At 44.5% G+C, this 43,872-nt stretch carries 35 protein-coding genes, 8 tRNA genes and 1 pseudogene; 5 read left to right on the top strand and 39 right to left on the bottom strand.

What is annotated here, in order from left to right:
- Positions 1-111, top strand: a 111-nt coding sequence (locus tag ACTNEW_RS13870) for a formate--tetrahydrofolate ligase (protein WP_441062077.1), incomplete at its 5' end; no start/stop codon positions are given.
- A gap of 374 nt (positions 112-485) precedes the next feature.
- On the opposite strand, the gene xylB is transcribed toward ACTNEW_RS13870, so the two are convergent.
- The 13 genes and pseudogenes from xylB to ACTNEW_RS13805 all read right to left on the bottom strand — a co-directional run bounded on the left by xylB (position 486) and on the right by ACTNEW_RS13805 (position 14,150).
- A complete protein-coding gene (xylB, locus tag ACTNEW_RS13865) occupies positions 486-1,943 on the bottom strand; it encodes a xylulokinase (protein WP_441062068.1) in 1,458 nt (485 codons plus the stop codon).
- Between the two features lie 76 nt (positions 1,944-2,019).
- The gene (locus ACTNEW_RS13860; RefSeq protein WP_441062076.1) at positions 2,020-3,504 is read right to left on the bottom strand and encodes an L-fucose/L-arabinose isomerase family protein; all 1,485 of its coding nucleotides are present in this window, start codon (positions 3,502-3,504) and stop codon (positions 2,020-2,022) included.
- A gap of 64 nt (positions 3,505-3,568) precedes the next feature.
- Complete coding sequence (locus tag ACTNEW_RS13855; RefSeq protein WP_441062066.1) at positions 3,569-4,186, bottom strand: DUF4867 family protein; 618 nt, start codon at positions 4,184-4,186, stop codon at positions 3,569-3,571.
- Positions 4,187-4,380: 194 nt separating this feature from the next.
- Positions 4,381-5,217, bottom strand: a complete 837-nt coding sequence (locus tag ACTNEW_RS13850) for an AraC family transcriptional regulator (RefSeq protein ID WP_441062065.1) — start codon at positions 5,215-5,217, stop codon at positions 4,381-4,383.
- 488 nt (positions 5,218-5,705) lie between these two features.
- Positions 5,706-6,491 carry a tryptophan synthase subunit alpha gene (trpA, locus tag ACTNEW_RS13845; protein WP_441062064.1) on the bottom strand — a complete coding sequence of 262 codons (786 nt, stop codon included), beginning with the start codon at positions 6,489-6,491 and terminating at the stop codon, positions 5,706-5,708.
- Positions 6,484-7,668, bottom strand: a complete 1,185-nt coding sequence (trpB, locus tag ACTNEW_RS13840; protein ID WP_441062062.1) for a tryptophan synthase subunit beta — start codon at positions 7,666-7,668, stop codon at positions 6,484-6,486. Before trpB ends, trpA begins: the two co-directional genes overlap by 8 nt.
- Before the next feature lie 84 nt (positions 7,669-7,752).
- Positions 7,753-8,379, bottom strand: a complete 627-nt coding sequence (locus ACTNEW_RS13835; protein ID WP_441062061.1) for a phosphoribosylanthranilate isomerase — start codon at positions 8,377-8,379, stop codon at positions 7,753-7,755.
- A 44-nt stretch (positions 8,380-8,423) separates the two neighbouring features.
- Positions 8,424-9,023 carry an indole-3-glycerol phosphate synthase TrpC gene (locus ACTNEW_RS13830; protein WP_441062074.1) on the bottom strand — a complete coding sequence of 200 codons (600 nt, stop codon included), beginning with the start codon at positions 9,021-9,023 and terminating at the stop codon, positions 8,424-8,426.
- 75 nt (positions 9,024-9,098) lie between these two features.
- Positions 9,099-9,526, bottom strand: a pseudogene (locus ACTNEW_RS13825) (hypothetical protein).
- A gap of 29 nt (positions 9,527-9,555) precedes the next feature.
- On the bottom strand, positions 9,556-11,091 hold the full coding sequence (locus tag ACTNEW_RS13820) for a chorismate-binding protein (RefSeq protein ID WP_441062060.1): 1,536 nt from the start codon (positions 11,089-11,091) through the stop codon (positions 9,556-9,558).
- A 503-nt stretch (positions 11,092-11,594) separates the two neighbouring features.
- A complete protein-coding gene (locus tag ACTNEW_RS13815) occupies positions 11,595-12,368 on the bottom strand; it encodes a histidine phosphatase family protein (RefSeq protein WP_441062058.1) in 774 nt (257 codons plus the stop codon).
- Between the two features lie 3 nt (positions 12,369-12,371).
- The gene (locus ACTNEW_RS13810; protein ID WP_441062056.1) at positions 12,372-13,604 is read right to left on the bottom strand and encodes a diguanylate cyclase domain-containing protein; all 1,233 of its coding nucleotides are present in this window, start codon (positions 13,602-13,604) and stop codon (positions 12,372-12,374) included.
- Between the two features lie 9 nt (positions 13,605-13,613).
- Positions 13,614-14,150 carry a V4R domain-containing protein gene (locus ACTNEW_RS13805; protein WP_441062054.1) on the bottom strand — a complete coding sequence of 179 codons (537 nt, stop codon included), beginning with the start codon at positions 14,148-14,150 and terminating at the stop codon, positions 13,614-13,616.
- A 93-nt stretch (positions 14,151-14,243) separates the two neighbouring features.
- Between ACTNEW_RS13805 and ACTNEW_RS13800 the strand changes: the two genes are divergently transcribed.
- Positions 14,244-14,519 carry a type II toxin-antitoxin system HicB family antitoxin gene (locus tag ACTNEW_RS13800; RefSeq protein WP_441062052.1) on the top strand — a complete coding sequence of 92 codons (276 nt, stop codon included), beginning with the start codon at positions 14,244-14,246 and terminating at the stop codon, positions 14,517-14,519.
- Positions 14,520-14,570: 51 nt separating this feature from the next.
- On the opposite strand, the gene ACTNEW_RS13795 is transcribed toward ACTNEW_RS13800, so the two are convergent.
- The 6 genes from ACTNEW_RS13795 to ACTNEW_RS13770 all read right to left on the bottom strand — a co-directional run bounded on the left by ACTNEW_RS13795 (position 14,571) and on the right by ACTNEW_RS13770 (position 20,652).
- A complete protein-coding gene (locus ACTNEW_RS13795) occupies positions 14,571-15,515 on the bottom strand; it encodes an AEC family transporter (RefSeq protein WP_441062072.1) in 945 nt (314 codons plus the stop codon).
- A 19-nt stretch (positions 15,516-15,534) separates the two neighbouring features.
- Positions 15,535-15,945, bottom strand: coding sequence for a C-GCAxxG-C-C family protein (locus ACTNEW_RS13790; protein WP_441062050.1), 411 nt, complete (start codon positions 15,943-15,945; stop codon positions 15,535-15,537).
- A gap of 275 nt (positions 15,946-16,220) precedes the next feature.
- Positions 16,221-16,733: a hypothetical protein gene (locus tag ACTNEW_RS13785; RefSeq protein WP_441062048.1), complete on the bottom strand. Its 513-nt coding sequence runs from the start codon at positions 16,731-16,733 to the stop codon at positions 16,221-16,223.
- Positions 16,720-17,511, bottom strand: a complete 792-nt coding sequence (locus ACTNEW_RS13780; RefSeq protein ID WP_441062046.1) for a ParA family protein — start codon at positions 17,509-17,511, stop codon at positions 16,720-16,722. The genes ACTNEW_RS13785 and ACTNEW_RS13780 overlap by 14 nt, the downstream gene beginning before the upstream one ends.
- Before the next feature lie 99 nt (positions 17,512-17,610).
- The gene (locus ACTNEW_RS13775) at positions 17,611-18,531 is read right to left on the bottom strand and encodes a hypothetical protein (protein WP_441062044.1); all 921 of its coding nucleotides are present in this window, start codon (positions 18,529-18,531) and stop codon (positions 17,611-17,613) included.
- Positions 18,532-18,927: 396 nt separating this feature from the next.
- A complete protein-coding gene (locus ACTNEW_RS13770; RefSeq protein WP_441062042.1) occupies positions 18,928-20,652 on the bottom strand; it encodes a MutS-related protein in 1,725 nt (574 codons plus the stop codon).
- Positions 20,653-20,956: 304 nt separating this feature from the next.
- Between ACTNEW_RS13770 and ACTNEW_RS13765 the strand changes: the two genes are divergently transcribed.
- Both ACTNEW_RS13765 and ACTNEW_RS13760 read left to right on the top strand, forming a co-directional pair.
- On the top strand, positions 20,957-22,510 hold the full coding sequence (locus ACTNEW_RS13765) for a Y-family DNA polymerase (RefSeq protein WP_441062040.1): 1,554 nt from the start codon (positions 20,957-20,959) through the stop codon (positions 22,508-22,510).
- A 23-nt stretch (positions 22,511-22,533) separates the two neighbouring features.
- Positions 22,534-22,989, top strand: a complete 456-nt coding sequence (locus ACTNEW_RS13760; protein WP_441062039.1) for a hypothetical protein — start codon at positions 22,534-22,536, stop codon at positions 22,987-22,989.
- Positions 22,990-23,012: 23 nt separating this feature from the next.
- Here the strand turns inward: ACTNEW_RS13760 and ACTNEW_RS13755 are convergent, their stop codons facing one another.
- The 11 genes from ACTNEW_RS13755 to ACTNEW_RS13705 all read right to left on the bottom strand — a co-directional run bounded on the left by ACTNEW_RS13755 (position 23,013) and on the right by ACTNEW_RS13705 (position 36,726).
- Positions 23,013-23,243 (bottom strand): hypothetical protein, encoded by a 231-nt coding sequence (locus tag ACTNEW_RS13755; RefSeq protein ID WP_441062037.1) that lies wholly within the window; start codon positions 23,241-23,243, stop codon positions 23,013-23,015.
- A gap of 147 nt (positions 23,244-23,390) precedes the next feature.
- Positions 23,391-25,856, bottom strand: coding sequence for a glycosyl hydrolase family 95 catalytic domain-containing protein (locus ACTNEW_RS13750; RefSeq protein WP_441062035.1), 2,466 nt, complete (start codon positions 25,854-25,856; stop codon positions 23,391-23,393).
- A gap of 195 nt (positions 25,857-26,051) precedes the next feature.
- The gene (locus ACTNEW_RS13745) at positions 26,052-26,660 is read right to left on the bottom strand and encodes a metal-dependent hydrolase (protein WP_441062033.1); all 609 of its coding nucleotides are present in this window, start codon (positions 26,658-26,660) and stop codon (positions 26,052-26,054) included.
- Between the two features lie 81 nt (positions 26,661-26,741).
- Positions 26,742-28,772, bottom strand: a complete 2,031-nt coding sequence (locus tag ACTNEW_RS13740; RefSeq protein ID WP_441062032.1) for an ATP-dependent helicase — start codon at positions 28,770-28,772, stop codon at positions 26,742-26,744.
- Between the two features lie 101 nt (positions 28,773-28,873).
- Entirely contained in the window at positions 28,874-31,537 is a 2,664-nt protein-coding gene (locus ACTNEW_RS13735) for a DEAD/DEAH box helicase (protein WP_441062030.1), read from the bottom strand.
- 576 nt (positions 31,538-32,113) lie between these two features.
- Positions 32,114-32,284 carry a hypothetical protein gene (locus ACTNEW_RS13730; RefSeq protein ID WP_441062028.1) on the bottom strand — a complete coding sequence of 57 codons (171 nt, stop codon included), beginning with the start codon at positions 32,282-32,284 and terminating at the stop codon, positions 32,114-32,116.
- Positions 32,277-32,771 carry a MarR family winged helix-turn-helix transcriptional regulator gene (locus ACTNEW_RS13725; RefSeq protein ID WP_441062026.1) on the bottom strand — a complete coding sequence of 165 codons (495 nt, stop codon included), beginning with the start codon at positions 32,769-32,771 and terminating at the stop codon, positions 32,277-32,279. The genes ACTNEW_RS13730 and ACTNEW_RS13725 overlap by 8 nt, the downstream gene beginning before the upstream one ends.
- A gap of 242 nt (positions 32,772-33,013) precedes the next feature.
- Positions 33,014-33,742 (bottom strand): GDSL-type esterase/lipase family protein, encoded by a 729-nt coding sequence (locus ACTNEW_RS13720; RefSeq protein WP_441062024.1) that lies wholly within the window; start codon positions 33,740-33,742, stop codon positions 33,014-33,016.
- Between the two features lie 177 nt (positions 33,743-33,919).
- Positions 33,920-33,993 (bottom strand) — tRNA-Arg (locus tag ACTNEW_RS13715).
- 314 nt (positions 33,994-34,307) lie between these two features.
- Positions 34,308-35,699 carry an aminopeptidase gene (locus tag ACTNEW_RS13710; protein WP_441062070.1) on the bottom strand — a complete coding sequence of 464 codons (1,392 nt, stop codon included), beginning with the start codon at positions 35,697-35,699 and terminating at the stop codon, positions 34,308-34,310.
- Positions 35,700-35,742: 43 nt separating this feature from the next.
- On the bottom strand, positions 35,743-36,726 hold the full coding sequence (locus tag ACTNEW_RS13705; RefSeq protein ID WP_441062022.1) for a carbohydrate kinase family protein: 984 nt from the start codon (positions 36,724-36,726) through the stop codon (positions 35,743-35,745).
- Positions 36,727-37,147: 421 nt separating this feature from the next.
- Here ACTNEW_RS13705 and ACTNEW_RS13700 point away from each other — a divergent pair, with 421 nt between their 5' ends.
- Complete coding sequence (locus tag ACTNEW_RS13700; protein ID WP_441062021.1) at positions 37,148-38,830, top strand: ABC-ATPase domain-containing protein; 1,683 nt, start codon at positions 37,148-37,150, stop codon at positions 38,828-38,830.
- Between the two features lie 392 nt (positions 38,831-39,222).
- Here the strand turns inward: ACTNEW_RS13700 and ACTNEW_RS13695 are convergent, their stop codons facing one another.
- The 9 genes from ACTNEW_RS13695 to ACTNEW_RS13655 form a co-directional block, all read right to left on the bottom strand.
- Positions 39,223-39,768, bottom strand: coding sequence for an N-acetyltransferase family protein (locus ACTNEW_RS13695; protein WP_441062020.1), 546 nt, complete (start codon positions 39,766-39,768; stop codon positions 39,223-39,225).
- Between the two features lie 177 nt (positions 39,769-39,945).
- The gene (gene yicI, locus ACTNEW_RS13690; RefSeq protein ID WP_441062019.1) at positions 39,946-42,198 is read right to left on the bottom strand and encodes an alpha-xylosidase; all 2,253 of its coding nucleotides are present in this window, start codon (positions 42,196-42,198) and stop codon (positions 39,946-39,948) included.
- A gap of 785 nt (positions 42,199-42,983) precedes the next feature.
- A tRNA-Leu gene (locus ACTNEW_RS13685) sits at positions 42,984-43,069 on the bottom strand.
- Between the two features lie 19 nt (positions 43,070-43,088).
- A tRNA-Val gene (locus ACTNEW_RS13680) sits at positions 43,089-43,161 on the bottom strand.
- A gap of 13 nt (positions 43,162-43,174) precedes the next feature.
- Positions 43,175-43,248: transfer RNA gene (locus tag ACTNEW_RS13675), tRNA-Asp, on the bottom strand.
- Positions 43,249-43,265: 17 nt separating this feature from the next.
- Positions 43,266-43,339 (bottom strand) — tRNA-Ile (locus ACTNEW_RS13670).
- A 4-nt stretch (positions 43,340-43,343) separates the two neighbouring features.
- Positions 43,344-43,416 (bottom strand) — tRNA-Thr (locus ACTNEW_RS13665).
- An 80-nt stretch (positions 43,417-43,496) separates the two neighbouring features.
- Positions 43,497-43,568, bottom strand: a tRNA-Glu gene (locus ACTNEW_RS13660).
- A 108-nt stretch (positions 43,569-43,676) separates the two neighbouring features.
- Positions 43,677-43,749, bottom strand: a tRNA-Asn gene (locus ACTNEW_RS13655).
- Between the last annotated feature and the right edge of the window lie 123 nt (positions 43,750-43,872).

The raw sequence follows: 43,872 nt of genomic DNA, 5'->3' as shown, positions 1-43,872 counted from the left end.
TTCATCGTAGCCCTTACAGGTGAAATCATGACCATGCCTGGTCTTCCGAAAGTTCCGGCTGCAGAAAAGATCGATGTAGACGAAACAGGAAAGATCACCGGTCTGTTCTAAAGACCAGCTCTGAAGATTTCCCCTGGATATCCTTTTTGGGGGAAGATTTTCAGAATCATATGTGTGGAATCCTGTCCTGGCAATCCAATGACCGGACAGTTCACCAAGATTCATAGACCTTCATAAAAACCCGAAAATCCCACACTCAGGAAGACATAATCTTCCGGAGTGTGGGATTTTAATTTCACAGAACTCATCTTTCTATGGCCTTTACGTTTCATGAATGAATTTTCAAACACGCTCTAATCGACAAATCACTTTTTTCTGCATAGACATCATAATTATAAAAAGCCCCCAACTCTGCCGGAACAGAATGGAGGCCTTTCTCACGATTTCTAAAATATGTTATTAATGAATCTTTGAAAAGAAATTTCTCAGAACAATTCTTTCATGGTCGGATACAGTTTTCTGAACTGCTGGTATTTTTCCTCATATTTCGCCACCAGTTCCGGTTCCGGCTCTACAGTATCTACCACTTTGGCAAGTTTTTTGCCGATGGTTTCCACATCCGGATATGCTCCGCAGCCAACAGCAGCCAGCATAGCGCCGCCCATGGAAGGTCCTTCTTCATTTTCCAGAACATCTACTTTGAGATTCATAACATTGGCAATGATCTTCTTCCACAGCGGGCTCTTTGCGCCGCCGCCACAGATCTTTGTTCTTTCAATTTTGATTCCAAGGCTTCTGGCAACTTCCAGAGAATCTCTCAGACCAAAAGCAACACCTTCCAGAACTGCCTGAGTCATATCTGCTCTTGTCGTATCCATGGACATTCCAAAGAAGACACCTCTTGCATCCGGATTGTTATGCGGAGAACGCTCTCCCATCAGATATGGCAGGAAGAATACATGATTCTCACCAAGTTTTGTGATCGGTGCCTGCTCTGCGGCATAATCCTTTGTCTGCAGAATTTCTTCTGCCCACCATTTGTTGCAGGAAGCTGCGCTCAGCATACATCCCATCAGATGATAGCTGCCATCTGCATGGTCAAAAGAATGCAGTGCATTGTTCTCATCCACGCCGAATTCCTTGCTGGAAATAAAGATTGTTCCGGATGTTCCCAGGGAAATATTGCACTGGCCGTCACCAACGGTTCCGGTTCCAACAGCTGCTGCCGCATTGTCGCCTGCGCCCGCTACGACTTTGACATCTGTGGACATACCAAGTTCTGCTGCCACTTCCGGCTTCAGAGTTCCCACAACCTGCCAGCTCTCATAAAGCTTCGGAAGCTGTTCTTCCGTAATGCCGCAGATTTCCAGCATTTCTTTGGACCAGCAGCGGTTCTTTACATCCAGGAGAAGCATACCGGACGCATCAGAAACATCTGTGCAGAAAGAACCTGTCAGGCAATATGCCAGGTAATCTTTCGGAAGCATAATCTTTTCAACTTTTTTGAAATTCTCTGGTTCATTTTTCTGCATCCAGAGAATCTTCGGTGCAGTAAATCCGGCAAATGCGATATTTGCGGTATACTGGGAAAGTTTGTCTTTGCCGATCACATTGTTGAGATAATCGGTTTCCTCACCGGTACGGCCATCATTCCAGAGAATTGCCGGACGGATCACTTTGTCCTCTTTATCCAGAGTTACCAGACCGTGCATCTGTCCGCCGAAGCCAATGCCTGCCACCTGAGATTTGTCAATGTCTGCTGTCAGCTCTTTGATTCCTTCCATGCTCTGGCGGAACCAGTCTTCCGGATTCTGTTCAGACCAGCCCGGATGCGGAAAAAAAAGCGGATATTCTTTGGATACAATATTACAGATTTTGCCGGACTCTTCCATCAGAAGAAGTTTCACAGCAGAAGTACCAAGGTCAACTCCTATATAATACATGTTCTTATCCTCCGATTATTGCAACATCCCAAGAGAGACTCTCCTGGGATGCTGTAAAAATATTTGATATGTAAAATTATCCCCACGGATTCTCAGTCGGATATCTTACGCCTGCCGGCTGGTTGTAACCGATCTCCTCAACCGGAACACCAATATATTTGAATACTTCAAACAGGGCTTTGCCATGATGTCCGAATGCTACAGCGCCATGATGCGGATATCCTCCTTCGATCAGGACATGACGGTAGAAACGTCCCATTTCCGGAATTGCGAATACACCAATTGCTCCAAAGGAACGTGTTGCAACCGGAAGTACTTCACCATGAGCAATGTATGCACGAAGTTTGTTGTCAGCAGTGCTCTGAAGACGGTAGAATGTGATATCTCCAGGAACAATATCACCTTCCAGAGTTCCGTTTGTAACTTCTACCGGAAGAGATCTTGCCATGATCATCTGATATTTCATCTCACAGAAGGACAGCTTGCTGGAAGCAGTATTTCCGCAATGGAATCCCATGAAAGTATCTTTGTGTGTATAGTTGAATTTGCCCTCGATGGACTCTGCATACATATCCTTCGGTACGGAGTTGTTGATGTCAAGAAGAGTAACGGTATCGTTGCTGACAACGGTTCCGATGAACTCGCTTAAGCATCCGTAAATGTCTACTTCACAGGATACCGGAATGCCCTGTGCTGTCAGACGGCTATTAACATAACATGGAACAAATCCGAACTGAGTCTGGAATGCCGGCCAGCATTTACCTGCGATTGCAACATATTTGCGGTATCCTCTGTGTGCCTCAACCCAGTCTTTCAGAGTCAGTTCATACTGAGCAAGTTTTGCAAGGATTTCCGGTTTCTTATTGCCTGCACCAAGTTCTTCTTCCATTTCTTTTACAATTGCAGGAATTCTTTCGTCTCCGGCATGTTTGTTGAATGCCTCAAACAGGTCAAGCTCAGAGTTCTCTTCGATTTCAACACCAAGGTTGTAGAGCTGTTTGATCGGTGCATTACATGCAAGGAAGTTCAGAGGACGCGGACCAAAGCTGATAATCTTCAGGTTATTCAGACCATAAACTGCTTTTGCGATCGGAATAAATTCGTGGATCATATCTGCGCAGTCTTCTGCGTCACCAACCGGATATTCCGGAATATAAGCTTTCACATTGCGCAGCTGCAGGTTGTAGCTTGCATTCAGCATACCGCAGTAAGCATCTCCACGGCCGCCGCACAGATCGTTCTGTGTTTCTTCTGCTGCTGCAATGAACATTTTCGGTCCGTCAAAGTGTTTTGCAAGAAGTGTTTCGGAAATTTCCGGTCCGAAGTTTCCAAGGTATACGCAAAGTGCGTTGCAGCCTGCTTTTTTGATATCTTCCAGAGCCTGTACCATATGGATTTCGCTCTCTACGATACAAACCGGGCACTCATAAATATCTTCTGCATCATACTTCTTTGTGTATGCTTCTACCAGAGCTTTACGTCTGTTTACAGAAAGGCTTTCCGGGAAGCAGTCACGGCTTACAGCTACAATTCCGATTTTTACTTTTGGCATGTTGTCAATCATGATTTTTTCTCCTTTTTCTTTAAAATTTATGATTTGTTTTTCTTAGTATTTTCCGTAATCCTTAAGCGAGGGTGATGTTTTCCCCTTTCAGTCCGTTAAACGCACCTGCGATGCCGGCTTCCTCATGAGCGATCAGCCATTTGTTCTTTGCAGTCATCAGGCTGTCTTCACCGGTTTTTGCGGTTTCAAAGGTCAGTTCTGTGTTGGTTTCTGCCGGAAGTACAACAACACACTGGAAACCGGATTCATTTACGTTGCATGGTGCATAATGAAGGGTTGTTGCGTATACTTCAATTGCTGTTCCTGCCGGTACGAGAAATGCCTCGATTTTGGATGTATCGTAGGTAAAATCATCCTCGATATCCTGCTGCCAGCCAATCAACAGCACCAGATCTGTCACTGCCACATTAACCTCGGAATTACGATGGTACTCCACAGCATTCAGTTTTTTATTGTGTCCGTTGCAGTAGCCGATCTGAATCGGAAGGCCCCCATATGCCTTGTTTCTGAGATCTTTGGCTACGTCCAGCGCTTCCAGTTCTTCTACAGATGGAACATAAACCACATCTTCCGGAACCGGTGTGTGTTTCATTTCTTTAAGAAGCGCGCTGAGATCATACCCCTCCAGTACTTTTCCGTATTTGCGGAAAGAAGCGTCTGCTACATTCTGAATCTTCACCTTTTTTCCTCCTTTTGTAAATCCTTTGTTTACGTTTGCCGATGATTCTATCTTAACATTTCAGGATGTTCTTTTCGCCGATTTTCTTGTCTATTCTATAGCACTTTTTTGACATTTTTGCTTTTCGGATCATCCTGCATGTTTTCGATTTCTTTTTTGGTTTTCTTTTGTTCCGATTTTATTTCTGCTGTATTTTAATCCGCTTCTTTCGTTTTGCGTTTTACAGCACTTGGAAGCACTCCGTATCTTCTCTGGAATTCCTTGGAAAAGGCACGGCTGTTGGGGAAACCATTGTCCATGGCAATCTGACTGATGGTTTTGTCCGTATTGACCAGTTCCCGATATGCATAAACCATCCGGATATCCTGAAGATATGTCTTAAAATTGATTCTGGCATATTTTTTGAACATGCGGGAAAGGTACTCTGCCGAATATCCGAATGTGGAGGCCACTTCCGAAAGCTTCAGTTCTTCCGTATAATGTTCTCTCATATATGCGGTGATTTTTGACAAAGCATCCAGCCGGCGGCTGTAATGCAGCTCTTTTTCCTGAACTTCTGTCACACGATAATCCGCCACAAGATAATAAAGAATCTCATAATACAAAGCTCTGCTCCTGAATTCATAGCCTGTAGCCCGTCCTGCATATACCTCATACAGCATACGAATCAACTCAGCCATATGCTCATCCATTTCCGGATTTCCTGCCTTTATAGAAAAACGGATATACCTCTGTGCCGTAAAATAATCTTCAAATTGCTTCAGCGGAATCTGGAGTACTACGGTCTCATTTCGTTCCGGCGCATGGATGGAATGAATCTCATTCGAATTAATAATCAGAAATTCTCCTGCTTTCAGCGGATGTTCCTCTTCATTCAGAAAAAAAGACAGTTCCCCCTCCAAAACAGCAAAAATCTCTATCGATGTATGCCAATGTTTCTCCCGAATATAATTTCCATTACTTCCCTCAAACAAAAACAGTTTGAAGGGAAGGTCCTCGTTGGGAATGATCAGTTCATGCTGAAATTCCATAATTCCTCCCTGCTCTTCTGGTTTTATCGTTTATACTCCCGACAAAAAACGCCTTATACTTTTACCTGTTTGATACAGTATACCACAAAACCGTTCTTTAAGTATAGACTACTTCCACCAATATCTTTTTCATAAAAAAACAGCCGCATACCCCGTCTTCTCCTTTTTCATGACCTTACAATAATGTTAAAATCATACAGAGCTGACACCGATATGCGGCATTTCTTACCACGTATAGTTCTTACTTTACTATAAAAGTCCCGGACAGCAGACACATGGATATTGGACGGGCTACCCGTATGAGCAAGTAACGAAGTGAATTGCGAATACGGGGCGATTGCGTGAGCAATCGGCTTTTATTATAGGTGATGTCTGCGTAAGCAGACATGTCCGTTTATTATGGAATTTCCTGTTACGTTCTCTTTACCACCTGTTATTTCTTACACTGATACGATTTTCATTTCATTTTTTCCGACCACATCCTTCTTTCATTTCGTTTTTTCTCTGACCGCATCCTTCATACTCTTCACATATTCTTTAATATAAGGCACACACTCCACCCCATATGTCTCACAAAGCTTCACGATCGCCGATCCAACAATGACTCCGTCTGACTGCGCTGCCATTTTTTTCGCCTGTTCCGGATTGGAGATTCCGAATCCCACCGCACATGGAATATCTTTTTCCTGTTTAACCAGTTTTACCATTGCCCCGATGTCCGTGGTGATTTGCGACCGCATTCCTGTAACGCCAAGGGATGAAACACAATATACAAAACCCTCTGCTTCTCTGGCAATTCGCGCGATTCTCTCATGAGAAGTAGGTGCGATCAGAGAAATCAGATCTAGCCCGTATTTTTTGCAGACCTGGTCAAATTCTTCCTTTTCCTCAAATGGCACATCCGGCAAAATCAGCCCGTCCATTCCGATTTCTGCAGCTTTTTTCAAAAACCGCTCCGTTCCATAGGAAAAAACCACATTGGCATAAGTCATGAATACCATGGGTATCTGTGAATTTCTGCGGATCTTTACAACCATGTCAAACACTTTATCTGTAGTAACTCCTCCGGACAAAGCTCTCACATTGGCTCCCTGGATAACCGGTCCTTCTGCTGTCGGATCCGAAAAAGGAATTCCCAGTTCAATGAGATCTGCACCTGCTTCTTCCATTGCATATACAATCTGTTCTGTAATTTCCAGCGAAGGATCTCCGCAGGTAATAAATGGAATAAATGCCTTTCCGTTGGAAAAAGCTTCCTGAATTCTCTTATTCATGAATATCCTCCCCTCTGTATCGGGCAATTGCCGCACAATCCTTATCTCCGCGTCCGGAAATCGTGATTACCACACACTGATCATTTCTCATCTCCGGAACGATTTTACGCGCATAGGCAACTGCATGAGCGCTTTCGATCGCCGGAATAATCCCTTCTGTTCTCGAAAGATATTCAAATGCTTCTACCGCTTCTTCATCTGTAACCGGCACATATTCCGCTCTTCCGATATCATACAGATGCGCATGCTCCGGTCCGATTCCCGGATAATCCAGCCCTGCAGAAATCGAATAAACCGGAGCAATCTGTCCATACTCATCCTGGCAGAAATAAGATTTCATACCATGGAAAATTCCAAGTTTTCCGGTAGCAATAGTCGCTGCTGTTTCTGCTGTATTTACTCCGCGGCCTGCAGCTTCACAGCCGATCAGCCGTACACCTTCATCCTCAATAAAATGATAAAATGTTCCGATTGCGTTGGAACCGCCTCCTACACAGGCAAGAACAGCATCCGGAAGTTTTCCCTCTTTTTCCAGCATCTGACTCTTGATTTCTCTGGAAATGACTGCCTGAAAATCCCGCACGATCGTCGGGAACGGGTGCGGCCCCATAACAGAACCAAGAACATAATGAGTATCTGCGATACGATTTGTCCATTCACGCATGGTCTCAGATACTGCATCTTTGAGAGTTGCTGTTCCGGATGTAACCGGATGAACCTTTGCTCCCAGAAGACGCATACGGTAAACATTCAGCGCCTGACGCTCTGTGTCCTCTTTGCCCATAAAAACTTCACATTCCATTCCCATAAGAGCGGCTGCTGTAGCAGTTGCCACTCCGTGCTGACCCGCGCCGGTTTCTGCAATAACACGTGTTTTTCCCATCTTCTTTGCCAGCAGCACCTGTCCCAGTACATTATTGATTTTGTGTGCACCGGTATGGTTCAAATCTTCTCTTTTCAGATAAACTCTGGCACCTCCCAGATCTTCTGTCATATGTGCCGCATAATACAGACGCGACGGGCGTCCTGCATATTCGTTCAAAAGCTCTGTCAGTTCCCGGTTAAATTCCGGATCATCTTTATAATGAAGGTATGCCTCTTCCAGCTCCAGAACCGCATTCATCAGCGTTTCCGGGATGTACTGGCCACCGTGGATACCAAATCTTCCATTTGACATTTCTGCATCTCCTCTCCTGAATCGTGTTTCTTTATTCTATACTTCTCAGAGCGTATTTCTCTGCTTTATCTTTCTCTGTCCCTGTTACGGATCTCTTCGCCCGAATGATAATCTTCTCACGATACAGACCGCTTCCCAGATCTTCGCCGGATCTTTCTTCCGCTCCGTCTCCAGACTGCTGCTTAAATCAACCGACCATGGATGCAGGGAATTAACTGCCTTTTCCAGATTCTCCGTATTTAATCCTCCAGCCAGAAAATACGGGCGCCCGATTTCCGGTACCAGAGACCAGTCAAAAGTTTTTCCTGTTCCACCGCCGCCCTGGTCCAGAAGAATGTAGTCCGCACTGCTTTCCAGGGCACATTCTATGTCTTCCTTTGTTTTTATGGAAAACGCCTTAATCAAAGGCTTGTCTGTATAATTCCGGAGTTTTCGGATATAGTTTTCATCCTCCTGTCCATGAAGCTGTGCCAAAGCAATGGTCCCTTCCTCCAGAAGTACAGCAGGAATTTCCACAGGAGCATTCACAAAAACCCCTACCGGAATGATTTTCCCGGACAACTCCGATTTCAGGTCTCTGAGCGTTTCCCTGGAAATACTGCGAAAGCTCTTCGGAAACTCCACAATGAATCCGGCAAAATCCGGCACCGCTGCATTCACTGCCAGAATATCATCCCGGCTTCTCAGCCCGCAGATTTTTATTTTTGCCATATCCTATCCTCCGTTTTCTGCCGCTGAACGATGTATCGTTTTTCTTATTTAAACAGCGACCCGCCATTCAATTCCTCCAGCATGGCTTTTTTATCTGAACTTCGCATCAGCGTCTCGCCGATCAGGACTGCGTCCACCTGATTTTCATAAAGCTTCCGGATATCCTCACAGGTACGGATACCGCTTTCGGATACAAACACCACATCAGCAGGTGCCAGTTCACGAAGACGGATGCTGTTGCGCACATCCACCTGGAAGGTACGCAGATCACGGTTATTCACCCCGATGATTTTTGCACCGGAATTCAGTGCACGGGACACCTCTTCTTCATCATGAGCTTCAACCAGCGCATCCATTCCAAGCTCTTCTGCAAGGATCCGATAATTCTTCAGCTGTTCGTCATCCAGAATGGCACAGATCAGCAGGACTGCCGATGCCCCAAGTGCTTTTGCCTGATAAATCATATATTCATCTACTGTAAAATCCTTTCTCAGCACCGGTATCTGAACATTCTTCGTAATATCTTTCAGATACCGGTCACTTCCCAGGAAATAAAACGGCTCTGTCAGACAGGAAATCGCCGACGCACCTGCATTCAGGCATACTGCCTGACGTTTCGGCCCCTTCTCTGTTCCTGTAAGAATGGCTTTTGTGATTTCTGCATTTTCCTGGGGTGTTCCGCCCACCAGGTCCTCTTTGGAGCATCTTGTATATCCGAACTATTCCGGCGTCAGTTCATATGACTGGAACCATCCGTCACGAATCTCACAAACAGAAGTCGGTGCACTCATGGAAATCTCATCCAGCTTGTCCTGTCCATAGACGACCATTCCACGGACAACACCAAGCTTCGCCATAACCTGCGCCAGAGGTTCTACCAAAGCTTCATCAAACACGCCCATCAGTTCCATATTGGCACCTGCCGGATTGCTCAGAGGTCCGAGAATATTGAATACTGTGCGGATTCCCAGTTCCCGGCGGATCGGTGCCACATATTTCCCGCTGCACCTGACTTGGAGGAAGCCGCCCGGTTTCCATGTTTTGCTACCGGTACACCGCCTGCCGCGATCACCAGAGAGGAAGTTGTGGAAATATTAAAGGAATTGGCACCATCCCCTCCTGTTCCCACAATTTCCAGCACATCCATATCATGTAAAAGCTTAATACAGTGAGCTCTCATACCGTATGTTCCACTGCCATGACTTCTCCGTCTTCCGATTCTGCAGTCACTCTCAGTATTTCCGGAAGTGTATCACGGACAGCCGCCAGAGAATGATAACGTGCGGCAGGAAATTCTTCCTTCAATCCATCGAAAAGCCTGCTTTCTCCTACTTTATAAATCATTTTCTGCTTACCGTGCATCAGCTCTTTCGCGTAGGATACGGTTGCGCCAAAGGCTTCACAGATGGACTGATGTCCCAGGCACACACCAAGGATGGGAAGTTTCCCGGCAAAATATCGAATCGCTTCCACGCAGATTCCTGCATTGTCCGGACGTCCGGGGCCCGGGGAAATCATCAGCGCATCGGGATGCATGTTTTCAATTTCTTCCACGGTATATTCATCGTTGCGGACTACCCGTATATCCGGTTCCACAGAACCAACCAACTGATACACTTCCAGATATTTTTCTACTTCCACAGATCCGATTTTACTGATTTTTCCAATGTCGTTTCTTCCCAGATCCACCAGCATGTTATGCTCGGCAAGCTCCTTTTCATCTTTCAGGAGACCTGCCTCCAGTTCCAGATCCTCACTGCGCGTCTTCCCCCGCGGTCTTGTTCCTGCCAAAGGAAAGGTACTGAGTTTTCCATTTTCCAGTTTTACCAGAGTTTCCGGAGAAGCACCGGCAATTTCAATATCATCACTGGTAAAATAAAACATGTACGGAGAAGGATTGCTTGCCCTCAGAATGCGATACGTATCAAAAAGGCTGCCCTCCGCCTTTGCTCTCATCGGATTGGAAAGAACCACCTGAAATATATCTCCCTCACGGATATAATGTCTGGCAGTTTCCACCATCTGACAGTATTTTTCTTTTGGAAACTGAGGCTGTATTTCCGACTGCAGTTTTATAGGTTTAAATTCTTTTTTCGGTCCGAACTTAATCAGCTCTGCCAGTTCATCCAGCGTCTGTTCTGCTTTTTTGAGAGAATTTTCCAGATCATCCGTCATGACCCCTGTAATCAGGAGAATTTTTTGCCGGTAATGATCAAACGCAATCACCTGATCAAACAGCATCAAATCCATATCACGAAAATCCGGTTCTTCATGTTCTTCCAGTTTCAGCTTCGGTTCACTGTACCGGATATAATCGTAGGAAAAATATCCTACCAGTCCTCCGGTAAATGGAGGCATTCCATCGATCATCGGACTTTTGTACTGATCCAGAATTTCTCTCAGAGTATCACCCGGATGTGTGACCTGACGAATGGTTTCTTCTTCCCCATCCGAAGAGGTACTTCTTATTTTCATCTTTCCGTCTGTACACGTAATTTCCATTGTCGGCCGGAAACCAAGGAACGAATATCTTCCCCAGACTTCTGTCTGTCCGGTGCTTTCCAGCAGATAGCAGTGCCTGCTTACCTTGCGTAGAGTACGCATAACCTCAACAGGTGTATAACGGTCAGAATAAAGTTCACGGCAGACAGGTATACGGCGATATTTGCCGGAGGCTGCCAGTTGACGGATGATTGTTTGTGTTGGATACATGTAAGGGTACCTCCATTTCTGAACTTTTTTGAAAGAATCCCGCCCGGAATCACAATTCTGCAATATAAAAAACACCCATCCCGGACAGATATATTTCTGTCAAGGACGAGTGTCATTATTCTTCACCCGCGGTGCCACCTTGGTTCACAGCCACTGCTGTGCGCTTGCGGAATACCATCATATTCCCGGCAACTGACGTATGCCTTCACGTCGCAGAATACTCGGACATTGCCTTTGACTGCGCCCTCAGCGGCCCATTTGGCAACCTGCTTCCCGATCCGGCTCTCACCTCCCCGGACTCTCTGTGCGTGCACGATTACTTTTATTTCCGCTTCAACGGTTTGTTGCGTTATTATTTTAATTTGTTAAATTCTTTTTTATACAATAGCACAGACATTTTTCATTGTCAACAATTAATTTCAAGCAGAATATTTTTTATTTCCAGTAGAATATTTTTTCAACTCATTATGCTGTTGCTTTCTCAATATCCTTTTCTGTAATTCTCAATGCCTCTGTTCTAGATTGCTGTAATTTTCACAGAACCTGCATGCAAAAGATGGCGCTTCCCCTCCTGCATACAAATGGGAGATGTCCCCGATTCGAAGTCCCCGGAAACTGGCAATTCCCCGTTCTCTTTCTTCGGTGACAATTTCCGTGACAGAAGTCGGTGCAAGCGCAAAGCTGTGCCACAGAATAAACGGAGAAACATTCCACAAATGGGAAAGTATCGCACAGATTACTCCGAAATGGCAGAAGAAGGTCACCGTATCGGTGCTTTCTTTCACCACATGATAATGATTTTCTTCACGCACATATCCGTGCTCTGCAAGAAACTGATCCAGATTTCTGATCAGATTGTCGTACACAGAAACCATATCCCCGCATCTGGCTGCTTCAGAATTCTGCCATCCATTTACTGTCCAATATTCCGGATGGGATGACAGATAAGAAGGAACCATATCCCATACGATTCTCTGCTTAAACAATTCTCCGTTTTTCTTCGTGTCCGGATAAGCACTCTGCAATTCCTTCGAACCATTCAAATCCGTAACTGCCGGAAATTCTCTCAGCCAGTCCAGAACCTGTGCTGTTTTTCCCGTTTTTTTCAGAGAATAGGCAGCGGTATGCTGTGCTCTTCCAAGCGGTGACATGAAACATTCTCCCAGATTCAGATGTTCTGCCATATCTGACAGAAGCTTTGCCTCTCTGTGCCCCTTTTCCGTCAGTGTATCATGCTCATAATCGGGATCTCCATGACGAATCAGCAAAATTCTCATAATCTATACTCTCTCTTCTTTGTTTTCTCGTTTGTAATCATACATTCTGGCATCTGCCTGACGGATAATATCCTCCATGGTCAAATCATCCGAATTCCCATCAATCTGATAAATTCCATAACTGAAGCTCACAGGATAAACATTCCTGTTATTTTCTGCAAACTCGGCTCTGGCTTCTTCCAGTTTCCTGCGCGCAAGGTTTTCGTGCAGACCGGCAAGAACCAGACAGAATTCATCTCCGCCGATTCTGGTAAATACATCATCACTGCGGAAATTCTCCTGTATCAGCGAAACAAATTCTCTGATATAGTGATCGCCCTCCAGATGCCCATAACGGTCGTTCACATATTTCAGGCCATCCACGTCCAGATAACAAATTGTGGCAGGCTTTTTCTCTTTGAGAATCCGTTCCATCTGTTCTTCAAAGAAAAGCCGGTTACGGATTCCAGTTCCTGAATCAAAATACGCTTTATCGGACAGACGTTTTTCCCGGCGCTGCTCATCCGTAATGTCTGCCACTACATGTACATAGGAACTCCGTCCATGCCACACCAGAGGATAGGAATTGATGCGCAGATATCTTCCATTTACTGTCTCCAGTTCCCATACCTCCTGAGAATCTCCTTCCCACTGTATGATTTTGTCACGATTATAGTTCTCGCATTTACATTTCTGGCAAAACTCGGACTCCAGTCCCTCCAGATTTTCTTCCTTGTTGCAGTACACAACTTCCCTGTTATCAGCATCAACCACAAAAACCCATTCGGAACGGTGTCTGGTCATTTTCATTAAAAGCTCATTATATCCTTCAATCACTTCTGCCCGTTTCTGCAGCTTTTCCGCTTCCCGTTTCAACTCAGCTTCCCGTTCCCGAAGCTGTGAAGTCATCATATTAAATGCCCGGGAAAATTCTCCCAGGTAGGATACCTGCTGAGAATAATCCCCCGCTGCAACCTGTTCTGCCTGCCATGTCAAGTGATTCAGGTTGGCATGCATATTCTTCAGATTCACACACAGAAAATTATCTTTTTCCGGAACGGGACCGGACAAGTTTCCCCGGGAGAGATCAGCGGAATAAGCAAGCATTTCTTCCACCGCATGCTGCAGGAACTGCATTCCCCGGCCAAGCTTGCGATACGGTTCATCCAATCTGGAAATATCCAGCGTCTCAATTGTCGAATCATAAAGAATGCTGCGCAAATACTCAAAAAGCATTTCACAGTTTCTGTTTTCCATATGCAAATGTTACTCCTTTATTTCTGCGCAAAAGCGGCATACTCTGTCTCCTGTTGCCCAGCAGTCTACTTCTTCTGCAATGTAATATTTCCCTGTATATATTGACAAAATCTCGGCAATAAAACCCTCATCAAAATTACACACATATTCTCCCAGCAGCGGAAGACCGGAGCAATCCGCATCCTCAGAAACTGTAAGAACCATTTTTCCTGTTTTTTCTTCATATTTTTCAATACGAAGTACACCAATTTTCATTTCTGCCATCTGTGCCTGAAGCTGCGCCATAAATGCATGATAGGAAAGTGTCATATCCAGCATGGTTTCCGCAAAAAAACGGCCTGCTCTTCTGCCGGCACAGCGAAAAATATCGGCCTGGATTTCTCTCCCGAACCGTTCTGTAAGTTCTTCTCTGACAGAATATTCCAGAAGCCTGTATACAGCCAGCGGCACAGTACTGCCCATATGTTCCCTTCCGTTTATATCAAAATTCATATAATCTGCAAGGCCAAATTTTTTCTGGTCTTCCAAAAACACATTATCTTTCATTCTTCCCACCTGTCCCGTTTTTTTATCCTGCTATTGTTTTCTGAACGAAAACTGATTATAATAAAGAAATCAAAAAAGAAAAGAGGAAACCATATGAAATTTATCTATCCCGCTGTATTTCGCAAAACAGAATCCGGTACTTATCACGCGTTTTTCCCGGATCTGGAATGCTGCTGTGCGGAAGGTGATACTCTGGACGAAGCCATTGACAGAGCCAATGAAGCAGCCAATGACTGGATTTCTCTGGAACTTTCCGAAGAAGGAGAACTTCCTCCTGTTTCCGACGAAAGCGACATGAATCTCCAGGAGGGAGATATTGTCCGGAATATCTCCGTTAATATCCGTTTCTACGAAGGATGGGATGAATAAACGTTTTGTTTATTCATCCATTTTTTCGAAGAATGAATCTTCAAACACGCTCTAAATCAATGCCAGCGTTTTCATAAGATACAGCCACATTGTCAGGGTAAATGCACTTCCAAGTGTTGTCATCATAACCGTACTGGATGTCAGCGTACCCTCATGTCCCATATTTCTGGCCATAATATAACTGCTTACGGTCGTAGCTGATCCCAGCATGACCAGTATAGCCACCAGTTTTTCTTCCCGGAATCCCATCTGCACAGCAATGGGAAGAAAGATTGCCGCCAGCACGACCAGCTTGATCAGAGAAGCCGTCACTGCCGGTTTCATCTGCGCAGTTGCCTGTTTCCATTCAAAGGAGGCTCCCATAGCCATCAATCCAAGAGGTGTGGCAAGTACTGCTACGTTTTTTACTGTTTTTCCAAAAATTTCCGGCATCGGCAGTTTCAGAAGTGACCATACCACTCCAGCTGCAATGCCCAGAATGATGGGATTTGTCAGAATACCTCTGCAGGTCTTCCAGATCAGTTCTTTGCTCATGGTCTCCCGTTCCGGCTTCATCACAGAAAGCACGACCACGGCCATCACATTATACAGTGGCACAGTAGCAATAATCATCAGCGGCGCCATTCCCGCATTCCCATAAATATTCTGAATAAAGGCAATTCCCAGAATCGCAGCGCTGCTCCTGTAGGACGCCTGAATAAATTCTCCCTGAATCCGTTTGTCTTTCCACAGATACGAAACTGCAGCCACTCCCAGAATACTCAGAAGTGTCGCACAAAAACAGAATACAACAAACCGCGCATCCCATACCTCCAGGAAATCCACTGTCGCCAGATCCTGAAATACCAGAACCGGCAAAGCGGCATGAAAGACAAACTTATTCATCTTATTTACGAAACTTTCGTCCATCAATCCCGCTTTTCGAAAAATCCATCCCAGTATCATAGTCAGAAAAATCGGTAATGTCGCATTCAGACTGAAAATCAGATTTTCCACAACGCAAAGCCCCTTTCGATCATTCATCAAAAAGGACTTCTTCTGCGATACGTGCTGCATCCATAATGCAGTCCGGACAGGAACGAAGGACTTTTCCTGTGTCGCGGCCTTTCAGTTCTTTACAAATAATCGAACAGTTTTGACTGCGAAAACGTTCCTGAATTTCTTTGGAAAGTTTATAGGTACGTCCCTTGCTGTCCGGTCTGTCCAGATTTCCTGTACTGTTTTTCATCCCTGCAAGCGCGCATGCTCCGGAAACTGCCCCGCAGACACTTTCCATATTCCCCATACCTGCGCCAAATCCTTCTGTCATTTTGAACATGATTTCTTCGTCTACACCGACCAGATCGCAGTAAGTGCATGCCACTGCCTGCGCGCAGTTATATCCTTTTTCATGTCTTTTGATTGTTTCCTGTACTCTCGTTTTCATAATAACGTTCTCCTCTCCACTGTAGTATCATCATTTCGATTTCTTTCATCCGGCAGGAAATCATCTATCCTGCCAGAGCGTGTTTGAAAATTGCTTTCAGACAGTTTTCAAACACGCTCTAAGCCATATATCCAAAAATCAAATTCCAGACTATGGCAAAGGGGGATTTTCATCCCCCATTGATTTTCAGACACTGCTTTTTGTATTGCATATTCTAACTAATTTGTCTCCGGCAGCCTGAATTTATTATCACACGCTCCGGCATCTTTGATTTTTTACAGAAGATAAATCGGCATCTCTTCTGTGATATGTACAGGTCGATTGCCCTGTCCTTCTTTTCCGGATTCTTCCGGAATAAATTTCACCTGTGGTTCTTCCGGCTTTGATTCCGCAGTTTTTTCCGCTTTTGGCTCTGAAGCTTTTTTTGCAGATGTTTTTCTGGTTGTCTTCTTCGGCTTTGCAGATGTTTTGTCTTCTGCTTTTGGGGCAGCTTTCTCTGCATCTTTTGAAACATTTTCCTCTTCTGCCTTTGCAGCTGATGCAGTTTTATTCGCTGCGGAAGTCTTTCTGGCTGAATTTTTTCTGGTTGTTTTTGCAGCTGGTTTCTTCGGCTCCTTCTTCTCTTCTGCCTGAGGAACAGCCTCATTCTCCGCTGCAGCGGCTTTGATTTCTTCTGTCAGATTTACGACAGATGCCTTTACTTCCTTTGTAACATTCTGTTCTGCAGCTTTTTCTTCTGTTTTTGCTGCATTGACTGCACGTCTGATGCTTGCTTTACCTACTGACACGATTCATTACCTCCTCTGCCAACTCTGTGTATTCCTTTGCACTTCGGCTGCTTTTCTTAAATTCCACCACTGGAGCGCTGCTGTCCTGCGCCCACTCGATGCTGCTGTCCACACGGATGCAGGAATCAAACACATAAATTCCTTCCATCTCCCGCAAAGTTTCCATCGTCTGTTTAAAATAATTCTTACGGGTATCCACCTTCGTTACCACAATTCCAAGAACTTCCAGGTTCTCCGCGATCTGCTTCACTTCATTGAGGAAATCAAACATATTGGCAAGGCCAAACATCCCCCACGGGCTTGCTTCCACAGGAATCATCACCCGGTCTGAAGCACACAGGATATTCATGACCCAGCCGCCAAGAGTAGGCGGTGCATCAATCAGAATATAATCATAAACGCCCGAATCCTTCACCTTCTGCAGACACTTCTTCAAAATGAACTCTCTCTGCCATTTCGTAAAAAGTTCATATTCAATAGAACTCATCAGCGTAGAAGACGGAATCAAATCCAGATTCTCATATGGTGTATGTACGATAAAATCTGTAAGATCCTGCTGTTTTCCGATTGCATAATAAAGGTTCTCCTCGCCTGCTGCCATCTCCAGCACCCAATCCTCCGGAAAGAAGGAGAGAGAAAGATTCAGCTGCATGTCTCCGTCGATCATCAGAACCTTTTTGCCTGCGCGGGCCATCGCTGCTCCCAGATTGGAGCAGGTCGTGGACTTCCCGCTCCCGCCCTTATTATTTGTAAAACATATGGTTATGGTCTTGTTCATGGGATACCCCCTCGTACTGTGTCGAATTGACTCTGATATTGTCAATTATACGAGGTTTTCCTGATGTTTTCAAGGTAAAAGCACGCAATCTTTCTACTCTTATTCCTTATTTTCTTCGTTAAAGCTCTTTTTAAATTCCTCCAGACTCTGTCTGCACTCTTCTTTGATTATTCCAAAAAGTATTTCCAGAGATGTATCCTGATCTTCCTGCGTTTCTCCGCACAGAAAAGACGGCATATCCCCAATGGAAATTTCCAGGCCGCTGAGCTGGTATCCCATATTATCATAGGCAAGCCGCACATGCATGTCCTCTCTGACAAAGTGAATGATACGTCCGTCGGATTCGCAGTAATCAAATCCCTGCTCAGACAATACACGAATGGCCTGCCGTCTTGCAGCAGAACAACCAAGCAGCAAAATATGAAGTTCCTCCGGCCACTCAGCTCCGTGAATGAAAAAATATTCTGTTGTATCTTCTCTGCGTGACATCAGAAGCATTCCCTTGAAGCGCTTCTCATACAAAAATTTCTCATGATCCGGATCCTTCCAGACTTCCAGATCTCCCGTACCAATATTTTTCGCCTGTGTGATCTGAATAATTTTTCTCAGAAATTCTGCCGGTCTTTTTTCAAAATCATCAGCCTCTACATTACTGTCATGATATCGCCTTTGCATTTCTTTTGCATCTCCCTGAATACCGCGGTAATACAGGTACATTATCAAAAATGCTGTTATGAGATAAATACCCCAGAAATGATTCATCTGCTGAATATTCTCGCAGTATTCCTTCAAAAATTCCGGTATTCTCCAGGTATCTCGATATCCGTACCTGACCAGCAATGGCAAGACAACCAGAAAGATTCCAACCGCTCTGTACCATAATTTCCCGTAATTCCGTTCATTATTGAACCGGTCATATCCCTCTTTTCTTCCTGAACCCTCCGTTCTGCTACATTCTCTGTTGTTTTCTCTGTTGTTTTCTCTGTTGTTTTCCCTGTTATTTTCTGTCTGATTCAGCATCATTCCCATTCCTTTCTTTTACCTGAACTGGCATATCTCATTCAAATACGCTCCAGAGTGTGTTTGAATTTTCAAATACGCTCTACCAGTACAAAACTGCTTCGTACACTATTCCAGCCAGTCTTCTTTTGTCTTCTTATACTCAGAATATAACAGGAACGAATATTTTTTTTATTTTTACCGGATTCTTATTTCTGAGAAAATATCTTTCTGTTATTGTATTTTTCTGTTACTGTATTTTTCTGTTACTACATTTTCTATTACTGTGTTTTTCTATTATTGCATTTTTCTGTTACTGCATTTTCTATTACCGCATTTTTCTGTTTCTGGATTTTCTATTACCGTATTTTTCTGTTTCTGGATTTTCTATTACCGTATTTTCCTGTTACTGAATAATTACTGATTCTTTCCATATTTCGCCTCTTCCAGCAATTCATAGGTAACACCATACTTCTCTGCGATATCATGCGCATAGGACAAGCCTTCCGGCGGAGCAACACGAAGTCTGTAAGAACGCTTTCCTCCTTCTGTTTCCGTAATAAGACTGGCCGCCTTGCTTTCTCCGCTCTCCCTGTTCAGGCTGTCAACTTCTCGCGCCAGCTTATGCATATGGGTATTAAAGATTGTACGAATTCCCATTTTCAGCAAAATACGAACCACATCCCGCGCAATAAAAAATCCTTCCTCAAACGAGGTCGTGGAAAATGACTCATTCAAAAGTAAAAGGCTCTGCGGAGTTGCCTGCAGAAAGATTTCCCGGAAACGGCTGGATTCCTCACCAAGCCTTCCCAGATCCATAGTCTGATTTTCATCAGCAGGATAATGCGTAAAAATATTATCCGCAGGACTGAAGGAAAAAGAATCCGTAGGAACATAGATTCCTCCCTGTGCAAGAAGAAATGCCACTCCCACCGCCTGCGTAATCGTAGTTTTACCGCCTCTGTTCGCCCCGGTCAGAATATACACACGATGGTCCGCATCAAAATCCAGATCATTTCCCACAATTCCGGAACTGCTTTCCTTTTTTTCCATAAATGACTGGGCAAGCTTCAGATTATACAATCCGGATGCATGCATTTCTCTCTTTTCGCTGTCCAGGATCTGAGGTTTGCACATGTGGAACCCCTGTGACTGCAGTTTTTCCACATATTCTGCCCAGTAAATATAATACAAAAGTTCCGGCAAAAGAGCGGAAATTGTCGTCGTACTGACAGAAACATGTCTGGAAAGAATATGTTTCAGTTTTTTTACAATCCTTGTAAGCATGGAAGTCATCGCCCGGTCCAGAATGTGCGTCACGTCTCTGCTTGGCGCGTCATTAGACACTCCTGCCATTCCGGCCAGTGCCATTGCCTGCATTCCCGGCACCAGAGCGATTGCAGCCCGCTCCATCCCTGCTGTTTCCAGCGCATCATGTCCAGGCGTACGGAAGGTATACTGATTTTTCCATTCATTTCCTTTCTGGATTTCATCTCTTCGATTCAGAAAATCACAGAAATTTGACACAATACCGGATTTTGTAAACGTTTTGTCATTGATTGACACAATTCCCACTTCCGATGGTTCATAACGATCATTCAGATTCACACCAAGTGTCACACTTTTTACCTTGGATGTCTCTACTTTCAGTGCATCAATATCTTTTTTCAATTCTGAAAATCCGGCATCTTCGTATAATTTCCGTACATATTCCTTCAGTGCCAAAAATCCTTCAGACTGTATTTCTACTTCACTGAGGCAGGTATGGATTCCCTGCACACACTGAATATATTCATTCATCTCATCCAGCCTGTGCACAAGATCCCATACTCCGGAAGCATCCGATTCTTTTCCGAAACTTCCATAAGTCTTCAGAAAGTCCACCCGGTCCAGCAGTTTTCTCATCTGTTCCCGAAGCTGCGGAAACCGGAGGATATCTTCAAAGACATCACATCGATACTGTATCACACGCGGATCACCGGTAATATGTGTCATCACACTTCGTATAATTTTCCGCTCCGGCTCCATTTCAGACAGAAGGCTGCAGAAACCATCCACCGCCAGATCATGAGCCGTATCCTCCGGTAAAATCTGATATTCCGGCATCACCTTTCCCGGATAAAGTAAACTGAATTCCTGCATATGATTATTCTCCCTTTCATTAATCCAAATTAAAAAAATCCAACACTAATTTTCTTTCAGACCTTCAACGAAAAAATTACAAAATAGAATTGCACTCTGTCACTCGCCCTTTCGCTCCAGACCATTTGACATTCCATCTCCTGTCCCGTATAATCGAACTGGAGTTTTGTTTTTTCATAGAAATCACTGGAATAAATTTTCAAACACAATCTAATCCTGAATATTCTTTCCTTAACGTAAAATAATAAAACAACACGACTCAATCACCACACTTTATCGCACACCCCGGAAGGAGGACTGCCATATGGATCGCATTTACATCGCCATAGACCTGAAAAGCTTTTATGCATCTGTCGAATGCCGGGAGCGTAGGCTTGACCCGATGACCACCAACCTTGTGGTCGCGGACGCTTCCAGAACATCGAAAACCATCTGTCTGGCAGTCTCTCCCTCTCTGAAAGCACACGGCATTCCCGGACGTCCGCGGCTTTTTGAAGTAATACGGAAAGTACGCGAAATCAATGCCCGAAGAATGTCAGATGCCATTCGCTGTCGGGCCATTTGTCGGGATTCCAGCGGAACATATGCATTTTCCGGTTCTTCTTGCGATGCGGAACAACTGAAAAAGAATCCTTCTCTGGAACTATCTTACATCACCGCTACACCACGTATGGCCAAATACATGGAGGTATCTGCTTCCATTTACAGTATTTATCTGAAATACGTTGCACCGGAGGATATTCACGTTTACTCCATTGATGAAGTCTTTATCGATGCCACGGAATATCTCTCGGTTTATCATAAGAATGCCAGAGAACTGGCAATGACCATGATCCAGGATATTCTTCACACGACTGGAATCACAGCCGCTGCCGGAATCGGTACAAACCTTTATCTGGCAAAGGTCGCCATGGATATTGTCGCCAAACATGTCCCGGCTGACCGAAACGGCGTCCGGATCGCGGAACTGAACGAACAAACCTACCGTCAGCTTTTATGGACACATGAACCAATTACCGATTTCTGGCGTGTAGGAACGGGATATGCCCGAAAACTTCATGAAAACGGTCTTTTTACCATGGGCGATATTGCGCGCTGCTCTATCGGAAAGCCTGATGAATATTACAATGAAGACCTCTTATATAAACTTTTTGGCATCAATGCAGAGCTTCTGATCGACCATGCCTGGGGATGGGAACCCTGCACCATTGCTGAAATCAAACAATATAAACCACAGGATAATTCTGTAGGATCCGGTCAGGTTCTCTCACATCCGTATGACTTTGAAAAAGCCCGGCTGGTAACCAGAGAAATGACGGATCTTCTGGTTCTGGATCTTGTGGATAAAAATCTCGTCACTGACCAGCTGGTTCTGACCGTAGGTTACGATATCGAAAACCTTACCGGTGATCGTGCCGGCAGCTATCACGGTCCTGTTACCGTCGACCGGTACGGCCGCCGTGTCCCCAAACATGCGCACGGCACAGAAAATCTGGGAAAATACAGCAGTTCCACCAGACTGATCACTGATTCCATGATGAAGCTTTATGACCGGATCGTTAACCGTGATCTTCTCATCAGACGCATCACCATCTCTGCCGGTCATGTCATCCATGAAGCAGATATTCCAAATCGGGAACCAACTTTTGAACAGCTTGATCTTTTCACAGACTATGCGGAACTGGAAAAACAGAAACAAAAGGAAAATGCCGAACTGGAACGCGAAAAAAAGCTCCAGCAGGCTACTCTTGCCATCCGTAAAAAATTCGGAAAAAACGCCATCCTGAAAGGCATGAACCTTCAGGAAGGTGCTACCGCCATGGAAAAAAACCGTCAGATCGGCGGACACAAAGCCTGAAAGAAAGAAGGAGAATCCAAATCATGTCAAAAGATCCGCACCGTTATGATGATATCATTCATCTTCCTCACCATCAGTCACAGGTTCATCCTCACATGTCTCTTTCTGACAGGGCCGCACAATTTTCTCCCTTTGCCGCTCTGACAGGGTATGACGATGCCGTACAGGAAACTGCCCGTCTGACAGAATCCCGTATCGAACTGGATGAAAATGCCAGAGTTCTTCTGGATGAACGACTCCGACTTCTGCAGATAAACCTGGAAGAACACCCTTTTGTTACTTTTACCTATTTCATCCCGGATTCCCGGAAGGAAGGCGGTTCCTACTCTCTTGCCGCCGGTATAATAAAAAAACTGGACCTTCTTCACCGCACGATTACACTGTATGCAGACAATGGGATTTCAGACGGTACCGAAATCCCTATTGACGAAATCACCGCCATAGAGGGTGAAATTTTCCGCAGTATGTCTGTTAGATAATTTTGTTACTCTGTCCAAATATTTTACTCAGGAAATTCCAATACCGCTATCTTGGAACGCGGAGTATTTTTCTTCTCTACAACGACCCCCTTTCGGGATTTCAGTCTCTGGGCAAGTGGAATCGGTGCACTCATTCCCAGAGAATCCTGAAGCATATAAAAATAATTTGCAGACAGATATTCTGTTACTTCATATTCCTTACCGATTTCTATCATTGGTCCATTATCTTCAATAGAAAATTCTATCCGTCTCATTTCTGTCTCTTTCGCCTCTTTCCATCCAAATACTGATTATTTATCATGAATTATTTATCATGAATTATTTATCATGAATCTTTTATCATTGATTATTTACCATTGGCTCTTCACCGCTGCTTATTCTTCAATTCCTGTATACATTTGTTATTTCCAGCGTTTGAAGGTTACCTTCTCTTCCTGATGCATCGAAATTTCAATCATTTCACCGGAATATTTTCCTTCACGACCATCCGAATGAAGCACCGATACATACTGTCCCGGCCATGGATTCACAAGGCGGCAGGGATGTCCTTTATGGCTGACTACAGTGACCGTATCCACCATTCCATCCTTTAATGATGCACTCACTTCAAAAGCTCCGCAGGCGCAAAATCCCCGGAACGATGCCTCCGGATGATTTTTCACCGGCCATACAGGGAAAATACGCAGCACTCCCTCATGACTCTGAAGCATCATTTCCTGGACTGCATCCGGAATCGTATTCAGTTCTTCAATACCATGGGGATTCTCTTTGAGATATCCATTGGGAAGTCCCCGATGAAGAATCATCTGCCTCATTTCTTCCCAGATAATATCCGGATCATATCCCACTCTCGCTGCTGCTGCAAAAAACAGGCAGCTCAGATTGGATGCGTTAAATGCTCCTGCTTTATAAAAATGCGGATTCTTCACTGGTTCCCCGGACTGTCTTGCTTTTTCCAGTTCATGTATCCCCAGTGCATTTTCCACCAGAGCATGAATATGTACTGTATTCCAGGCTGTCTGCAGTTTTTCCGGACTGCTTCCCAGACCAATGGCACTTCCCGGATAAATCTGCATGATATTTCCCGGGAAATGAAAAGACCATTTACCGCCCACGCCCTCATCATAATAAATCTCTGTATCCATCAGTTCTTCCGGAAGCAATTCCTCCAGACTTACCTCTGCTTCCGTCCACAGAGTCGGATTCTCCTGTATTTCGCGAATGGTTCCTTTCGGATAATCTGCCAGATGTTCTGCAATTTCCGTCCATTTCTCCCGCTTTTCCTCATCAAGATCCAGTACACTGCTAATCACCGGCATCCAGGTAAAAAAGGTTTTCAGGTAACCAAGTGTATTTACCGGATCTTCCGGCACGCCATGTTCCAAAATATTGCTGTCCGTCCGCTCGTGCATCCCATCTCCTGTTACATGATAGACGCCATCTCTGCATACAAGATCCTTTTCCCAGAAATCCGCAATACCCCGCAGAAACGGATATACTTTTCGGGCATATTCTTCCTCTTCTGTCAGACGGTAACGGAAAATCATATTTAATGCACCATGCAAAGCCGGAGATTTCATATGGAGAAGCAATGCCTCACTGACCATGCCATGAGGTCCCAGCCCCAACGGATAATAAAGCCCTTCGTGTTCCAGAAGACGTTCTGACATTTCCCCTGTAATGTCCATCAGTTTCAGATACGGACTGTCATGAGGATCGGACTGCTGAAAATGCCCGGATACCATCAGATTCAGATACGGAGACTGATGATTGTAATTAATCTTATAGTTTCCATTCCATGCAGGACGGTCAAAGGTACTGATTCCCAGGATATTTGGCGGATACTCCGGGTCCCTGGAGACACTGGCAAGCATATATTTGGAAAGATAATATCTCTCCTCAATCAACGGATCATCCAGAGTGATCTCCGAAACAGACCAGAACCTCTTCCACCAGGATAAATTCTGACTTCTCAGCTTTTCAACCTCTGCATATGTCATCCAGCGGGCTCTGGATACCGCATACTCATACGGTCTGGAATATTTTGCCCATGAACGCACAGGAAGCACAAAAGTGGCTTTTTCACCTGCAGCTAATTTCTTTGACGCAATTCTGGAGGTCATATCCCGCTCTTTTGGATTTTCAATAAAACATCCGGCAAATCCATCCTTTGTCGGAATATCCACATGGTCACTGAACTGCCGGTATCCGCTGACAATATTTCCCCTGATCTGTTTCACCTGCACCGGACGTCCGCTGATCATTCCCACAAACATTCCATTCTGAATTTCTTCCGATTCACCGCTTCCCCAGATATCGACCGTACAGTCACATCCTTTTCCGGCTTCATCCGGAAAATAAAAATCATACTCCAGGTCCAGCTCCAGTTCGGTATCAAATTCTATCACCAGTACGTTTTCCATGGCTGCAACCCAGCTTTTCATGATACATTTTCTGCCTTCTTCATCTGTCAGGACAGTCGTTGTCGTTGCAGTCAGAAAATCCTGTTCTGTATACCAGGATGCGTTTTCCAGAGCCGGAATATCAAATACCATTCTTCCTACCGGACGAGGACTGCCTGCACCCATGGCAGGATCACATTTTGCAGAAGAGTTATCATGGAAAAACTCCCAGTTCGGAGCGCTTTCCATCTGCCAGAAATCATTCGTGGTGATCCAGAACTGTGGGAAACGGGAATTTCCAGCCAGTGCTGCCAGCAGGTCTCCATTTCCCAAAATCGGTGCATCTATTTTTGTTCCGGCATCCTGCCAGATTTTCCAACGTCCTCCTCCGGACACATCTACATTCCCGTTCGGCACTGCAGCCGGTGGTGTGTGAAATATTGTTTTATTTCTTTCTACAGTCATACTCTTCTCCTTTTCTTTTTTATTTCAAATCTGTTCGGATTGTGTATTTCAGATATCTTTTACAGCAAAATCGAAGCCGTTTCCCGAAGCATGTGTGCCCCTTCATAATACTTCCATTCTTTTCTGTCTGACAGCTATTTTCTCTTTACATTCTGTAATCTCTGTTCACAGTAACTTTATTCAGCATCACAGGCATTACAGCCAGACATTCAAAAGTAACAGAACAAACATTCCAACTGCCGCCAATAATCCGACTCTGTACATCCATTGATTCATTATTCCTCTGGAGGAACATAATCCGAGACTGACTCTTCCCTGAAGCGGATAAAACAGCCGCAGTCCTTTGAGATTGAGAAAATCAAGAACCAAATGCGACAAAAACGCTATCTGAAAATACGGTATCATATCCGGCAAAAAAATATCCGTACATCCGGTCAGCAGTACAAGCGCCAGCAGAGAATGCATAAACGACCTGTGGGGCTGTTCCTTCCCATATGCACAAATCACCAGAAATACCGCCGCTGCAATCACAACTCTCGCAACAGAGCTGTCTCTCATAATCATCTGATAAATGCCCACATGCCACTTATATTCAACCGCAATCATTGCTGCTGCCGCAAGAAACGAAACAAATATAATCTTATTCGCCTCTTTATGGCTTTCAGAAGTTCCGCTGTCAATATCACTGATCACCGCTCCCACTGCCGAAATGCCGGTTCCCAGTATCAGTTCCTGAATGGTCTTTGGCCGCAGAAAAGCCAGACTCACTGCCACGCCTACCGCCATATGTGTTTTTCCAAGCATGAATACCCCCTGTATTTCCTGCTGTTTCGTACAGCAAATCATCCATAACTATATCACTTGCCTGTTTTCTCTTTATCATCGTTATATTTCCTGCAGCATGGAAAACGCCTTCATCAATTCTTTCTCTCCATAGTCGTCAAATGCAACCGTTATCATGTCATCAGATTCCCGGATCACCGTCCCCTGTCCATATTTTGGATGCTCTACCCGTAGAGCAGAGGTTTCTGATATGACGCTGCCTTCCATACGGTGTTCTTTCTCTTCCAGATCTGCCGAAGTCTTCTGGCGCTCTTCCAGCACCATGCGCTTCATCTTCTGCAAATGTTCCGCTGCAGCTTTCGGGTCTTTCCCAAAGCCTTCCGGGATTTCCGTAAATTCCTTTGGAAAAACAGCCAGATATCTGCCGGGGCCCGGTCTCACTCCGACTCCATCCGGATTGATGTAACAGGAAATCTCCAGATATTCTTTTGCCCTGGTCATCCCCACATAAAAAAGTCTCCGCTCCTCTTCCTCACTGTCCGGATCACTGCACCGCAGGGGAATTAGTCCGTCATTGACTCCAATAATAAACACATGGGAAAATTCCAGACCTTTGGAAGCATGAAGTGTCATCAGGCTGACTGCATCTTCCCTTTTTTCCCCGGATTCCACAGAAAATCCATTCAGCATCACAGAATTCAAAAAATCCCGTATACTCTTATAATTTCTCAGCTGCACAAACAAATTCTCTATCTGTTCCCGGTCTTTCTGATAAGAGGATGAAGAAGGATGTAGATATTGAGTCAGACACAGCCGGTCTGGCAGGTCTTCATAATCTTTCCCTGTCTCCTCATATTCCCACATTTTCTGCAGAAGCACAGAAGCTGAACACAGGGATGTTCCTTCACGAAGGGAAGTCAGCTCTTTCAGTGCTTTCTTCGACGTCCATCCTTCTCCATACATCTTATCACACAGAACACATACCGCACTGGAAGTATCTTCATGATTCGCAAGAAATCGCAAAACATGTATAAACCAATTCACCACATGGATATCCTGCAGACTCTTTTTCACAGAAATCTGACAGGGAACCTGATTCTGGGCAAATACTTTTTCCAGAATCTCCGCCTGATTCTGCAGCCTGTAAAACACCGCAATCTCTCTATATGCCATGCCCTGTTCATGCAGAGAGCAGATCTTTTCCGCCAGATATTCCGCTTCCTGAAAAGAATCGTAATGTTGCTGAATAACCACTCTGCCTCCGGGTTCCCTTGTTCCTTCCAGACTGCTTCCATTCTGCTGAAATCGTTTCGATGCCGCCAGGATATTTCCCGATGAACGGTAATTCACAGACAACGACAGTTCTCTCGCCTGATATTTCTTCCTGAGCTGATAAAAAATCTGAAACGCACTGCCCCGCCAGCTATAGATCACCTGATTGGGATCCCCTACTGCAAAAAGATGGGTTTCCGGTTTTTTCATCTGTTCCAGAAGCTCCAGCTGTATCTGATCACAATCCTGCACTTCATCAACAATAATCCAGTCTGGACAAAGGATTTCCGAATGCGTCTTCAGAAGAAAAATCGCATTCTTCAGAAGATCCCGATATGTCATTTTATTCTGCTTCTTCTTTTCCTCCTCCAGAAGTCTGAGCAGTTCCGGAAAATCATCCTGATAATCTTTCTTTTTACCGCGTATATGACTGTCCGTCTGCTCCAGACGTTTTCTCAGCCTGTTTTTATATTTAATTTTCAATTGATATTGCCCGATCAGCTGCTGCGCAAGCTCCAGTTCTTCTTCCGGAAGGCACACCCGAAACTCTTCTGTATACCCCAGTTCTTCCACCGGAAGAAGTGTCTGCAGCATCCGAAGAGCCACACTGTGAAACGTCCCGAACCATGGTGTTTCTCTGCTTTCTATACCCTGATGGTTCAGACGTTCGCGTATCTCATCTGCTGCCTTATTCGTAAAAGTCAGCACAATCATATCCTTCAGAGAAACACCTTTTTTCTCATACAGATATCGGATCTTTGAAATGAGAACCGTTGTTTTTCCGCTTCCCACATTCGCATTGACCAGACAGACATTGCTGTCATCCTGTACCGCTTCCTGCTGTTCCTTATTCAGTTCCATATACTACAATTCCTTATGATATTTCATTTGCATCTGCTGAAAGACGTATTCATCTCATGAAAATACAAAGCATTGCTCCGCACTTCGTATTTTCACAATTATTACTTGTATCGCCTGAACAATTTTCTCTTCCTGTATGCCTCTTCCTCTGCCGTTTCCTCATTCTGCGGCACCGCAAAAATATCCACTCGGAACAATGGCGGCACTTCCGCATAATATCCGATCATGTTCTGAATTCCCGTACGATTTTCCGGCATATTGGCCCACTCGGCATAAAAGGAATCTTTCACAAATAACTGCAGTGCCTCTCCTGCTGTTTTGACACTGCATACGGTCTGAAAGAACGAAGCATATACCTCACCGTTTCCCCTGGTCTTCTCACAGAATTCTCCCCATCTGTCTGGAAGCTCTGACATCCGGAATTCTTTTTGGATCCATTTTGTATCTGCCCACTTCACCAGTTTCCTGCTATCCGGAAAATCCGATTCTTCCAGAAGATTCTCAAGTCCCCACAGGACAATCCTGCGATCAAGTCTGTAATCTCCCACACAGGCAGCACAGCCATCTTCACATTTGCATCCGGATACCATTCGTACAGCCTGTTCCACCACACGTGGCATCATCTCAAATATTTTTTCCGCAAATCCAAGACCGCCGGTATAACAGTCATAAAAATACAAAAACACCTCATCCTCTGTCTGTCCGGACACCTCCATCGCATTGGTGGAAACGGTTACTCCAATATCGGTCTGCTCTGTCATCGTTACCATTAAGGCGGCATTTTTCAACGCAAAAGACAACCCGTCAAAATGATTATTCCGCACATATCTTCCGGATCCATCCGGCTGGAGCAGTCTCCGATATGCACGAACCACATTCCGCGGCAGTTTCAGCCAGACAGCCTCTGTATCATAATTTTTGCTCAGAGGGCTGGCAAGCTGCTGATATCCGATATTCTGCTGTGTGTGAAACTGCAGCTTCTTGTACATATACACATAATCCGCCACATTGATATCGCCAAAATGCATATCCGTTCTCTTCCAGTTCTGTTCTCTGCTGCAGTGAATGATACGGATATTAATCTCATCTCCGGGAACTGTATAATAATTGCCGTTAAACGGCACAGCGTATACCATCTTGCTTTCCATATCCATTTTTACAATCTGATAAAATTCTCCGTCATGAATATAGACTGCACCTTCATATAGTTCGTGAAATGCCTGACTCTCATCCATCTCCGTAATTACTTTTCCCGTTTCCTGATGAAGCAGCTGATACCGGTTTTTGTCAATGTTTCTGAGAGAAAAATCCCCTGCCGGATACTGACCGCCGGACCAGGCAAATCGTCCGCCCTGATTTCTCACTTCTTCCATTTTCAGAAGGACCGGTATGACTTCTCCAAGATCCGGAAACACTCCCATATCATCCAGAGACAGCGGAAGCTCCGCAGCTGCCGCCCGGATATGTGCCAGCTCGATCAGGAGATTATCCGGATCTGCAATGGCATTCTCACTGCTTCCTTCAAAAAGCCAGCCTGGTTCCAGGGCAATATACTGATCCATGGGAAGCTGATCCAGAATCAGATAGTTGGTACATTTTTTACTGTTTCGACCTGCGCGGCCGGTCTGCTGCCAGAAAGAAGCCCTTGTCCCCGGATATCCCACCAGAACGGTGGAAGATATTTTGCCGATATCGATGCCCAGTTCCAGCGCATTGGTAGAAACCAGTCCCAGCAATTCCCCGCTGATCATTCTCTGTTCAATGGACTTCCGTTCCTGAGGCGTATAACCGCCGCGGTATCCGGAAATGCGGTCAGCACCCACTGTCCCGAGAAATCCGCTGCCATCCAGATGATCCCTTGTTTCTTTCAGGATTACTTCCACATTTCGTCTGGATTTCGCAAAAGCAATAAAGCTTTCTCCCTGCTCCATCAGTTCCGGAAGCATATCTGCAGCAACATTTGTCACCGACCGCTGACAGTAATATTTCTCATCTCTGCCCGTAATCTTCGGCGGCTGTATCAGACAGTATTCTCTCTGTGCAGTCCCGGAACCATCCCTGTCAATACAGACAAACTCCGTCCCGCAGATTTTTTCCGCCAGTTCCGCAGGATTGGCAATTGTGGCAGAACTGCACAAAAACTGCGGCTGTGAATGATAATATCTGCAGATACGGGACAAGCGCCGAAGTACATTGGCCATATGAGAACCAAATGCTCCCCGGTATACATGAAGTTCATCCAGTACCACATATTTCAGATTCGAAAAAATAAAATCAAATCCATACTTGCTGTGATTCGGCAGCATGGCACCATTAAGCATATCCGGATTGGTCAGAATAATATTCGCCTGTCTGCGTATCCGGCTCCGCTCTGCCTGCGGGGTATCCCCGTCATAAACCCCCGCATCGATTCGATTCCGTCCGAAATATTCAATCCACGGAAGAAGCGCCCGGTACTGATCTGCCGCCAGCGCCTTGGTCGGATACACAAAAATCGCTCTTGTCATCGAATTTTCCAAAATTTCACTGATGACCGGAAGCAAAAAGCTCAGCGTCTTCCCGCTTGCCGTAGAAGTCGTAATCACAAGATTTTTCCCCTGCTTTGCCTGTTCAAACATTTCTGCCTGATGGCAGTATAACATATGAATTCCCTGATGCTTCAGATAACCGGCAATTTCCGGCTCTAATCCTGTAGGAAAATCGGAGAATACAGGTTCTCTTGCAGGTATCGTTTTTTTATAAATAATGAAATCGTCTATCGTCATGCAGATGCTCTCTTTCCTGGTATTATCGGTTATGTTCCGATTAAAGGCTGAAACCTGTGCTTTCTCTGCTGTAATTTACAAACACGCTCTAACCCGTATATAAAAATATTTTTAAGCAATTGTTATACAGTCATTCTATAACAGAAACAATTGTTATGCAAGTACTTTTTTCGAACATTTGTTTGTGTTTTGTGGGAAAGAATCCTGCCAGGAGGGCTTTATTTTATCATAGGAAAATGCTAAACACTTTCCTATGATAAAATAAATCGGCGTACGGAAATGGCTTTTCCATGTCATTTCTGTATGCCGATGTTGGTTTTATGAATTACTTTTCAGAACATCTGATTCAATTGTTTCAATCCTGCTTTATGCTTTCACATTACTCTTCCTTGCTTACAAATTACCAATATAATCCCATATATTTCTCCGCTTCATCTTCAGTTAAAGAAAATTCCTCGATGATGTTTTTGACCACTTCCTCCCTGCTCACATGAAACTTCCTGCAGGTTCTAATTGTGCCACCAATCATTCCTTCCTGCCTTCCCTCTTGCCTTCCTTCTTGCGCTGCCCTTTTCTCTAATGGCCTTCTCCATGACCTCTTCCATGACCTCTTTCACGGTCACCTTCTTCTACAGGGAGTCCAAAATATTCTTTTCCCTTGGAACAGTGCAGATTGTCTGCTGGGCAGTGATGGTCACAGCAGGGACATACGTTATTTTCATTTGTCATTTTTTCCTGATTATCCATTGTTATCTTCCTCCATTTTTTGTTTTATCGTTCTTTCTTTTTTCCATTGGACCAATAGTTTCTGTATCATCTTTTTCAGCTGAAGCTGTTCTTCCGGCTGTAGTGCCGAAAAATAATCTTCTTCCTCTCTGCCCTGGCGGGATTCTTCAGCCATTGCTCTTCCCTTCTCTGTCAGGCATACGATCATCTTCCTGCGGTCTTCCTCATCTTTCTCACGTCGAAGCAGCCCCTTCTGTTCCATCTTGGAAATAATCTCACTGATGGAACCCGGTTCAATTCCAAGCTGCTTCTGTAAAGATTTTTGACTGATCTTCGGAGTATCCAGCAAAATATTTAATATCCGATTCTGTCCTCTTTGCCGTCCGCTTTTTTTCTCTGCGATATATCCACAGCGTACAAGTAATGATAGCAGTGATGCTTCCTCAATATTAAAATGTCCATGACATTCATGATAATACTTGCATTTTTTTTCATCAAACTCTTTCATAGGAATTCCCTTTCCATTTCTTTCGGTACCTTGATATTATAATATTACCGGTTTTTCTATTTGTCAAGGTACCAAAGTATTTTTTTAATATTATGCCTGCCATAAGTTTTCAAAGCAAACGGCAGGCATTCTTTTCTGTATTCTTTTCTGTATATTTTTCTATTTATCTTTGTGTATAGTTCCCTTTATATTTTCTGTAAATTCTTTTTATATCGCAGTTTCTTTTATACCACAATTTTTCTTCATGAAAGAGACTTCAGCACCGGAAGCAGCGCATCCAGAACAGGCTTATAACCATTCGCATACATATGCATCCCTTCTATGGTATATTCTTCTTTCAGATTTCCCTTCTCATCCCGGATTCCGTCATTCACATTCAGATATACTGCCCCAACTTCTTCTGCAAGTACAGCAACTGCCCTGTTTGCTTCTTCTATGCGTGCATTTGTCCGGATTTTCAAAATCTCCTGCATTCCGGGATTATCTTTTGCCGCTTCCGGATTGACAGGATAATAAGCAAGCATATACAGCTTTGCCTCCGGAAGATTTTCACGAATACCATTGAGTATCCGGCGATAATTCCCGATCAATGCTTCACAGCTATAATCTGCAGTATTCAGATCATTGGTACCAATATTGATAAAAATATGAGCCGGTTTCAGGTCATAGATACAGGCATCCATATTGTCCAGCAGTTCTTTCGTTGTATAACCGCCTACTCCGCGGTTATAAACAGTCAGTGGAATGTCAAAATCCTGCAGAAACTCGTAAATCGGGAACTGTTCCATCAGACTGGAACCAACAAAAAGAATCTGTCCAGGCTTTACATATTGATTCAACCGTTTGAATCGTTCTACTTTATCCTGCTTCTCCTGCATCCCTTTCTCTGCAAACATACTCTCTATCGCCTGCTGCAATTGTCTCTGCTGCTCTTCATTCAAACTGTTTGCGACTTCTTCCCATAACTCCATCGCCGTCTTTCCTCCCTCATTTGAGTCAAATTTCCCACAAATTGTGACGCAATATCATTCCTCTCCGCCACAGTGCGATCCTGCCCGGAGGGCTTTTGGGTATCACAGGAAAATGCAAAGCACTTTCCTGACGATACAAAAAAAGAACCGGGCTTGATACCCGATTCTTCCTATTAGCGTGCGTTAGAGGATTCGAACCCCCGACCTTTTGGTCCGTAGCCAAACGCTCTATCCAGCTGAGCTAAACGCACATCTTTTTGCGAATCACCTTCGCAACAATGAGTATTCTACCCTATATAATCATTTTTGTCAACACTTATTTTAAAATTTTTTTCATTTTTTTATCAGTCGTTTTTACCAGTACCGTTTTCCTGCTTCCAGGACTCTGTCAAACCAGATTCCCTCTTTATTTTACAGGTATCTCCAACGCAGAATTCCCTCTTTACTTTACAGGTATCTCCAACGCAGAATTCCCTCTTTACTTTACAGGTATCTCCAACGCAGAATTCTCTGCATCAGAGATACCTTTTTCCTGCAGATCTCTTATTTCACAATACAGAAAACTTTATGCATCCAGCAGGAATGCCTTGTATGCTTTCTTTGCCTCATAAACATCTGCCTTGCTGGTAACTTCCCAGGGCGCGTGCATGCTCAATACAGCTACACCACTGTCAATGACTTCCATGCCATAGAGTGCTGCGATAAATGCAATCGTTCCGCCGCCGCCAACATCTACTTTGCCAAGTTCTGCTGTCTGGAAAGCAACCTGATGGCTGTCAAAAATTTTTCTCACGCAGGCAACATATTCCGCATTGGCATCATTGGAACCGGACTTGCCGCGGGCGCCGGTAAATTTATTCAGAACAATTCCTCTGCCGAGAAAAGCAGCGTTCTTTTTCTCAAAGCACTCTGCAAAAGCAGGATCAAACCCGGCACTTACATCAGAGGACAGCATTCTGGAATTGCGCAGTGCACGGCGCAGTGTCAGTTCCGAATAGCATCCGCAGCATTCCATAAGTTCCGCAACACTGTTTTCAAAAAATCTGGACTGCATACCGGTAGCTCCTACACTGCCGATTTCTTCTTTATCCGTAAGCAGACAGCAGCTTGTGCGTCTCGGATTTTCCATTTCCAGCATAGCCAGGAAAGAAGTATATGCGCAGACACGGTCATCCTGTCCGTAGGCAGCGATCATACTGCGGTCCAGTCCGCATTCTCTTGCTTTGCCTGCAGGCACCACTTCCAGTTCTGCAGAAAGGAAATCTTCTTCTTCAACGCCGTATTTCTCATTCAGAATTCTTAAGATATTTTCTTTGACTGCTTCTTTTTTCTTTTCATCCGGAAGGTCTGCCAGCGGACGGCTTCCGATCAGAATGTCCAGATTCTCGCCCTCCACTACTTCCGATGCTTTTTTCTCAAGCTGCCTTCCCGCAAGATGGATCAGAAGGTCTGTGATATATACCACCGGATCCTCTTCTGCCTCTCCGATATTGACATCTACAACAGTTCCGTCCTTTTTGACAATCACACCGTGAAGTGCCAGAGGAAGTGCTACCCACTGGTATTTCTTAACGCCACCGTAATAATGCGTATCAAGATATGCCAGATCTGCATCTTCATATAACGGGTTCTGCTTCACATCAAGACGCGGGGAATCAATGTGCGCGCCAAGAATATTCATACCATTTTCCAAAGGCTCCTGTCCGATATGATAAAGAGCAATGATTTTCTTCATACCGACAGAATATACCTTATCTCCTGCCTTTAACTGTTCTCCGGCTGCAGCTTTTTTCTCAAGGGAAACATAGCCTGCTGCCTCTGCTTCTTCAATAATTCTGGACACGCATTCTCTTTCTGTCTTGCCGGCATCCAGAAAATGACGGTATAAAAGAGCTGTTTGCTCCAGTTCTTTTTCTTCTGCTTCCGTATAGGTAAGCCATGCATTTCTTCGTTCCATGTTTCTTCCGCCTTTCTTTTCTATCATTCCCATACTTACGATATTATAAAACACTTTCCATGGTATTTCCATACTTATCCAAAATTTCCCTGACCTGCTTCCGGCTCCGGACACCCTCACTTGCCCCTACCGTTTCTGTTGCCAGAGCTCCACAGATATTCGCGCGGCAGATACATTCTCTCAGCGTCACTCCTTCCGAAAGTCCCCAGAGAAAGCCTGCTGCAAAAGAATCTCCCGCACCAGTCGTATCCACACAGCGGATTCCCTGAAGTGCAGGAAATTGTCCGGCGATGTCTCTGTTTTTTACAAAACATCCATCTGCTCCGCATTTGATTACCACAGTCCCCACGCCGCAGGCCAGAAAACGTTCTGCCATCTCTCCTGTCTGAACTGCACCGGTAACCATCGCTGCCTCTTCTTTATTTGCAAAAAGATAATCCACATAAGACAGAGCTTCACGGATATCTTCTGTTGTCTCACCGTTTTTGCACTTCGTCATATCCGCACAGACAATCATCCCTTCCTGTTTTGCTCTGCCAAAAATCTCCGCAAGTGCATCCCCTCCCAGTTCCGGCGACACAAAAATACTGGCAAGGCAGAAAATCCCGTCCGTCTCCTGTCCCGCACCGGAAAAAAGTCCGGAAAAATGCCCGGGTGCAAGCTTTCTAAGAGAACTTTTCGGATTTGTAAAAAAACTGCGGTTTCCATCCTTCTGGACCATCACCACATTGACACCCGTCTGCACGGAATTGTCCACGGTAAACAGCTCTGTTCCAATTCCCTCTCTATGGCAATGTTCCAGAATCATACTTCCGGCCTTGTCCTCTCCCACAAGCGTAAGCAGTTCCACACTCCCGGGCTTCTCCAGAAGTCTTGCCAGTACAGTGGCTTCGTTCAGCGCATCTCCGCCTGTGGATATTTTTATAGTATCCACAGGAACAGAACCTTTTTCAAAAACATGATTCTCCACAGGACACACCAGAACATCCAGAATTCCGGCACCTGCAATCACGATCCTCTTGTTCATACCTGTTCCTTTCTTTCCTATACATCTATATGACAGGCACTTTTTATGCCATACACCTGTCGAATTTTCAAACACACTTTAACCCGTACATCTCACATGTTTTCTATCACAGACTGCAAAAGTATTCCTGCATTCAGATTACTCCCGGAATGATGATTTGTCAAAACATTTCCCTGCTGTGGCATTCCCTCCTGTGGTATTCTCTCCTGCGGTATTTTCTCATGCGATATTCCCACTGTCCATCAGCGTTGTGACTGCGATTTTTTCAAAGAAATCAGTTGCTTAATTTTCTCCTGTTTACTATAGTATATAAATGACATCCGGCTCTGAATTCATGTTTTTATGCATCAATAACGACACCTGCTTACTTACGAATCAATGCACGGAACGTCACAAAAATCCCAAAGGAGGTAACCATACCATGCATCATGCTTCTGACCTGCAGCACATGCTCCATTCCATTCACCGAAAAAGCTATCCTGCTTATAAATCACTGAAAGGTGCCTATCAGTTTGAGAAATATATCTTATCCATCGACCATGTACAGGGAGATCCTTTCGCCTCCCCGTCACACATCAGTGTGCGGATTTCGCACCAGGATGCCGGATTTCCCAAAGAATATTATCAGGAGAAAATCGGCCGCATCACACTTTGCGATTATCTTACCAGACAATTTGAACAACAGGTAAACCGCTATACCTTCCGCGCCAAAGGCTCCGGCAAAAGCGGTCTGATTTCTGTCACACACTGCGGTCAGGAAGTTCTGGAACGCACTGCCTGCGAAATCACAGAAAAAGGCATTACTGCCCGGTTCTTTATCGGATTTCCGTCCAACGGACGCACCATCAATGCCCCGGAACTTGAAAAAATTCTTTTTGATTTTCTTCCTGTATGTGTACAGAAGGCATTCTTTTACCGGAATTTAAACCACAGTCATCTGGAACAGGCTATTTTTCTCGCAGAAGACCAGGCGTGGATCCGTCAGGAACTGAACCGCCGTTCCCTTGCTGCTTTTGTTGCAGACGGTTCTGTGCTTCCCAGAGAAAGCGGCATTTCCTCCCGCCCTATGAAAAATTCCATACCTTTTGCATCACCGGAAACCCTTCGAATCACCATGGATCTTCCACACAAAGGAACCATTACCGGTATGGGAATTCCCACAGGCATCACACTCATTGCAGGAGGCGGTTATCACGGAAAATCCACCCTTCTGAACGCACTGGAGCTTGGGGTTTACAACCACATTCCGGGAGACGGACGGGAATATGTAATCACCGATGAGACAGCCCTGAAACTCCGTTCAGAAGACGGCCGCTTCGTCAAAGATGCAGATATTTCTCTTTTTATCAATGATTTGCCGAACAAAAAAGACACCCGCTGTTTTTCTACAGAGGATGCCAGCGGCAGTACTTCTCAGGCTGCCGGAATTATAGAAGGAATGGAATCCGGCAGCCGTGTATTCCTGCTGGATGAAGATACTTCTGCCACGAATTTTATGGTTCGCGACGCCTTCATGCAGAAAGTCATCCAGCGGGAAAAAGAACCCATTACGCCTTTTCTGGAGCGTGCAGCTGACCTGTATGAAAAAGCCGGTATTTCCACCATTCTGGTAGCCGGAAGCTCCGGTGCCTTTTTTCACATTGCAGACACGATCATCCAAATGGACAATTATCGTGCAGTGGATATCACAGAGCATGTCAAAGAATTGTGCAGGGAGTATCCTCTTCCCGGCTCTGTAATCCCCGCCTTCCAGCTGCCAGAAAGAACCCGGATTATGACAAAACCGGCTTTCCGGTTCCCTCTGAAAACAAAAGTTCACGGAAAAGACGGATTCTCTCTGGACAGACAGGAAATCGACCTTCGCTATATCGAACAGATTACAGACAGTGAACAGACCGCTGCCCTTGGACTGCTTCTGAAATATGCAGTGGAACACCTGATTGACGGAAAACGGACTCTCGGGGAGATCGTCCTGTATCTGGATGACCAGCTTCGCAAAAAAGGACTCTCGTTCCTTGCGGACGGTTCCAGTATCCCCTGCGGCTATGCCATGCCTCGTGTTCAGGAAATTTTCTCCTGCTTCAACCGCTTCCGCAGACCGTAAGAAAGTATTCCCGGAACTTCTCTCTGAAAATTTCGCACACTAAAACCGCCGCCTGCTGACGATCTTAGCAGCTAGGCGGCGGTTTACTTGGTTTTATTTTTTAGGGAAAGGAAAGAGTTCCGGCAACGCTCCCGGCATTGAAGTGTTACCGGCATCTTAAAAGCGGTTTGACTTTTAAGATGTATATATCATATCGTATAAATGTGAGGAGAATTTGTCCAATTTCTAATAAATTTATAAAATTTATAAAAAAATGGCAAAGAATTTTGCATTTACTCATGATAAATTTTTTCGGTTCCTGGATATCCGGAGCCACTCTCCGCGGTTCTCTTTTCATTGATATTTCTGCAAAATCCCGGTCTACACATTTCAGAAAAGCCGGAAGTTATCTGTTATAGATTTAACAGCATATAAACGACTTCCTGAAATCCACTTATACGTGAATGAAATCCTTTTGGATTTCGTCCATATTCCACAAATCCCATTTTTTTGTAAATTGCAATTGCCCGTGTATTGTTTGCAACTACATTTAATTCCAATTGAACATAACCTGCTTCTTTCGCACATTGAATACATGCGCGCAGCAAAGCAGTTCCTAATCCAAGTCCCCAATATTCCTTTAACACACTGATACCAAATTCGGCTCGATGTCTTACCTTATACATTGTTCCTACAGCTTCAATTCCAGCAGTTCCCACTACTTTTCCATCTACAACCGCAATAATCTCAATTTCATTGATGCTCTCTGTTTTTCTTTCCAAAAACAAGGCTTCCTGTTCCGCATCAAAACTATTTTCATCTGGATAAGAAAGCAAATAATCTGTTTCTTCATGTGTAACAATAAAATGCTCAAACACTTCAGGTCCATCGGATGCCATACCATTCCTGAGACAGGCTTCTTTTCCATTTTTCATAATAAATATTTGATGATATTTCATACCTTTCCTCCATCAATCCTAATTTGTCTTTATAGGAAGTATATCACAATAGAATTTTTTATTCTATATCCTTACCCGAATAAAAAGGAGCCCTGCTCCGCAGCCGGTAACCCGGTCACTTTGCAAAACTCCTTTTCCTCAGAGCGAATTTCAAAACACGCTCCAGATATAATATATTTATTTCACAACTACCGAAACACTTTCATCTCCAAGCACCTGATACTTCCAGTTTCCGTTTCCGCCTTCCACATGAAGCGTAATCGTATCCCCTTTTCTCACGGCCTGTGCAGTCATCACTGTCTTACCTTTGATATCCGTAATTTCTGTATATGCCTCTGCTCCGTCTTCAAATACAGACAGGCACAGCGTTACACCATCACAAAACTCATAATCCGGCTTTGTATCACAATTTCCAACTGCAAAAATCGCATTCGGACGTACAAGAAGCGGCATAGAGAAATAATCATGCGTTTCTTTCTGCCATTTTCCGCCTTCTACTACCTGATTCGTAAGAATATTAAACCATTTTCCTTCCGGGAGATAATATTCCACTTCCCCGCTCTCCTTGAAAATCGGAGCCACCAGAAGAGAATCACCCATCATGTACTGTTTGTCCAGAGGTTCACATGCTCTGTCCTCCGGGAATTCCACAAACATCGGACGCATCATCGGAATGCCTTCTTCATGGGTACGAACTGCCTGGCGGTACAGATACGGCATCAGGGAACATTTCAGCTTTGCAAACTTCCGCACTACATCGCAGGATTCCTCATCAAACAGCCACGGTACACGATAGGAAGTAGAACCATGGAAACGGCTGTGAGAACTGAGAAGACCGAACTGTGCCCATCTTTTGTAAACATCTGCCGGAGCTGTCTGCTCAAAACCACCGATATCATGGCTCCAGAAACCAAATCCTGCACAGGCCAGAGACAAACCACCACGGATTGTTTCAGCCATAGACGGATAGGTCGCAGAACAGTCACCGCCCCAGTGTGCAGGGAACTGCTGCCCGCCAACCGTAGCAGACCGCGCAAAAAGAACTGCCTCGCCTTCGCCTCTCTCCTGCTCAAGAAGCTTAAATACAGCCTCATTATATAAGAATGTATAATAATTGTGCATTTTGACAGGATCAGAACCATCGTAATAAGCAATATCCTTCACAGGAATTCTTTCACCGAAATCCGTTTTGAAACAGTCTACTCCCATGTCAAGAAGGGATTTGAGCATTCCGGTATACCATTTCACAGCTTCCGGATTGGTAAAGTCCACAAGCCCCATTCCTGCCTGCCACAAATCTGTCTGCCATACATCTCCGTTGGTCTTCTTTACCAGATAGCCGTGTTTCATGCCTTCCTGGAAAAGAGGAGACTTCTGCCCAATGTATGGATTGATCCATACACAGATTTTCAGGCCTCTGTCATGATATCTCTTCAGCATTCCCTTAGGATCCGGGAATGTTTTGGGATCCCATACAAAATTACACCATTCATAAGCTTCCATCCAGTAGCAGTCAAAATGGAAAACATGAAGCGGGATATCTCTGTCTGCCATTCCCTGGATAAAACTGGAAGTGGTCTCTTCATCATAATTGGTAGTAAAGGAAGTGGTCAGCCATACGCCAAAGGACCATGCCGGAGGCAGAGCCGGTTTTCCGGTAAGTTCTGTATATTTCTGAATCGTACCTTTGGGCGTATGTCCATTAATCACATAATAATCCAGACGTTCTCCTTCCACGGAAAACTGCACACGTTCTACTTTTTCGCTTGCAATCTCGTAAGCTGCATCTCCCTCATTATCCAGCAGCACACCATAACCCTTATTGGTAATATAAAATGGAATATTCTTATAAGCGATCTCACTGGCTGTTCCGCCGTCTTCATTCCACATTTCCACTACCTGGCCATTTTTTACAAATGGAGTAAAGCGCTCACCAAGACCGTATACATACTCATCCACATCCAGCGCAAGCTGCTCTACCATATAGCATTTATGATTTTTTCCGTTTGTCATGTGAGCCATATTGCGGTAACCCGTATTGGTCAGCTCTCTCTCTCCATCATAGAAACGGATTCCCCAGGAATCTGGCCGTTTATCAATAACAGCTCTGGTGTTTCCTGTTTTGTAGATAATGGAATCCTCAGACTCCTCGATCGTCACATTCGGATTCGTATCTGCAATCTGAACAAACGGTCCCGGATACTGTTTCCCCTCAAAATGAGTGATGGAAACTTTGATTACATCCTCCATGGGACTCGTCAGTTTCACTGTGAGAATTCCAAGATTCAGACAATCTCCTCTTGATGTAATGTGTTTTCCCGGAGCATATACGGTCAGTTCACTTCCGTTAACTCTGGAATCTGCGTATTCTACTGCATACAGTGGGGTAATCCCGTCAGCAGTCTGCCAAAAACCGTTTGTAAATTTCATCTGTTCTACTCTCCTGTCTTAGATGCTTAGATACAGACAAGAATCCTGCCTTTCAGGATTCTCTGCCTGCGACGCATTGCTTCAGCAATATATTTTCTCTGAAATATTGTTGGAGTATTTTCATCTGCTATGTCAATGTATCAGATACTTTTATCAGCGCTACATTGTTAATGGGAATCGTTATCCCTGAAATGATAAAGTCATACAGGAAACGGTTGATTCCTTTCTGATTTCTGTAAATGACAAATGTTGCCACAGAAACCAGAGTTACAATAATAATAACACTGCAGTTCACATAAATAAAGCCGATAAAATAAAGAAACCTATTTTTTCCCTGTTCGGTAACAACAGAGTAATTTTATGTTAATAACATAGTGCAGCTTTTTCTATATTTTCCATTTTCATATATCTTACTGCGCAATAATTTGTGATGATATTATAATAACGTGAAAAGCGGAACAAATAAAAGAAAACCCAGCTTAGCTATCAGGGAAGAGTGTAGATATGGCAATCGAAACATCAGACCAACAATGAGATAGAGAATCAGATGAATTCTTTGTAAAGATAAATGCTTTTGAAGCGCAGCTACATGCGCTTGGCTGGAATTGTAAAAGGTCAGATACTGATCAATGGGTAATGATAGAACGTTAATAACTGTTTACAGGCATACCATGGCAGATAAAACTAAAGCAATGAGCAGTATAGCAAACACCCACTTCTCTGAACCATGCAACACGAAAAGCAACACAAAAAAATAAAACCCTTGAAACTCAAGAGTTTTTAAGTGCCGCAGACCGGAATCGAACCGGTACGGGTATCACTACCCACGGGATTTTAAGTCCCGGGCGTCTGCCAGTTCCGCCACTGCGGCATGTTTTTATTTAATTAAATGGGGCCTATAGGGCTCGAACCTATGACCCTCTGCTTGTAAGGCAGATGCTCTCCCAGCTGAGCTAAGACCCCATGTAACTAAAAACGACCCAGATGAGACTCGAACTCACGACCTCCGCCGTGACAGGGCGGCGCTCTAACCAACTGAGCCACTGGGCCAAAAAATATTTAAAAAATGGACCTTCGGGGACTCGAACCCAGGACCGACCGGTTATGAGCCGGTTGCTCTAACCAACTGAGCTAAAGGTCCAAAAAGCCGATGATCGGACTCGAACCGATAACCTGCTGATTACAAATCAGCTGCTCTGCCAATTGAGCCACATCGGCATACAACGCTTCCATGATGTATTATACACCAAATGTTGGAATCAAGCCACAGAAAAATCTCATTTTTTATTATTTTTAAATGACTCCAAGGGGATTTGAACCCCTGTTACCGCCGTGAAAGGGCGGTGTCTTAACCGCTTGACCATGGAGCCAAAATACTTCGCTTACTTACCTCGGCGACGAATATTATATTACCATAAACCAGCCCGCCTTGCAAGTATTTTTTCACAAAAAAAGCCCTGATTTTTGAGGACTTTTAACTCCCCCTGTTGGACTCGAACCAACGACACTGCGGTTAACAGCCGCATGCTCTACCGACTGAGCTAAGGAGGAATATGAAGATTTGCACCTTCAAAACTACATACATGTCTGACATTTCCCTGAAAATCTCTTAACCTTGCTTTTGGACAAGCCCTCGACCGATTAGTAGCAGTCAGCTCCATACGTTACCGTACT

It is taken from the genome of Blautia sp. HCP3S3_G3, assembly GCF_052063365.1.
Classification (GTDB): Bacteria; Bacillota; Clostridia; order Lachnospirales; family Lachnospiraceae; genus Blautia_A.
The sequence above is the reverse complement of the archived record's forward strand: the minus strand, read 5'-3'. Positions and strand labels throughout refer to the sequence as shown.

Excerpts from the sequence above, each read along its gene's own strand:
- xylB (WP_441062068.1), bottom strand. The coding sequence starts at position 1,943 with ATGTATTATATAGGAGTTGACCTTGGTACTTCTGCTGTGAAACTTCTT.
- ACTNEW_RS13850 (WP_441062065.1), bottom strand. The coding sequence starts at position 5,217 with ATGGAATTTCAGCATGAACTGATCATTCCCAACGAGGACCTTCCCTTC.
- trpA (WP_441062064.1), bottom strand. The coding sequence starts at position 6,491 with ATGAATAAGAGAATTCAGGAAGCTTTTTCCAACGGAAAGGCATTTATT.
- trpB (WP_441062062.1), bottom strand. The coding sequence starts at position 7,668 with ATGTCAAATGGAAGATTTGGTATCCACGGTGGCCAGTACATCCCGGAA.
- ACTNEW_RS13835 (WP_441062061.1), bottom strand. The coding sequence starts at position 8,379 with ATGGCAAAAATAAAAATCTGCGGGCTGAGAAGCCGGGATGATATTCTG.
- ACTNEW_RS13820 (WP_441062060.1), bottom strand. The coding sequence starts at position 11,091 with ATGTATCCAACACAAACAATCATCCGTCAACTGGCAGCCTCCGGCAAA.
- ACTNEW_RS13815 (WP_441062058.1), bottom strand. The coding sequence starts at position 12,368 with ATGAGAATTTTGCTGATTCGTCATGGAGATCCCGATTATGAGCATGAT.
- ACTNEW_RS13810 (WP_441062056.1), bottom strand. The coding sequence starts at position 13,604 with ATGGAAAACAGAAACTGTGAAATGCTTTTTGAGTATTTGCGCAGCATT.
- ACTNEW_RS13805 (WP_441062054.1), bottom strand. The coding sequence starts at position 14,150 with ATGAAAGATAATGTGTTTTTGGAAGACCAGAAAAAATTTGGCCTTGCA.
- ACTNEW_RS13800 (WP_441062052.1), top strand. The coding sequence starts at position 14,244 with ATGAAATTTATCTATCCCGCTGTATTTCGCAAAACAGAATCCGGTACT.
- ACTNEW_RS13790 (WP_441062050.1), bottom strand. The coding sequence starts at position 15,945 with ATGAAAACGAGAGTACAGGAAACAATCAAAAGACATGAAAAAGGATAT.
- ACTNEW_RS13780 (WP_441062046.1), bottom strand. The coding sequence starts at position 17,511 with ATGAACAAGACCATAACCATATGTTTTACAAATAATAAGGGCGGGAGC.
- ACTNEW_RS13775 (WP_441062044.1), bottom strand. The coding sequence starts at position 18,531 with ATGCTGAATCAGACAGAAAATAACAGGGAAAACAACAGAGAAAACAAC.
- ACTNEW_RS13770 (WP_441062042.1), bottom strand. The coding sequence starts at position 20,652 with ATGCAGGAATTCAGTTTACTTTATCCGGGAAAGGTGATGCCGGAATAT.
- ACTNEW_RS13765 (WP_441062040.1), top strand. The coding sequence starts at position 20,957 with ATGGATCGCATTTACATCGCCATAGACCTGAAAAGCTTTTATGCATCT.
- ACTNEW_RS13760 (WP_441062039.1), top strand. The coding sequence starts at position 22,534 with ATGTCAAAAGATCCGCACCGTTATGATGATATCATTCATCTTCCTCAC.
- ACTNEW_RS13755 (WP_441062037.1), bottom strand. The coding sequence starts at position 23,243 with ATGAGACGGATAGAATTTTCTATTGAAGATAATGGACCAATGATAGAA.
- ACTNEW_RS13750 (WP_441062035.1), bottom strand. The coding sequence starts at position 25,856 with ATGACTGTAGAAAGAAATAAAACAATATTTCACACACCACCGGCTGCA.
- ACTNEW_RS13745 (WP_441062033.1), bottom strand. The coding sequence starts at position 26,660 with ATGCTTGGAAAAACACATATGGCGGTAGGCGTGGCAGTGAGTCTGGCT.
- ACTNEW_RS13740 (WP_441062032.1), bottom strand. The coding sequence starts at position 28,772 with ATGGAACTGAATAAGGAACAGCAGGAAGCGGTACAGGATGACAGCAAT.
- ACTNEW_RS13735 (WP_441062030.1), bottom strand. The coding sequence starts at position 31,537 with ATGACGATAGACGATTTCATTATTTATAAAAAAACGATACCTGCAAGA.
- ACTNEW_RS13730 (WP_441062028.1), bottom strand. The coding sequence starts at position 32,284 with ATGGATAATCAGGAAAAAATGACAAATGAAAATAACGTATGTCCCTGC.
- ACTNEW_RS13725 (WP_441062026.1), bottom strand. The coding sequence starts at position 32,771 with ATGAAAGAGTTTGATGAAAAAAAATGCAAGTATTATCATGAATGTCAT.
- ACTNEW_RS13720 (WP_441062024.1), bottom strand. The coding sequence starts at position 33,742 with ATGGAGTTATGGGAAGAAGTCGCAAACAGTTTGAATGAAGAGCAGCAG.
- ACTNEW_RS13710 (WP_441062070.1), bottom strand. The coding sequence starts at position 35,699 with ATGGAACGAAGAAATGCATGGCTTACCTATACGGAAGCAGAAGAAAAA.
- ACTNEW_RS13705 (WP_441062022.1), bottom strand. The coding sequence starts at position 36,726 with ATGAACAAGAGGATCGTGATTGCAGGTGCCGGAATTCTGGATGTTCTG.
- ACTNEW_RS13700 (WP_441062021.1), top strand. The coding sequence starts at position 37,148 with ATGCATCATGCTTCTGACCTGCAGCACATGCTCCATTCCATTCACCGA.
- ACTNEW_RS13695 (WP_441062020.1), bottom strand. The coding sequence starts at position 39,768 with ATGAAATATCATCAAATATTTATTATGAAAAATGGAAAAGAAGCCTGT.
- yicI (WP_441062019.1), bottom strand. The coding sequence starts at position 42,198 with ATGAAATTTACAAACGGTTTTTGGCAGACTGCTGACGGGATTACCCCA.